This window comes from Stenotrophomonas sp. SRS1 (genome assembly GCF_026130205.1).
In the GTDB taxonomy this organism is placed as follows: Bacteria; Pseudomonadota; Gammaproteobacteria; order Xanthomonadales; family Xanthomonadaceae; genus Stenotrophomonas; species Stenotrophomonas rhizophila_B.
The window spans coordinates 910,542-956,736 of record NZ_JAINFD010000003.1 but is presented as its reverse complement, the minus strand read 5'-3'; the positions used below and the strand labels follow the sequence as shown (position 1 = coordinate 956,736).

43 protein-coding genes and 2 rRNA genes (1 of these 45 running past the window's edge) are annotated in these 46,195 nt (G+C 66.2%); 27 read left to right on the top strand and 18 right to left on the bottom strand.

Annotated elements, in window-relative coordinates; all coding sequences use genetic code 11:
- Together rrf (K4043_RS15130) and rrf (K4043_RS15125) are read left to right on the top strand one after the other, a co-directional pair.
- Window positions 1-105: ribosomal RNA gene (gene rrf / locus K4043_RS15130) — 5S ribosomal RNA — on the top strand; the annotation flags it as partial.
- 132 nt (window positions 106-237) lie between these two features.
- A 5S ribosomal RNA gene (gene rrf, locus K4043_RS15125) occupies window positions 238-352 on the top strand.
- 410 nt (window positions 353-762) lie between these two features.
- Here rrf (K4043_RS15125) and K4043_RS15120 read toward each other — a convergent pair.
- Together K4043_RS15120 and K4043_RS15115 are read right to left on the bottom strand one after the other, a co-directional pair.
- Window positions 763-2,493, bottom strand: a complete 1,731-nt coding sequence (locus K4043_RS15120; protein WP_265309801.1) for a M28 family metallopeptidase — start codon at window positions 2,491-2,493, stop codon at window positions 763-765.
- 54 nt (window positions 2,494-2,547) lie between these two features.
- The gene (locus K4043_RS15115; protein WP_265309800.1) at window positions 2,548-3,210 is read right to left on the bottom strand and encodes a hypothetical protein; all 663 of its coding nucleotides are present in this window, start codon (window positions 3,208-3,210) and stop codon (window positions 2,548-2,550) included.
- Between K4043_RS15115 and K4043_RS15110 the strand changes: the two genes are divergently transcribed.
- Window positions 3,209-4,633: a peptidoglycan DD-metalloendopeptidase family protein gene (locus tag K4043_RS15110; protein ID WP_265309799.1), complete on the top strand. Its 1,425-nt coding sequence runs from the start codon at window positions 3,209-3,211 to the stop codon at window positions 4,631-4,633. The genes K4043_RS15115 and K4043_RS15110 overlap by 2 nt on opposite strands.
- A 126-nt stretch (window positions 4,634-4,759) precedes the next feature.
- Complete coding sequence (locus tag K4043_RS15105) at window positions 4,760-6,241, top strand: S41 family peptidase (protein WP_265309798.1); 1,482 nt, start codon at window positions 4,760-4,762, stop codon at window positions 6,239-6,241.
- Between the two features lie 94 nt (window positions 6,242-6,335).
- Here the strand turns inward: K4043_RS15105 and K4043_RS15100 are convergent, their stop codons facing one another.
- Window positions 6,336-7,028: a rhomboid family intramembrane serine protease gene (locus K4043_RS15100; protein ID WP_019186003.1), complete on the bottom strand. Its 693-nt coding sequence runs from the start codon at window positions 7,026-7,028 to the stop codon at window positions 6,336-6,338.
- A 225-nt stretch (window positions 7,029-7,253) separates the two neighbouring features.
- Between K4043_RS15100 and K4043_RS15095 the strand changes: the two genes are divergently transcribed.
- Window positions 7,254-8,597 (top strand): outer membrane protein transport protein, encoded by a 1,344-nt coding sequence (locus tag K4043_RS15095; protein ID WP_123731381.1) that lies wholly within the window; start codon window positions 7,254-7,256, stop codon window positions 8,595-8,597.
- Window positions 8,598-8,694: 97 nt separating this feature from the next.
- Here K4043_RS15095 and K4043_RS15090 read toward each other — a convergent pair whose 3' ends face one another.
- Window positions 8,695-9,654, bottom strand: a complete 960-nt coding sequence (locus K4043_RS15090; RefSeq protein ID WP_265309797.1) for a helix-turn-helix domain-containing protein — start codon at window positions 9,652-9,654, stop codon at window positions 8,695-8,697.
- Window positions 9,655-9,749: 95 nt separating this feature from the next.
- Here K4043_RS15090 and K4043_RS15085 point away from each other — a divergent pair, with 95 nt between their 5' ends.
- The 3 genes from K4043_RS15085 to K4043_RS15075 all read left to right on the top strand — a co-directional run bounded on the left by K4043_RS15085 (window position 9,750) and on the right by K4043_RS15075 (window position 11,584).
- Window positions 9,750-10,208, top strand: a complete 459-nt coding sequence (locus K4043_RS15085) for a hypothetical protein (protein ID WP_265309796.1) — start codon at window positions 9,750-9,752, stop codon at window positions 10,206-10,208.
- 130 nt (window positions 10,209-10,338) lie between these two features.
- Window positions 10,339-10,863, top strand: a complete 525-nt coding sequence (locus K4043_RS15080; RefSeq protein WP_123731378.1) for a Rossmann fold nucleotide-binding protein — start codon at window positions 10,339-10,341, stop codon at window positions 10,861-10,863.
- A gap of 88 nt (window positions 10,864-10,951) precedes the next feature.
- Entirely contained in the window at window positions 10,952-11,584 is a 633-nt protein-coding gene (locus K4043_RS15075) for a hypothetical protein (RefSeq protein WP_265309795.1), read from the top strand.
- Window positions 11,585-11,678: 94 nt separating this feature from the next.
- Here the strand turns inward: K4043_RS15075 and putA are convergent, their stop codons facing one another.
- Window positions 11,679-14,903 carry a bifunctional proline dehydrogenase/L-glutamate gamma-semialdehyde dehydrogenase PutA gene (gene putA, locus K4043_RS15070; RefSeq protein WP_265309794.1) on the bottom strand — a complete coding sequence of 1,075 codons (3,225 nt, stop codon included), beginning with the start codon at window positions 14,901-14,903 and terminating at the stop codon, window positions 11,679-11,681.
- A 276-nt stretch (window positions 14,904-15,179) separates the two neighbouring features.
- Between putA and K4043_RS15065 the strand changes: the two genes are divergently transcribed.
- The 6 genes from K4043_RS15065 (at window position 15,180) to K4043_RS15040 (ending at window position 19,919) form a co-directional block, all read left to right on the top strand.
- Entirely contained in the window at window positions 15,180-15,656 is a 477-nt protein-coding gene (locus K4043_RS15065; RefSeq protein WP_121042248.1) for a DUF2244 domain-containing protein, read from the top strand.
- Window positions 15,657-15,667: 11 nt separating this feature from the next.
- Window positions 15,668-16,621 (top strand): cytochrome c oxidase subunit II, encoded by a 954-nt coding sequence (gene coxB / locus K4043_RS15060; protein WP_265309793.1) that lies wholly within the window; start codon window positions 15,668-15,670, stop codon window positions 16,619-16,621.
- A 64-nt stretch (window positions 16,622-16,685) separates the two neighbouring features.
- Entirely contained in the window at window positions 16,686-18,296 is a 1,611-nt protein-coding gene (ctaD, locus tag K4043_RS15055; RefSeq protein ID WP_265309792.1) for a cytochrome c oxidase subunit I, read from the top strand.
- 8 nt (window positions 18,297-18,304) lie between these two features.
- The gene (locus K4043_RS15050; RefSeq protein WP_265309791.1) at window positions 18,305-18,439 is read left to right on the top strand and encodes a hypothetical protein; all 135 of its coding nucleotides are present in this window, start codon (window positions 18,305-18,307) and stop codon (window positions 18,437-18,439) included.
- Window positions 18,436-19,023: a cytochrome c oxidase assembly protein gene (locus tag K4043_RS15045; protein WP_121042251.1), complete on the top strand. Its 588-nt coding sequence runs from the start codon at window positions 18,436-18,438 to the stop codon at window positions 19,021-19,023. The genes K4043_RS15050 and K4043_RS15045 overlap by 4 nt, the downstream gene beginning before the upstream one ends.
- A gap of 20 nt (window positions 19,024-19,043) precedes the next feature.
- On the top strand, window positions 19,044-19,919 hold the full coding sequence (locus K4043_RS15040; RefSeq protein WP_123731374.1) for a cytochrome c oxidase subunit 3: 876 nt from the start codon (window positions 19,044-19,046) through the stop codon (window positions 19,917-19,919).
- Between the two features lie 67 nt (window positions 19,920-19,986).
- Here the strand turns inward: K4043_RS15040 and K4043_RS15035 are convergent, their stop codons facing one another.
- The gene (locus K4043_RS15035) at window positions 19,987-20,205 is read right to left on the bottom strand and encodes a twin transmembrane helix small protein (protein ID WP_019185993.1); all 219 of its coding nucleotides are present in this window, start codon (window positions 20,203-20,205) and stop codon (window positions 19,987-19,989) included.
- A 57-nt stretch (window positions 20,206-20,262) separates the two neighbouring features.
- On the opposite strand from K4043_RS15035, the gene K4043_RS15030 reads away from it, so the two are divergent.
- The 6 genes from K4043_RS15030 to K4043_RS15005 all read left to right on the top strand — a co-directional run bounded on the left by K4043_RS15030 (window position 20,263) and on the right by K4043_RS15005 (window position 25,805).
- Window positions 20,263-20,997: an SURF1 family protein gene (locus tag K4043_RS15030; protein WP_265309790.1), complete on the top strand. Its 735-nt coding sequence runs from the start codon at window positions 20,263-20,265 to the stop codon at window positions 20,995-20,997.
- A 27-nt stretch (window positions 20,998-21,024) separates the two neighbouring features.
- A complete protein-coding gene (locus tag K4043_RS15025) occupies window positions 21,025-21,600 on the top strand; it encodes a hypothetical protein (RefSeq protein WP_102788907.1) in 576 nt (191 codons plus the stop codon).
- 11 nt (window positions 21,601-21,611) lie between these two features.
- Window positions 21,612-22,823 (top strand): COX15/CtaA family protein, encoded by a 1,212-nt coding sequence (locus tag K4043_RS15020; protein WP_265309789.1) that lies wholly within the window; start codon window positions 21,612-21,614, stop codon window positions 22,821-22,823.
- Between the two features lie 4 nt (window positions 22,824-22,827).
- Complete coding sequence (cyoE, locus tag K4043_RS15015; RefSeq protein ID WP_123731371.1) at window positions 22,828-23,718, top strand: heme o synthase; 891 nt, start codon at window positions 22,828-22,830, stop codon at window positions 23,716-23,718.
- A 72-nt stretch (window positions 23,719-23,790) separates the two neighbouring features.
- Entirely contained in the window at window positions 23,791-24,615 is an 825-nt protein-coding gene (locus K4043_RS15010; RefSeq protein ID WP_226956685.1) for a calcium-binding protein, read from the top strand.
- A 341-nt stretch (window positions 24,616-24,956) separates the two neighbouring features.
- Entirely contained in the window at window positions 24,957-25,805 is an 849-nt protein-coding gene (locus K4043_RS15005) for a hypothetical protein (protein ID WP_265309788.1), read from the top strand.
- A gap of 195 nt (window positions 25,806-26,000) precedes the next feature.
- Here the strand turns inward: K4043_RS15005 and K4043_RS15000 are convergent, their stop codons facing one another.
- The 3 genes from K4043_RS15000 to K4043_RS14990 all read right to left on the bottom strand — a co-directional run bounded on the left by K4043_RS15000 (window position 26,001) and on the right by K4043_RS14990 (window position 29,799).
- The gene (locus K4043_RS15000) at window positions 26,001-26,981 is read right to left on the bottom strand and encodes a bile acid:sodium symporter family protein (RefSeq protein WP_265309787.1); all 981 of its coding nucleotides are present in this window, start codon (window positions 26,979-26,981) and stop codon (window positions 26,001-26,003) included.
- 100 nt (window positions 26,982-27,081) lie between these two features.
- Window positions 27,082-28,812: a DNA primase gene (gene dnaG, locus K4043_RS14995; protein ID WP_123731367.1), complete on the bottom strand. Its 1,731-nt coding sequence runs from the start codon at window positions 28,810-28,812 to the stop codon at window positions 27,082-27,084.
- A gap of 63 nt (window positions 28,813-28,875) precedes the next feature.
- Entirely contained in the window at window positions 28,876-29,799 is a 924-nt protein-coding gene (locus K4043_RS14990; protein ID WP_265309786.1) for a YihY/virulence factor BrkB family protein, read from the bottom strand.
- Between the two features lie 138 nt (window positions 29,800-29,937).
- Between K4043_RS14990 and K4043_RS14985 the strand changes: the two genes are divergently transcribed.
- Complete coding sequence (locus K4043_RS14985) at window positions 29,938-30,873, top strand: hypothetical protein (RefSeq protein WP_265309785.1); 936 nt, start codon at window positions 29,938-29,940, stop codon at window positions 30,871-30,873.
- A 67-nt stretch (window positions 30,874-30,940) separates the two neighbouring features.
- Here the strand turns inward: K4043_RS14985 and K4043_RS14980 are convergent, their stop codons facing one another.
- Window positions 30,941-31,387 carry a GatB/YqeY domain-containing protein gene (locus K4043_RS14980; protein ID WP_265309784.1) on the bottom strand — a complete coding sequence of 149 codons (447 nt, stop codon included), beginning with the start codon at window positions 31,385-31,387 and terminating at the stop codon, window positions 30,941-30,943.
- A gap of 136 nt (window positions 31,388-31,523) precedes the next feature.
- On the bottom strand, window positions 31,524-31,739 hold the full coding sequence (gene rpsU / locus K4043_RS14975; protein ID WP_002808376.1) for a 30S ribosomal protein S21: 216 nt from the start codon (window positions 31,737-31,739) through the stop codon (window positions 31,524-31,526).
- 167 nt (window positions 31,740-31,906) lie between these two features.
- Here rpsU and tsaD point away from each other — a divergent pair, with 167 nt between their 5' ends.
- The 5 genes from tsaD to K4043_RS14950 all read left to right on the top strand — a co-directional run bounded on the left by tsaD (window position 31,907) and on the right by K4043_RS14950 (window position 37,771).
- A complete protein-coding gene (tsaD, locus tag K4043_RS14970) occupies window positions 31,907-32,932 on the top strand; it encodes a tRNA (adenosine(37)-N6)-threonylcarbamoyltransferase complex transferase subunit TsaD (protein ID WP_259262101.1) in 1,026 nt (341 codons plus the stop codon).
- Window positions 32,933-33,012: 80 nt separating this feature from the next.
- Window positions 33,013-33,381 (top strand): dihydroneopterin aldolase, encoded by a 369-nt coding sequence (gene folB / locus K4043_RS14965; protein WP_123731362.1) that lies wholly within the window; start codon window positions 33,013-33,015, stop codon window positions 33,379-33,381.
- Between the two features lie 26 nt (window positions 33,382-33,407).
- Window positions 33,408-34,682 carry a mechanosensitive ion channel domain-containing protein gene (locus tag K4043_RS14960; RefSeq protein WP_123731361.1) on the top strand — a complete coding sequence of 425 codons (1,275 nt, stop codon included), beginning with the start codon at window positions 33,408-33,410 and terminating at the stop codon, window positions 34,680-34,682.
- 137 nt (window positions 34,683-34,819) lie between these two features.
- Complete coding sequence (locus tag K4043_RS14955) at window positions 34,820-36,994, top strand: glycoside hydrolase family 3 N-terminal domain-containing protein (RefSeq protein WP_265309783.1); 2,175 nt, start codon at window positions 34,820-34,822, stop codon at window positions 36,992-36,994.
- A gap of 117 nt (window positions 36,995-37,111) precedes the next feature.
- Entirely contained in the window at window positions 37,112-37,771 is a 660-nt protein-coding gene (locus K4043_RS14950) for a hypothetical protein (protein WP_265309782.1), read from the top strand.
- Between the two features lie 69 nt (window positions 37,772-37,840).
- On the opposite strand, the gene K4043_RS14945 is transcribed toward K4043_RS14950, so the two are convergent.
- From K4043_RS14945 to K4043_RS14915, 7 genes are all read right to left on the bottom strand, one after another.
- Window positions 37,841-38,995 (bottom strand): PQQ-dependent sugar dehydrogenase, encoded by a 1,155-nt coding sequence (locus tag K4043_RS14945; protein ID WP_265309781.1) that lies wholly within the window; start codon window positions 38,993-38,995, stop codon window positions 37,841-37,843.
- A 147-nt stretch (window positions 38,996-39,142) separates the two neighbouring features.
- Entirely contained in the window at window positions 39,143-39,490 is a 348-nt protein-coding gene (locus tag K4043_RS14940; RefSeq protein ID WP_070471533.1) for a hypothetical protein, read from the bottom strand.
- 105 nt (window positions 39,491-39,595) lie between these two features.
- The gene (locus K4043_RS14935; protein ID WP_265309780.1) at window positions 39,596-40,897 is read right to left on the bottom strand and encodes an amino acid permease; all 1,302 of its coding nucleotides are present in this window, start codon (window positions 40,895-40,897) and stop codon (window positions 39,596-39,598) included.
- A complete protein-coding gene (locus K4043_RS14930; RefSeq protein WP_265309779.1) occupies window positions 40,894-41,652 on the bottom strand; it encodes a L,D-transpeptidase family protein in 759 nt (252 codons plus the stop codon). Before K4043_RS14930 ends, K4043_RS14935 begins: the two co-directional genes overlap by 4 nt.
- An 18-nt stretch (window positions 41,653-41,670) precedes the next feature.
- On the bottom strand, window positions 41,671-42,519 hold the full coding sequence (locus K4043_RS14925) for a MurR/RpiR family transcriptional regulator (protein WP_265309816.1): 849 nt from the start codon (window positions 42,517-42,519) through the stop codon (window positions 41,671-41,673).
- Between the two features lie 10 nt (window positions 42,520-42,529).
- Window positions 42,530-43,639, bottom strand: coding sequence for a dipeptide epimerase (locus tag K4043_RS14920; protein WP_123731355.1), 1,110 nt, complete (start codon window positions 43,637-43,639; stop codon window positions 42,530-42,532).
- The gene (locus K4043_RS14915; protein WP_265309778.1) at window positions 43,640-45,085 is read right to left on the bottom strand and encodes an SH3 domain-containing protein; all 1,446 of its coding nucleotides are present in this window, start codon (window positions 45,083-45,085) and stop codon (window positions 43,640-43,642) included.
- A 134-nt stretch (window positions 45,086-45,219) separates the two neighbouring features.
- Here K4043_RS14915 and K4043_RS14910 point away from each other — a divergent pair, with 134 nt between their 5' ends.
- Window positions 45,220-46,195: the 5' portion of a transglutaminase domain-containing protein gene (locus K4043_RS14910; protein ID WP_265309777.1), read on the top strand. 509 nt of this gene lie beyond the right edge of the window; 976 of the gene's 1,485 nt are visible here — the first part of the coding sequence; it begins with the start codon at window positions 45,220-45,222; its stop codon lies off the right edge, out of view.

The window sequence follows — 46,195 nt, the reverse complement described above, 5'->3', positions numbered from 1 at the left end:
TTAGCGCTGTGGAACCACCCGATCCCATCCCGAACTCGGAAGTGAAACGCAGCTGCGCCGATGGTAGTGTGGCCTAAGCCATGCGAGAGTAGGTCATCGCCAGGGTTTTTAACCCGAAAACCCCGCTGCTTACGCAGCGGGGTTTTCCTTTTTTTGCAGGCACCTGGTTTTTACAGGTATCTGTTTCTCGGAAGAGACCTCTGCTGAGCTGGCGCAACGCGCTGCTCCAACCGTCTCCCTGGTGAAATTAGCGCTGTGGCACCACCCGATCCCATCCCGAACTCGGAAGTGAAACGCAGCTGCGCCGATGGTAGTGTGGCCTAAGCCATGCGAGAGTAGGTCATCGCCAGGGTTTACACCCAAAACCCCGCTGCTCACGCAGCGGGGTTTTTTTTTCTTCTCTCAACGGATGGCGAGCCTCTCATTTCGAGTCCCTCAGCAGACGCGTACGGTCGTGCGCATGCGGCCAGCCTCCTTGATTTTGCCCAGGAGCCTACCGACTGCTACGACGCTCGGATGCGGTACGCGCACTGCTAACCGGACCTTGCTTTGAGGCGCCAGTGGTCTCCACACGTGGGGCGCGATGCCCTTGTGGGCGAAATCAAGGAGGAGGGCGTCGCCGCAAGGCGGCGGCCGGGGGCGTCACCGGCAAGGGTATCGCGGCCCAACGCCCGACCAAGCCAGCCGCGGCCGCAAAAAAAAACGGCGCCCCGAAAGGCGCCGTTTTCATGAAACAAAAATCACATCAGGACGAACAACCGCTCAGCGCGCAGACTCCGCGGTCGGCGTCTCAGGGCCCTTGCCCTTCATCATCGCATCGCGTGCCGCCTTGAACGGATTGCCTTCGTACCAGTTCGGCCACCGGTCGCCGCCGGCCAGTTCCTTGCCCACCCCGTACAGCAGCTGCAGGTCCTCAACCGTGCCATCCAGCTTCCAGGTCGCCGGATCGAACTCGTCCTTCGGGCCGTGGTAGCGGTTGCTGCCATAGTCCTCGGCCGCCTTGCGGCCAGCCTCGATACCGCCGTCGCGCAGATCCTCACCCCCGTCGGCATAGAGCGCCGGCACACCCGCCTTGGCGAAGTTGAAGTGATCCGACCGGAAGTAGAAGCCGCTCTGCACCGCCGTTTCGCCGTGCAGGGTACGCCCCTGATTGGCCGCCAGCGGCTTGAGGATGTCTTCCAGCTCGGAGCTGCCGAAGCCGGTCACGGTCATGTCCTTGGCACGGCCAGCCACCGACATCGCATCGATGTTGATCACACCGGCGATCTTGTCCAGCGGGAAGGTCGGGTGGCTGACGTAGTACTTCGAGCCCAGCAGGCCGGACTCTTCCAGCGTCACCGCCAGGAACACCACCGAACGCTCCGGCGCTGGCTGCTGGTGCACCATCGCATCGGCGACTTCCAGGATGCCGGCCACGCCGGTCGCGTTGTCGACGGCACCGTTGTAGATGTTGTCGCCCTGCTCACCTTCATGCTTGCCCAGGTGATCCCAGTGCGCCATGTAGAGCACGGCTTCATCGGCCCGCTTGCTGCCCGGCAGGACGCCGACCACGTTGCGCGACTTCTTCTCGGCGATGGTGCTCTTCAGATCGAACGATACCTTGGCCTTCAGCGGGACCGGCTTGAAGCCGCGCTTGCTGGCGTCCTTGTAGGCCTTGTCCAGATCCAGGCCGGCCTCGGCGAACAACTGGCGTGCTGCTTCGGCGCTCAGCCAGCCCTGTGCGGGCAGACGCGCTTCCGGGTCATCCTTGCCCGGCAGGTCGTACTGTGGGCCGGCCCACGAGTTCTTGACCACGTCCCAACCGTAGGAGGCACCGGCGGTGTCATGCACGATCAGCGCGGCAGCGGCGCCCTTGCGTGCGGCCTCTTCGAATTTGTATGTCCAGCGCCCGTAATAGGTCATGCGCTTGCCGTCGAACAGCTTCTCATCGTTGACGTGGAAGCCGGGATCGTTGACGAACATCACGACCGTCTTGCCCTTCCAGTCCTGGCCGGCATAGTCGTTCCACTTCTGCTCCGGCGCATCCACGCCGTAGCCGACGAAGACCAGGTCGCTGGCCTCGACCTTCACGTCCGGCTGGCCGCTGCGGGTACCGATCACCATGTCGGTGCCGAACTTCAGCTCGCGGGTCTTGCCGGCCTGGTCCAGCGTCAACACGGTCGACTCATCGGCCGTGGTCTCGGTCATCGCCACGTCCTGGAACCAGCTGTCGCCGTTGCCCGGCTGCAGGCCGATGCGCTGCATCTGGTCGCGGATGTAATTGACGGTCAGCTCTTCGCCCTTGCTGCCCGGCGAACGACCTTCGAACTCATCGGAGGCCAGGGTCTTGACCAGCTCGGCGAAGTCGCCGGCGTTGATCTCGGGCGAGAAGGCATGGCCCGGCGTGGTCGGTGCCGCGTCAGTGGCGGGTGCCGCGGTGGGCGCGGTGGATTCGCCCTTGCACGCGGTCAACGCAGCGGCAGCGGCAAGGCACAACAGAAGTTTGCGGGGCATCATCGGTTCCTGGAACGGGAAAGGCGGGTGCGCAGCGCACCAGTGACCACCATATCAATCCTGTGGTGCGGTGTCGGTATCGAAGGGCACGGCCACGGCCCCGCTTACCGGCCCGACGCGGGCAGTGCGGTGCACATAGAGGGTGACCTCGCGCTCGAACTGCAGGGATCCATTGACCGACGCGTTCGGTCCGATGATCACCCGCGGCTTGCGGCCGGGCGTCAGCGACAGGTTGAAGTTCGGCTTCTTCACCTCGATCCCGCCCTCGACCTGCGAGCCCACGCCAACGGTGATGTCGCCATTGACCGTCTCGATGCCGCGTGCCACGCGCGTTTCGACCAGGCCGATGCTGCCATTGACGGTTTCCAGGCTGCCGTCGACCTGCGTGCCGCGATCGAGGAAGATGCCGCCATTGACGGTGTCCACCCCGCCGCTGGCAATCACCTCGCGCCCGACCCGCACACTGCCGTTGACGGTGGAGATGCCGCCGGTGCGTGCGCGATCGGCGACGCGGATGCCACCGTTGACCGTTTCAATGCGGCCGGTGACGACGCCTTCGGCGACCTTGATGCCGCCATTGACGGTCTCCAAGTTCCCGTAGGTCTGGCCGGCCTCGGCGGAGATGCTGCCGTTGACCTTGCTGATGTTGTCGCTTGCGATGGCCGGCGCACAGGGCAGCGTCAGGGCCAGCAACAGCGGAAGCAGGGAGCGTTTCATGAGGACCTCGATGGTGGAGCGCGGCTGGCAGGCCGCCTGCAGGAATGTCACCATGCATCGTTGCAATCCGCATCTGCCTGAAGTCACTGGAAAGCCCTTGCGCCACAACGCTTTTTCCTCACGCCGGGATAACAATCCGACCGATGGACGCGGTCGCCCGCAATGGCTGACCCCGGCGTTGCGTGCACTGCTGCTGGCGGTGGCCGTTCTGGGGGCCAGCCCGCTGGCCGCGCAGTCCTCCAAGGAGGCCGAGCGCAAGCTGCAGAAACTGCGCAGCGAGCTCAAGGGCGTGGCGCAGGAACGGCGGAATCTGGAAGGGCAGCGGGGACAGGCCTCGCGCCAGCTGCGCGAAGCCGACGAAAAAGTGGCCCGCACCGGGCGCGTCCTGGCCCAGACCGAAACCGCGCTGCAGCGCGAGACCCGCGCGATGAACGAACTGCAGTCAAAGCGCGATGCCCTGCAGGCGGGGCTGGAGCAGCAGCGGACCGAGCTGGCCTCGCTGCTGCGCGCCGCCTACCGCATCGGCAACAACGCACCGCTGAAGCTGCTGCTGTCGCAGGACCGCGTCGCCGATGCGAACCGCAGCCTGGCCTATCACCGCTACCTGCAGCGTGAGCGCGCGCAGCGGATCCAGTCGCTGACGGCCGACCTCACCGAACTGCAACGCGTGGAGACGGAGATCGTCGAGCGCCGCAAGGCACTGGAAGGCACGCGGCAGCAACAGAAACAGCAGGTCGCCACGCTGGCCGATGACCGCCGCGAGCGTGCGGAAACCGTGGCCACCCTGGACGAACGCTACAAGGACCGCAGCGAGCGTGAGAAGGCGCTGGGCCAGGATGCCAAGGCATTGGAAACCCTGCTCGCGAACCTGCGTGCGGCCGCCGCCCGTGCTGAAGCCGAGCGTCGTGCTGCCGCGCGACGTGCCGCTGCGGAGAAAGCGGCGGCCGATAAGGCTGATCGCGCCGCTGCTGCGAGCGGCACGCGCCCGCCGCCGCGAGCGACCAAGACGCCCCCTCCCGTTGCCTCCGCGCCTGCCCCCAAGGTGGGTGGTCTGGGCTGGCCGTTGTCGGGCAATCTGCTCGCCCGCTACGGTGGCAAGCTGCCCGATGGACGCACCAGCAGTGGTGTGCTGATCGGTGCACCCGCTGGCAGCACCATCACGGCCGTGGCGGATGGCACGGTGGTGTTCTCCGACTGGATGACCGGCTACGGCATGATCCTGATCGTGGATCACGGCAACGGCTACATGAGCCTCTATGCGCACAACGACACGCTGCTGCGCGATGCCGGCGCCACGGTGAAGAAGGGTGAGGCGGTGGCCAAGGTCGGCAATTCCGGTGGTCAGGGCGTGACCGCTCTCTACTTCGAACTGCGCCGCAATGGACAGCCGGTGGACCCGGGCAGCTGGCTGCAGCGGCGATAAACCGCGCCCAACACGGGCGCGCCGCCAGGCACGGGGTTCAACGGGAATTTATCGTCGCTTCGCGCATAATCGGGCGACGCACCCCCGTGCGTGGTCAACCGTCCCCCGCTCATCCTGGAGTGCTTCATGCGCGTAGCCCGTTCCGCCACCTTGCTGCTGGCCCTGTTGCCTGCGGTGTCCTGGGCGCAGCAGACCGCCGAAGCGCCGGCACGCGGGGCCGATGCGGCCACCACGGAAGAAGCGGTGACCTCACGGGTTCCGTTGGAAGAGATCCGCCGCTACGTCGCCGTCTACAACGCGGTGCGCGCCGCCTATGTGGATCCGGTCGACGACAAGAAGCTGATGCAGTCCGCCATCCGTGGCCTGCTGCTGGACCTGGATCCGCACAGCACCTATTTCGACAAGGAAGACGCCGAAGCCTTCGATGAGCAGGCCAACGGCGCCTACGACGGCATCGGCGTGGAGCTGCAGCAGCAGCCCGACAACAGCAGCCTGAAAGTGATTTCGCCGATCGACGAGACCCCGGCCGCACGCGCGGGCATTCTCGCCGGCGATCTGATCATCGCCATCGACGGCAAGCCGATCAGCGCGATCGAAGCCACCGAACCGCTGCGCGGCGTGGCCGGCACCAAGGTGGTGCTGACCCTGGTGCGCGAAGGCAAGCCCAAGCCGTTCGATGTCACCGTCACCCGCGAGACCATCCGCGTCACCAGCGTGCGCAGCAGGATGCTGGAACCCGGCTATGGCTACATCCGTCTGAGCACGTTCCAGGCCGACACCGGTGCCGATTTCCAGAAGCACGTTGGCCAGCTGCAGCAGCAGGCCGGTGGCAAGCTCAAGGGCCTGGTGCTGGATCTGCGCAGCAACCCGGGTGGCCTGCTCACCGCCGCCGTGCAGGTGGCCGACGATCTGCTCGAGAAGGGCAACATCGTCAGCACCCGCGGCCGCATCTCGATCAGCGATGCCCGTTTCGATGCGACCCCGGGCGATCTGCTCAAGGGCGCGCCGGTCGTGGTGCTGGCCGACGCCGGTTCGGCCAGTGCCTCCGAAGTGCTGGCCGGCGCGCTGCGCGACAACGGCCGCGCCCGCGTGGTCGGCAGCCGCACCTTCGGCAAGGGCTCGGTGCAGACCGTGCTGCCGCTGGACAACGGTGACTCGGTGAAGCTCACCACGGCGCGGTATTTCACCCCGAGCGGCAAGTCGATCCAGGCCACCGGCATCATCCCCGACGTGCTGCTGCAGCCGGAAAAGCGCGCCGGCGATGACGACCTGCCGGCCAGCCTGACCGACTACAGCGAAGCCACGTTGCCCGGCCACCTGCGCGGTGACGAAGAAGGCACCGAAGGCTACAAAGCCGGTGACGTGCTGCCCGGTGATGGCCCGATCAATGACGCCCTGGCCGAGTTGAAGCAGCCGGGTTCGGTGCTGGCCAGGCAGAAGGCGGACGCGGCGAAGAAGCCGGCGGCCAAGCCGGCAGCGGCAGCGGTCAAGCCGGCAGATACGAAGCCGGCAGATACGAAGCCGACCGAAAAGCCTGCGGCGGCACCTGCGACGCCCGCGCAGGCCAAGCCCGAGGCACCGGCCTCGACGGCGCCGATCAAGCCCTGACCGGTAGTGCCGGCCGCTGGCCGGCGCTGCAGTCACCCAACCGTACGTGGAGCCGGCCAACGGCCGGCACTACCCGCAGGCAATGGCTGTTCTTCTAGAACCCATGCCGCTTGCGCAGCCGTCGCGCGATGGCCGCGCGCACATACACGCCGTAGCCCAGGCCGAACACGAAGCCGGCGATATGCGCCCACCAGGCCACCATGCCGAAGGTTGGGCCGATGTAGGCGAACACCACCTGCAGCGCCGCCCAGACCCCGATCAGCAGATAGGCCGGGGCGCGGACGAATTCCAGAAACAGGCCCAGCGGGATCACCACGCCCAGCCGCGCGCCCGGGAACAGCGCCAGGTAGGCGCCGATCAAGGCGGACACCGCGCCGCTGGCACCGATGATGATCTGGTCCGGGCTGCCCATCGTGTAGATGGCGGTCAGATTCGAGATCGCCCCGCCCACCAGGAACAGCAGCATCAGCCGCCACGGCCCCAGCACGCGTTCGGCCGGCAGCCCGAAGATCAGCAGGAACACCAGGTTGCCCAGCAGGTGCGACCAGTCCGCGTGCAGGAACAGCGCGGTGAACAGCCGCAGCACGCTGCCGTCCTGCAGGGTCGCCCACCAGTCCAGCGGGTGGGTCAGGCCGGTCGAGAGGGCGCCCCAGTCCATCCACAGGCTGCGGCGGGCGTCATCGGGCCGCGAAATCGACCACAGGAAGGCCACCCACAGCGCGGCGAACAGCAGGGGAGTGGCCCAGCGGTAAGCGGCTTTCTTGCGGGAGGGGGTGGACACGAACATGCGGCACTAGCCTAGCGCGGAGGCCGACCTGACGGGGATATGTCGCGTTCAGCATGAATAGCCGGAACGGGGAACCGCGTTATTGTTTCATTAACCGCTCTCGGTATACTCGCATACGGCGTCGTATGTCGGGAGGGGAATCCGGCGCGTTGCCCTGACCTGAAAAGGGAGGGGAAACGCAGGCGCGCGTTGCCAAACATGATCGCTATCCGGAGAGAACCAACAATGCATACCGCTTCCACGCTTGCCCGCGTCACCGCCCTGGCTGTCGGCATTGCCGGCGTCCTGGCCGTCGGCCACGTCCACGCTGCCGCCTTCCAGCTGAAGGAAAACAGCGCCAAGGGCCTCGGTCGCGCCTTCGCCGGTTCCGGCAGCGCCGCCGGCGATGCCTCCATCATGGCCGTCAACCCGGCTGGCATGCGCCAGCTTGAGGGCATGCAGGTCCAGGGTGACCTGAGCGCCATCAGCTTCTCGGCCAAGTTCAACGGTACCGGCCGCAAGCCGACCGGCCAGCCGCAGACCGGCGGTGACGGCGGCGACGCCGGCATGATCGCTCCGGTTCCGGCCGCGTACTTCCACATGCCGATCGGTGAGAAGGCCCATTTCGGCGTCTCGCTGACCGCGCCGTTCGGTTTCAAGACCGATTACGACAATGGCTGGGTCGGCCGCTACAGCGGCATGAAGACCGACATGAAGGCCATCGACCTGGGCTTCGCCGCGTCCTATGACGTCAACCCGTACGTGTCCTTCGGTGCGTCCGTGTTCGTCGAGCACCTGACCATCGAGCTGAGCAACAACATCGACTTCGGCACCGCACTGGCGCAGTCGCGCGTGCCGGGCTTCGCCCCGGGCAGCGCCGATGGCAAGCTGACCGTCGAAGGCGACAACAATGCGGTGGGCTGGACCGTCGGCGGCTTGTTCAGCCCCGATGAGAACACCCACATCGGCATCAGCTACCGCTCCAAGGTCGAGCACAAGATCACCGGCGGCGATGCCACCTTCGATGTCCCGACCAACGCTGCTGCCGTGCTGGCTGTCGCTCAGCCGGGCCGCTTCACCAGCACCTCGGGCAAGGCGACGCTGACCCTGCCGGCCTCGGCCACGCTGAGCGTCACCCACAACGTCAACGACCGCTGGACCGTGATGGGTGACGTCACCCGTACCGCCTGGTCGACCGCGTTTGACCAGGTCACCATCGATTACGCCTCCAACCAGCCCGATTCGGTGCTGGAGTTCGGCTACCGCGATACGACCTTCGTCTCGCTGGGTACCGACTTCAAGCTGAGCGACACCGTGACCCTGCGTGGCGGTATCGCGCTGGATCAGACCCCGACCACCAACGCACACCGCGACGTGCGCGTGCCGGACACCAGCCGCAAGTGGCTGTCCGTGGGCCTGGGTTGGACCCCGTCGGCGAACACCGAGTACAACTTCGGTTATACCCACCTGTTCACCAAGGATCCGGACGTGAACATCGCCGGTACCACCAACAACCAGGGCAACTCGCTCAACGGCAAGTACAAGGTCCGTGGCGACGTGCTGGCCGCTTCGTTCAACTACAAGTTCTGATCAACGCAGCACTGATCGGTTGAATGCAGCAGCAGAAAACCCCGCGAAAGCGGGGTTTTTTGTTGGGCGCAACCTTCTCACCTTGTTCCGCTGCACATCAGCGCAACTGCCGTGGCGTCGCGTTGAGGCGCTTGCGCATCAGCCGGCGCAGGGCGGTGGGATCGCGGTAGCCCACGCGCTCGGCAACGGTCTCCACCGAGTAGCGGCTGTTCTCCAGCAGGGTGCGCGCCTGGTTCAACTGCACGCTGCGGATCAGGTGCAGCGGCCCCTGTCCGGTCGCCTTGCCCACCTGCCGCGACAGTGTGCGCGTGGACATGCCGACATGCGCCGCCAGCGCACCGACACTCACCGTGGCCGGCAGCGTGGCTTCGATGTGGGCGGTGAGCGAGGCGATCAGTGCATTGCCCTGCGCCATCATCGCCGGGACCATGAACGGCGATTGCAGCTGCCGGCGATCCAGCAGCAGGGCCCTCGCCACCGCATCGGGAAGCGCCGGGCCAAAGCGCTGCCGGAGCAGGTACAGCATCAGGTCGGTGTGCCCGAGCGCAGCACCGGCCGTGATCAGCGGCGCGTCGTCGATCACCATCCGGTCCGGATCGACCCGGCACTCCGGGGCTTGCCGCTGCAGCGCGCCGGCCAGCCACCAGGTGGTGGTCACGCTGCGCCCGGTGAGCAGCCCGGCGGCCTGCAACAGGAACACCGATGCGCAGGAGGCCGCGACATGCCCACCGGCCGCCACATGCGCGCGCAGGGCCCGCACCACCCCCGGGATGTCGGGCTCGCCCAGCCGCTGTGCGATGGTGTCGGGATCCTCCACGCCCAGCCCTGGCACGATCCAGCACGCCTGCGCATCGGCCACGCGTGGCATCGGCGCGGCACGCAACTGCAGGTGCGTGCCCAGGCGGACAGCGCCGCGTGCCGGGCTGCAGACCTGCCAGCGCGGCACCGGCAGACCCAGGCGCGGGGCGAGGGTGGCGGCCGTGGTGAGGATGTCCAAGGTGAGCGCGACGCTGGAGGCGAACGCACCCGGCAGGACGATGACAGTGAAATCGTGCATTGGCTGATTGTGCACGAAAGATGTCAGATCGGCCGATGTTGCCCGGTGCGGCGTTCGGCTCCAATGGAGTCCCTTTACGCAACCGGTCGATCCGCATGCCCGACATCACCCTCACCCTTCCCGCCAACGCGTTCGACGCCGCTACCCGGCAACGCCTGCTACAGGCGGTGCATGACGCCGCCGTCCGCGCCAGCGGCTTGGGTGCCGAGCCAGCTCAGCAGCGCCTGTGCTGGGTGATGCTGCAGGAAATCGCGGCCGGCCACTGGGTGTGTGGCGGCCAGGATATCGGCGCACGCGGCATTCCCTGCCAGGTCGAGGTGCGGATTCCGCAGGGCGTGCTGGATGCGCAGCAACGCGCCGACTACGCGCTGCACCTGCACGACGCCATCGCCGGTTGCGTGGCACCGGGCGATCCACGCGTGCTGCTGAGTTCCATCGTGATGACCGATATCGCCGATGGCCATTGGGCCGCCAACGGCCGACTGTGGCACTTGAACGACTTCGTGCAGGCGGCCGGTTACGGGCATCTGCAATCGCAGTCGGCGACCGCCTGATCCAGACGCAGGTCACTGCATCTGGCGAGTGAACGTGAATCGATTCGGAGGTGCACGCCGAATGCGTGACGCGATAGCATTCACAGCCGCGCCGATCGCTACACCGGCACGATCATTTAAAAGGATATGAATGAACGCTCCGTATCGACGACCGCAGGTCTGCATTCTGGGCAGCGCCGAACCGGGTTCCGCCGCGTACGAATTGGCTGGAGACGCTGGCGCGTTGATGGCCAGACTCGGCATCACTGTCGTCAGCGGCTGTGGAAGTCCTGCCACCCGTGTGGCCGCCGAGCGCGCGATAGCCGCAGGCGGCCTGGTGGTCAGCATCATTCCCCCTGATGTGATGCCGGCGGCTGACTGGCCGGCAACCGTCGTGTTGCCGTGTGGCATGGGCGATGCCCGCAACCTGATGATGGCCTTGGCCGGCGATGCCTGCATCGTCATTGGCGGTCGCGCGGGCACCATCTCCGAAGTCTGCCTGGCGTGGCTGCACAAGCGGCCGTTGTTGCCGCTGGAAGGATGCGGTGGCTGGTCCGATACGTTGCGGACGCATCCGCCGGATGAGCGTCAGAATTCGCCCATTCTGCCCTGGACCAGCCTGCAAACCCTGGAAGCGCAGCTGCGCCATCTCGATCTGGCGTCACTCCTGGCCTAGGCAGCACCACCGAATCAACCTCCCGCTGGAGACGCAGGTCGCCAGCGCAATGTCGTTTTGCCTCCACTCTCCTCCCACGGATTCTCCCATGACGTCTGCTCTATTTCGCTCCACCCTTGCCATGGCACTCGCCGCCGTCTCGCTGCCCGCAGCGGCCGCGCCGGAGTTCGCTGCCTGTTTCACCTTGACCCCGGGTCTGTCCTGGTCGAATGCCGATGAAACGCTGACCATCGAAAAAGTGACCTTCGCTGGCCAGAACGCCATCAAGATGCACAGTGCCGGTGGTGGCATCGGGATGGCCACGTTCCATGACATCAGCGGCCGCCAGCTGCTGGGCCAGGAGCGTTACAGCATGTCCAGCGACGGCCCCACGCGGACCGATACCTTCAAGCCGGCGCCGACGTTCCCGCAGAGCGCCAAGCCGGGCGATCGTTTCGAGGTCACCGGCGCTGGCGAGCGCACGAACCATGTCGACGAAACCGTTGAACCGATCGACTACGACGGCTTCTCCGACTACACCTTCGTCGGTTTCGAAGACATTGAAGCGGACGTCGACAACCAGCCGCGCACGTTCAAGGACACCTGCCACGTCACCGCGACCTTCGAAGACAACCGCATCGAGGCGTGGTACGCCGCCGGCTTCGGGCGCATCAAGTTCGAGCGTTACATGGGTAACGAGCTGCTGATGCAGGACCAGATCGAGTCCATCGAAACGCCGTGATCCCGGCTGATGGCCGGCAACGTCTGGCGCCGGCCGAAGCCCACAAAAAACCCCGCTTTCGCGGGGTTTTTTGTTTACCGCAGGACGCCGGAGATCAGTCGCCCAGGGTCAGCAGCGAGGCATTGCCGCCGGCTGCTGTGGTGTTCACGGTGACGGTCTTCTCGGTGGCAAAGCGCAGCAGGTAGTGCGGGCCGCCGGCCTTGGGGCCGGTACCGGACAGGCCCTGGCCGCCGAACGGCTGCACGCCGACCACCGCACCGATCTGGTTGCGGTTGACGTACACGTTGCCGACGTTGATGCGCGATGAAATGCGGTCCACGGTTTCATCGATGCGCGAATGCACGCCCAGGGTCAGGCCGTAGCCGGTCGCGTTGATCTGGTCGATCACCGCATCGAGCTGGTCGCCCTTCCAGCGGATCACGTGCAGCACCGGCCCGAAGATCTCCTTGTGCAGCTGGTCCAGGTTCTTCAGCTCGTACGCACGCGGGGCGAAGAAGGTGCCGTGCGCGGCGTCGTCGCTGAGCGTGGCAGCGGCGATCAGGCGCGCGTCCTTCTCCATGCGCACCGCGTGATCCTTGAGAATCTGCAGTGCATCGGCGTCGATCACCGGGCCGACATCGGTCGACAGCAGGCCCGGGTCACCGACCTTCAGTTCAGCCATCGCGCCGGACAACATGGTCATTACCTTGTCGGCGATGTCGTCCTGCACGAACAGCACGCGTGCGGCCGAGCAGCGCTGGCCAGCGGAGGTGAAGGCCGACCCGATCGCATCCTTGACCAGCTGCTCCGGCAGCGCCGAGGAGTCGGCGATGAAGGCATTCTGGCCGCCGGTTTCGGCGATCAGCACACCGATCGCAGCGTCGCGTGCGGCCATCGCGCGGTTGATCGCACGGGCGGTGTCGGTCGAGCCGGTGAAGGCCACGCCGGCCACGCGCGGGTCGGCGGTCAGTGCGGCACCGACGGTCGCGCCGTCGCCCGGCAGGAACTGCAGCACGCCTTCGGGCACGCCGGCGTCGAGCAGCAGCTTCACCGCGTAATAGCCGATCAGGTTGGTCTGCTCGGCCGGCTTGGCGATCACGCTGTTGCCGGCGGCGAGCGCGGCGCTGACCTGGCCCAGGAAAATCGCCAGCGGGAAGTTCCACGGGCTGATGCAGACGAACACACCGCGGCCATGCAGCTGCAGTTCGTTGGATTCACCGGTCGGGCTCGGCAGCTTTTCGGCGTGGCCGAACTGCTCGCGCGCCTGCTTGGCGTAGTAGCGCAGGAAGTCGACCGCTTCGCGTACTTCGGCGATGCCGTCGGGCAGGCTCTTGCCGGCTTCCTTGACGCACAGCGCCATGAACTCGGGCATGCGCGCTTCCAGCTGGTCGGCGGCGTGTTCCAGGATCGCCGCGCGGCTGGCGGCGGGGGTGCGGTTCCAGGCCGGCTGCGCGGCCACGGCATTGGCCAGTGCCTTCTCGACGGTGGCGCTGTCGGCCGGCTGCCACTGGCCCACCACCTGGCGCGTGTCGGCCGGGTTGGTCACGTTCAACAGTGCGCCGGTCGGGTTGGCACCCGGCACCAGCGGCGCGGCGTGCCACGGCTTCACGGCCGCGTTGAGCTGCTCGGCCAGGGCGCGCAGATCGTTGTCGTTGGCGAGATTGACGCCCATGGAGTTCTTCCTGTCATGGTTCTGGCTGCGCAGCAGATCGACCGGCAGCGGGATTTTCGGATGCGGGATGGACGCGAACGAGGAGACCACTTCCACCGGATCGCGGATCAGGTCGTCGATGGCCACGTTCTCGTCAGTGATGCGGTTGACGAAGCTGGAATTGGCGCCGTTTTCAAGCAGGCGACGCACCAGGTACGGCAGCAGGTCTTCATGCGAACCGACCGGCGCATACACGCGGCACGGCACGTTCAGACGGTCGGCCGGCACCACTTCGGCATACAGGTCATCGCCCATGCCGTGCAGCTTCTGGTGCTCGTACTGGCCGCCCTTGGCGATCGCCTGCACGGCCGCGATGGTGTGCGCGTTGTGCGTGGCGAACATCGGGTAGATCGCATCGCTGTGCGTGAACAGACGCTTGGCGCAGGCCAGGTAGGAGACGTCGGTGTTCTGCTTGCGGGTAAACACCGGGTAGGCCGGCAGGCCGTCGATCTGCGCGCGCTTGATCTCCGCATCCCAATACGCGCCCTTGACCAGGCGCACCTGCAGGCGGCGACCGATGCGACGGGCCAGGTCGGCCAGGTAGTCGATCGTGTACGGGGTGCGCTTCTGGTAGGACTGCACGACCACACCGAAGCCTTCCCAGCCGGCCAGCGAGGCATCGCTGACCACGGTCTCGATGATGTCCAGCGACAGTTCCAGGCGGTCGGTTTCTTCGGCGTCGACGGTGCAGCCGATGCCGTACGACTTGGCCAGCTGCGCCAGTTCCAGCACGCCCGGCACCAGGTCGGCCATGACGCGTGCGCGCTTGGCGTGCTCGTAGCGCGGGTACAGCGCGGAGAGCTTGATCGAGATGCCCGGTGCCGAATTGACGTCGCCATCGGGACGGCCGCCGCGGGCCTTGTGGTCACCACCGATCGAGTGGATCGCGCGACGGTAGTCTTCCAGGTAACGCTTGGCGTCCTTCATGGTCAGCGCGCCTTCGCCGAGCATGTCGAACGAATAGCGGTAGCTGGCGTTGTCGCCCTTGTGCGAGCGCGACAGCGCTTCGTCAATGGTGCGGCCCATGACGAACTGGTGGCCCATGATCTTCATCGCCTGGCGCACGGCCAGGCGGATCACCGGCTCACCCACGCGGCCGATCAGGCGCTTGAACGCGCCCGGCACATCGGCGCGGGTGGCATCGTTGATCTGGACCAGGCGGCCGGTCAGCATCAGGCCCCAGGTGGAGGCGTTGACCAGCACCGAGTCGCTGCCGCCCATGTGCTTCTTCCAGTCAGCATCGCCGAGCTTGTCGCGGATCAGCTTGTCAGCGGTCTCCTGGTCCGGAATGCGCAGCAGCGCTTCGGCCACGCACATCAGCAGCACGCCTTCTTCGCTGCCCAGATCGTACTGGCGCATGAAGGCTTCGATCGCGCCCTGGTCCTGGGCACGCACGCGCACGCGCTTGACCAGGTCGGCAGCGGTGGCCTGCACCTTGGCCTGCTCGGCAGCGGGCAGGCGGGCCTGCTCGAGCAGCTCGCGCACATGGCTGGCCTCGTCCTTCAACCAGGCATCGGTGATCGCCTGGCGGAACGCGTTGGGAACGGCCGGCAGCTCGGGGGACAGCAGCGGCGGGCGGGCGGCGCCGGACGATGCCGGGGCAGGGGGAAGGACAGAGGATGCAGTCATGCCGGTCGGCTCGTGGAGAACTTGACCATTTTAATCGTTTTTTTGGCGAGTCAAGCGGTTTTCGTGCCCACGCCCATGCGGCGTATAGCCTTTCATACAGGGGGATTCGGCGGATTCGACCCGCCCGCTACTTATTGTGCTGTTTTCGTCAAAACCGCCGCCGCAGGCAATGCTGTATTGCAACATTCCTGAAACTGTGAATGGACCCTTGCTACTCGCTGGAGAGCGGGGCTACCATCGAGACGTTTCCCGCGGCAGGAAAAACGCGGTTGCGACATGATCGAGGTGCTCATCGCTCCGGACGGATCAGGGACGCAACTGCGGCTGCGCCCCCCACGGGCGCTCGATGCCCGGCAGTTCGTCCTGTTGTTTGTGGTGTTGGCGGGGGTGATGTGGCTGGCGGCCGGCCTGGGCTGGTTCACCGGCAACGTATTCGCCCCCGTGTTTGCTCTGCTGTACAGCGTTTTGCTGGCAGTGGCGCTGCGCACGGTGTGGCGCAGTGGAGAACGGCAGGAAGAGATCCGGGTAGTGCCGGCGTGTGTGGAAGTGATTCCCGCACCCGGGCATTCGCCGGTGTTCAGCGCCCACCCGCACTGGGTGAGGCTGATCGCCGACGAGCGCAGAGTCCGGCTGGCATCCAGCGGTCGGCAGGTGGACGTGGGGAGTTTCCTCGCACCGGCCGAACGCCAGGTACTGGCTCAGAAACTAGAAGGCTTGCTCGCGGCCAATGACGGCCGCAACCGACGACGCTAAGGGTCTAGGCAATGAAGCAATGCAGAAAGTGGGGCAGGACGTTCGGGAAGTCAGTGTTGGGCGGGGCTGCGCTGCTGGCGCCGGCCATGGCGTGGGCCCAGGCGGCCGACCCCAAACCGTGGCAATTGAACATGGGCAAGGGGGTGACCCAGAGCTCGCGGTTGGCGTGGGAGTCCAACCTGTTCTCGCTGTGGGTGTGTACCGTGATCGGCGTGCTGGTGTTCGGCGCGCTGTTCTACGCGATCTTCAAATTCCGCAAATCCAAGGGCGCGGTCGCCGCCACCTTCAGCCACAACACCAAGGCAGAGGTGATCTGGACGGTGATTCCGGTGATCATCCTGGTGGTGATGGCCTGGCCGGCCACGGCCAATCTGATCAAGTTCTACGACACCCGCGATTCGGAAATGACCGTCAAGGTCACCGGGTATCAGTGGATGTGGAAGTACGAATACCTCGGCGAGAACGTCAGCTTCACCAGCCGCCTGGACCGTGAGTCCGACCGTGTCCGCCAGAGTGGCGTGGTGCCGACCCGCGACAGCCATCCGCATTATCTGCTGGATGTCGACAACCGCCTGGTGCTGCCGGTCGATACCAAGGTGCGCTTCGTGATCACCTCCGACGACGTCATCCACGCATGGTGGGTGCCGGCGCTGGGCTGGAAGCAGGATGCGATTCCCGGCTTCATCAACGAGGCCTGGACCAACATCGAACAGGTCGGCGTGTACCGCGGCCAGTGCGCCGAGCTGTGTGGCAAGGATCATGGCTTCATGCCGATCGTGGTCGAGGCGGTCTCCAAGGAGGATTACCAGAAATGGCTGGCCTCCAGAAAGCCTGCGCCGGCCCCTGCACCGCAGGCCGCTCCGGCGCCCGCGCCGGCTGCCCCGGCCGAGGCCACCCCGGCACCGGCACCGGCACCGGCACCGGCCAGCGAGCCTGCCGTGGCAGCAACAGACAGCAACGCCTGAAATCGAGCCGCGTCCGCCAGCCGGCGGATGCGGGTACCACCGGATACAGTGAGGTGTAGTTGCGATGGCGCATTCCGCAGTTGACCACGACGGGCATCACGGGCATCAGCAGGGGTTCTTCGAGCGTTGGTTCTTCTCGACCAACCACAAGGACATCGGCACGCTCTACCTGCTCTTCAGCTTCATCATGTTCATCATCGGTGCGGCGATGAGCGTGATCATCCGCGCTGAGCTGGCGCAACCGGGCCTGCAGTTCGTCAAGCCCGAGTTCTTCAACCAGATGACCACCGTGCATGCGCTGGTGATGATCTTCGGTGGCGTGATGCCGGCCTTCGTCGGCCTGGCGAACTGGATGATCCCGCTGCAGATCGGTGCGCCGGACATGGCGCTGCCGCGCATGAACAACTGGTCGTTCTGGCTGCTGCCGGTGGCCTTCAGCCTGCTGCTGCTGACCCTGTTCCTGCCCGGCGGCGCACCGGCCGGTGGCTGGACGCTGTACCCGCCGCTGTCGCTGCAGGGTGGCTACAACGTGGCCTTCAGCGTGTTCGCCATCCACGTGGCCGGCATCAGCTCGATCATGGGCGCGATCAACATCATCGCCACCGTTCTCAACATGCGGGCGCCCGGCATCGATCTGCTGAAGATGCCGATCTTCTGCTGGGCCTGGCTGATCACCGCCTTCCTGCTGATCGCGGTGATGCCGGTGCTGGCCGGTGCGGTGACGATGCTGCTCACCGACAAGTTCTTCGGCACCAGCTTCTTCAACGCCGCCGGTGGCGGTGACCCGGTGATGTACCAGCACATCTTCTGGTTCTTCGGGCACCCGGAGGTCTACATCATGATCCTGCCGGCGTTCGGCGTGGTCAGCGAGATCATCCCCACGTTCAGCCGCAAGCCGCTGTTCGGCTACCAGGCCATGGTCTACGCGATCGCCGCGATCGCGTTCCTGTCCTTCATCGTCTGGGCCCACCACATGTTCACCGTGGGCATGCCGCTGGGCGGCGAGATCTACTTCATGTTCGCCACGATGCTCATCTCCATCCCGACCGGGGTGAAGGTGTTCAACTGGGTCAGCACCATGTGGCGCGGCTCGCTCACCTTCGAAGCGCCGATGCTGTGGGCGGTGGCCTTCGTGATCCTGTTCACCATCGGCGGCTTCTCCGGCCTGATGCTGGCGATCGTGGTGGCCGATTTCCAATACCACGACACTTACTTCGTGGTCGCGCATTTCCACTACGTACTGGTCACCGGTGCCGTGTTCGGGTTGATCGCCGCGGTGTATTACTGGTGGCCGAAATGGACCGGGCGCATGTACAGCGAAACCTGGGCCAAGGTGCATTTCTGGTGGTCGATCGTGTTCGTGAACCTGCTGTTCTTCCCGCAGCACTTCCTCGGCCTGGCCGGCATGCCGCGGCGTATTCCCGATTACAGCGTGGCCTTCGCCGACTGGAACCTGATCAGCTCGATCGGCGCGTTCGGCATGTTCGTCACGCCCTTCATGATGGCCGCGATCCTGTGGCACTCGCTGCGTCACGGCGAGAAGGCCGCCGACCGCTGCTGGGAAGGCGCACGTGGCCTGGAGTGGACGATTCCCTCGCCCGCACCGGCGCATACCTTCACCACGCCGCCGACCATCCGTCCGGGTGATCTGGCCCATGACGACATCACCCATTGAGGCCGCTCATGACCAGTACCACCCGCACGCCGGATGAGCAGGCCCTGCAACGTCGCCGCGCGCATCGCACCGCCTGGGTGGTCGGGATCGTCGCGCTGATGGTCTATGGCGGCTTCATCCTCAGCGGGGTGATCGGGCGATGAGCGATCCGCGCCCGGCACCCGCGCGTCATGCGGGCCTGCCCCGCCTGATCGGGGTGGCGCTGGCGGTGTTCGTGCTGACCTTCTCGCTGGTACCGCTGTACCGCATCGCCTGCGAGAAGGTGTTCGGCGTGCGCCTGGAGCGTGGCCCCGGCGCGGCGGCAGGCACTGCAGCCGCCACCGGCAAGCGCACGGTGCGGGTGGAGTTCGATGGTGGAGTGAATTCCAAGTTGCCCTGGGCGTTCCATCCCGAACAGCTGACGATGGACGTGGTGCCCGGCGAGCTCAACGAGGCGCTGTATTACGCACGTAACGACAGCGATCGCGCGCTGGTCGGCAGTGCCGTGCCGTCGGTGGCACCGGCCAAGGCATCGGGCTACTTCAGCAAGACCGAGTGCTTCTGCTTCACCGCGCAGACCCTGCAGGCCGGCGAGAAACGCGACATGCCGGTGCGCTTCATCGTCGATCCCGACCTGCCGGCCAACATCACCACGATCACCCTGTCCTACACCTTCTACAAGAACGACGCCTTGTCCGCGCAGCTGGCTCCGGCCAGCCTGCCGACCGGCGCGCGTGCAGCTCCCTGATCCGGACCGGACCCAAGACCATGGCCCAGCAAAGCCCCGATGCGAACGTGTACTTCGTGCCCACGCACAGCAAATGGCCGTTCATCGGTTCCATTGCGATGATGGTGACCATGGTCGGCGTGGCCAGCTGGCTCAATGATTCCAGCTGGGGCAAGTGGACCTTCTACACCGGCATCGCAATGCTGGTGCTGACCCTGTTCTGGTGGTTCAGCGACGTGGTGCGCGAATCGCAGGCCGGCAGCTACAACCGCCAGGTGGATGGCTCGTTCCGGATGGGGATGGTGTGGTTCATCTTCTCCGAAGTGATGTTCTTCGGCGCGTTCTTCGGCGCGCTGTTCTACACCCGCAACCTGGGCCTGCCGTGGCTGGGCGGCGCGGGCGACGGCGTGATGACCAATGAGCTGCTGTGGGACGGGTATTCGGCGGCGTGGCCGACCAACGGCCCCGGCGCGATCGGTGGGCACTTCCAGACCATTCCGGCCTGGGGCCTGCCGCTGATCAATACGCTGATCCTGCTCACCTCCGGCGTCACCCTGACCATCGCGCATCACGCGCTCAAGGCCGGTCACCGCCGCCAGCTGCTGGTCTGGCTGGGCATCACCGTGCTGCTCGGCGTGGGCTTCCTGACCCTGCAGGTGGAGGAGTACATCCACGCCTACAAGGAACTCAACCTCACCCTGGGTTCGGGCATCTACGGCTCCACCTTCTTCATGCTCACCGGCTTCCACGGTGCGCACGTGCTGCTGGGCACGATCATGCTGGCGGTGATGTGGCTGCGCTCGTCGAAGGGGCATTTCACCCGCGACAACCACTTCGGCTTCGAAGCCGCCGCGTGGTACTGGCACTTCGTCGACGTGGTGTGGCTGATGCTGTTCCTGTTCGTCTACGTGCTGTAGCGTCGGTGCGACGTCCTGCCGCATCGACGCCGGTGCGACGTCCTGCCGCATCGACGCCGGTGCGGCCTCAGCCGCCGATGCCGTGGGGCTTGATCCAACCGCTGTAGATGCCGATGACCACCAGCACGATCAGCGCCACCGATACCGCGATGCGGCGGGTGAGGGCATTGACGGTGCGCTTGGTCTGGCCGCGATCGACCAGCAGGTAATACAGCCCGGCGCCCAGATTCCAGACGATGACGATCAGAAACGCGATTACCAGCAGGGTCTTCAACGAATCATTCATGCGCGGCTCGATGGCGTGGCGGGTGCGCCTATATCACCGCGTTTTGCCGGCGTTGTCATGATGCGCAAGCACACACGCCTGATCGGCTGGATCGCCGCGGTGCTGGTCATCCTCGCGTTCTGCCAGCTGGGCCGCTGGCAACTGCAGCGCATGCACGCCAAAGAGGCGTTGCTGGCCCAGCAGGTGCCAGCCCGCGCGCAGTCGCTCACGCTGCACCAGGCCCAGGCCGCCCCGCCGTTGCTGCGCTGGGTGCAGGATCACGGTCGCTTCCTGCCCGGCACGATCCTGCTCGACAACCAGACCCGCGAAGGCCGCGCCGGTCTCAAGGTGTATCAGCCGTTCCAGAGCGATGACGGCGCACGCGTGCTGGTCGATCTGGGCTGGCTGCCGATGCCGCCGGATCGTGTCATCCCACCGATCACGCCGCTTGCCGGCCATACGGCCATCAGCGGCCTGCTGGCGCCGTCACCGGCCACCGGGCTGGCCCTGGGGCCGGCGCTGTCGCCCGCGCCCCAGCCGGGCGTGTGGCTGGCCAGCCGGATGCCACCCGACGACATGGCGCGCGCGCTGTCGCTGCCGCCGGGCGGCCTTGGCCAGAGCGTGCTGCGGTTGGATCCGGCGCTGCCAGGTGGCTACGCGCGCGATCTGGAGCTGCTGCCCAATACCCTGCCGCCCAGTCGCCATCTGGGCTACGCCGTGCAATGGTTCGGACTGGCGTTGACCGTGCTGGTGGTCGCGCTGGTCCTGGAATTCCGTCGCCATCGCCGCCGGCGTGGCACTCCCCGGCGCTGACCGGCTCAACATGAGAAAATGCCGCCCATGAATGCCACTTCCCCGGCCCGGCTGCCGTCCCGTTCACGCGGCCGCTGGACACTGATCGCGTTGTTCGGCGTGTTCTTCGGCGCCATGGCGCTGGCGGGCGTGCTGCGCTTCTCCGGCTGGCAGCCGACCTCGCACCGCAATACCGGGCAGCTGCTGCAGCCGCCGGCCGATCTGCGCGCACTGCCGCCCACCCTGGCCGATGGTCAGCCGTACCCGTGGAACCCCAACGATCGCACCTGGCGGATCCTGGTGGCCCCGTCTGCCAGCTGTACCAGCGAGTGCGTCACTTTGTCGCAGGGATTGGGCAAGGTGTGGCAGCTGTTCGGCCATAACGCCGATAATGTCGAGATCCTGTGGCTGGGCACGCCGCCGGCCGAGGTCCAGGGCATGCCCGCACTGCGCGCGCTGCGCGCCCAACCGGACCTGCGTGCCGCTTTGCCCGCCGTGGATGACGCCGCCGGCACGCCTGTGTATGTGATCGATCCCAATGGATTCGTGATCATGCGGTACGCGCCGGGATTCGATATGGCCGGTCTGCGCAAAGACCTGGCCACGCTGCTGAAACTGAAGTGAGTTCCGTTTAGATGAGCCTCTCCGCACGCCCGGTGCTGCACCGCAATTTCCACCGTCTGGCGTGGTTTGCGCTGATCATGACCGCCAGCACGATCATGTTCGGTTCGTTCGTGCGTCTGTCCGATGCCGGCCTGAGCTGCCCGGACTGGCCGACCTGCTATGGCCGTGTCACCTGGCCGCAGCACGCCGAGGAAGTGATCGGCCACGAGGCCGCCAAGATCCGCCCGCTGGAAACGCACAAGGCGTGGCGCGAGCAGGTGCACCGTTTCCTGGCCGGTGCACTCGGCATCGAGATCCTCACCCTGGCGCTGCTGGCCACGCGTCGTCGTCGCTGGGGCAGTACGGCGGTGATCACCGCCTGTGTGCTGGTGGCGACGGGCATACCGCTGTACATGATGGGCATGCACGTCCCCGCGAGCATCATCGCCTTGATCGGCGAAGCGATCCTGCTGATCGCCGCGCTGCGCTGGACCAACATCGACCTGGCCCGTGCCGCGTTGCTGACGCTGGCGGTGGTGATCTTCCAGGCGCTGCTCGGCATGTGGACGGTCACCTGGCTGCTCAAGCCGATCGTGGTCATGGGCCATCTGCTTGGCGGCATGCTCATGTTCGGCCTGCTGGTATGGATGGCGTGGCGCGCCACGCATATGCCGATCACCCTGGCCGAAGCGCCCAAGCTGAAGTGGCTGATCCGCGCCGGCGTGGCCGTGCTGGTCGCGCAGATCGCCCTCGGCGGCTGGGTCAGCGCCAACTACGCCGCACTCGCCTGCGGTGGCGGCAGCGCCTCGCTGGACAATTTCCCGCGCTGCGTCAGCCAGTGGTGGCCGCCGCATGATTTCAAGGAAGGCTTCACCCTGTGGCGTGGCATCGGCGTGGATTACGAAGGGGGCGTGCTCGACGGCGCCTCGCGCATCGCGATCCAGATGGCGCACCGCGTGATGGCGATCGTGGTCGCCGTGTACCTGCTGTGGCTGTCGGTGCGCCTGTTCCGCCTGCCGAGCATGCGCGGCTGGGCGAGTGCCCTGGGTCTGCTGGTGGTGTTGCAGATCACCCTGGGCATCCTCAACGTGAAGCTGGCGGTGCCGCTGGAAGTGGCCGTCGCGCACAGCGGGGGCGCCGTGGCCCTGCTGTTCGTGCTGGTGACCTTGCTGGCGCGCCTGCGCGCGCCGGATGCCGAGGGTGGCAAGGCCAGCGCTGCGTCCCCTGCCGTGCAGGCAGGCTGACGGCATGGCCAGTTACCGTCAGTACTGGGATCTGACCAAGCCCAAGGTCGTCGCCCTGATCGTGTTCACCGCGCTGGTGGGCATGTTCCTGGCCATCCCCGGGGTGCCGACCGCGCAGCAGGCGCTGGACGGCGCCCTCGGCTTCCTCGGCATCTGGCTGGCCGCTTCGGCCGCCGCAGCGATCAACCAGCTGCTGGACGCGCGCATCGATGCGCAGATGGCGCGCACCTCGTGGCGCCCGCTGGTGGTGGGCAAGGTCAAGCCGTGGCAGGTGCTCGTCTTCGCCGGCCTGTTGATCGCGCTGTCGATGACGATCCTGGTGGTCTGGGTCAACGTGATCACCGCCGTGCTGACCTTCGCCTCGCTGATCGGGTACGCGGTGATCTACACCGTGTACCTCAAGCGCGCGACCTCGCAGAACATCGTCATCGGCGGTCTCGCCGGTGCTACCCCGCCGATGCTCGGCTGGGCCGCGATCACCGGCATGCAGGGCCCGTGGGACTGGGCCTACGCGTCGCTGCTGGTGCTGATCATCTTCATCTGGACCCCGCCGCACTTCTGGGCGCTGGCGATCTTCCGCCGCGAGGATTACGCCAAGGCGGAAATCCCGATGCTGCCGGTCACCCACGGCGTGGCCTACACCCGCAAGTCGATCATGGTCTATTCGATCGCGCTGGCCATCGTCAGCATCCTGCCGGTCGTGGTCGGCATGAGCGGCATGTTCTACCTCGGCGGCGCGATCGTGCTCAACGCGGTCTTCCTCTGGTACGCCTGGCGCATGCTGAATCCGCCGGATGAACTGTTCTCGATGAAGATGTTCGGCTACTCCATCGTCTACCTGATGGCGCTGTTCGCCTTCCTGATGGTGGACCACTGGATGCTGCCGTTCCTGTGAGCTTCCTGCGCCGGCCTTGAAACGGGCCACAGCATCGCCATTGCTTTCATGACCCCAACAGGACGTGACGGTATGAAGCGATGGCTCTGGATGGCTGTAATGGTGGCTTCGATGGTGTGCGGCACAGCCGCTGCCGTGCCGGCAGGCAGTGTCGCTGACACCGCAACGCAGATAGTGACCTTGGCGGGCAACCACCGGCTGGTGATGCTGGGCGAATACCACGGCACCGCCGAGACACCGCTGCTCGTGGCCGACCTGATGGAACGCTACAGCCGCGACACCGCACCGGTGCGGTTGGGCCTGGAACTGCCGATGAGCGAGAACGCCGCGCTGGCGCGTTACCTGCGCTCCAGCGGCGATGCTGATGCGCGGGCGGCACTGCGCACCTCGCCGTTCTGGCAGGTAAAGGACGACCAGCACGACGGGCGCCGCAGCCGGGACATGCTGGCGCTGATCGAGACGCTGCGCGTGCTGCGCCTGCAGGGGCGCGACATAGGCGTGGCCGGCTATGACATTGAAATCAGTACGTACGACAGCGATATGGATCGCGACGCTGCGATGGCCACGCACTTGCGCCAGCAGTTCAACGCACTGCCGGCCGGGGCGCGGATGGTGGTGCTCACTGGTAACGTGCACGCGATGCGCCACCCCTTCGCGGACGCGCCGCCGGAGATGAAGCACCGCACCATGGCGTCGTACCTGCTGGACCTTCCGCTGTACAGCGTGCGCGTGGAAGCGCTGCGTGGGCAGTTCTGGGGCTGCATGAACCCCTGCCGCGCGCTCACGCTGCGTGAATTGCCGGCGCAGGATCCGGTCGTCGAAACGGATCCGGAACGGTCCTACGACGTGTGGGTGCATCTGCCGGCGCTGAGCGTGGGGACGCTGACGGACCCGTAGCGAGGCCGAATGCCGAGGATGCGGTGCCCTGGCAGGGTCGCTTCCCAAATGACCGCACGCAGACACCACCCGCCCGGTAAGGCATGACCTTCCCCTCACATGGATGGCGCTTGAGGCACGGTCTCTTGTAAGGAACCCCCGCGTCGAGGGGGGGGGGGGGCGATTGCACGACCTGCAACGATACACAGCGCTCACTTTCATCAGAAACAATCCCGTAGAAATGACGTCGCGAGACTTTGCTCGCTCAATCTCATGGTGCTCAAGTGACGTCCATAAGAGACATCGGGGTCGTAGCCGCGATGGCTACTGCCCTCCTCATCAGTGCAGAAGCATCTGCTGCGATGAAAACCCTGAGTCGTGCCAACTGTCTGTTGTCCGTCAATGAATCAATCACGTATGACAGGCCGCTTTTCAGGAGAATGCCGGGATCAGCAGCGAGCACACATCATGCGCAAGGTTTGGCCGTGTCGTTGCTGGTTGCTGCGTCGCTGTACAGTGCCCCGAGCTTCAGTGCCCAGAACGACGTGGATGCGGTAGGAAAGTGGTTGAATGAGCGAACCATGCGCGCCGCAATGGAAGACAGCAGCAATGGAGTGCGCCGCTCGTCGGAGCAGGGTACCTATCAGGTCATTCCCCTGTCTGAGTTGGATGCACCCGAAGAAGTCAAGCAACACTTCCGTGCCGAAATAGCGCTAAGTCGAGCCGGAGTGCGACGGGTTTCCAATGGCGAGATCCCATCGCAGGGCCAGCTGATCTCTTCGCTTCCGAGAACCGTACGTTCCAACGCAGAACTGCGTCGGCGATTGCCTTCGCCGCCATCCGATCTCCAACGCACAATTCTCGGTGCGGCGGAGCTGATCGGAATGGAGCCAAGCGGCGCACTGGATGGGCTCAAATCCACCGGTCTAACCCGTTTCTATCGCGTGAATGGCTTGGGTATCGTCGAGTTCAATGAACACAACTTTCGTGCCCCAGGCAGCAAAGTAGAGGTGATCGCAGAGTTTCAGAACATCCGCGTTAACGGTGTGCCTGCGCAGCTGGAACAAGTCTCGGATGATCTTGGGCGCAGCCGCGCAACGTTGGAATGGGCAGGGGAAAACAAGGCCTACTCGCTGATCGCTATCGGGGAAGGCGACGTGGAGCAAAAAGCCATCGTGTTGCAACAGATCGCCGCTGGTGTGAAAGATTGATACGACGGCGATAACAGCGCAACGCTTCCACGGGCTGTCCTCCGGTAGGGTCGCTCGACAGACGACTTCCGATAACGTCGATCAGCGCAATGGCGGCATGACCTTTGCCGAAGGTGCGTCAAACGGCCGATGTCGTTCGGCATCACGCCCATCATCGGCCGCTCACCGGTATCGGCGGTCGTCTGTCGAGCGACCCTACCGCGGGGTGACCGGGTCACGTGCATACCGCTGCGCGATCATCGCGCAGACGATCAACTGGATCTGGTGGTAGATCATGATCGGCAGCACGATCGCACCGAGGCTGCCGCCGGCGAACAGCACCTTGGCGATCGGCACGCCGGTGGCCAGGCTCTTCTTGGAGCCGCAGAACAGGATGGTGATTTCATCCTCGCGGTTGAAGCCCAGCCGGCGCGCGATGAAGCGGATCAGCGGCATTGCGATGCCGAGCAGCACGGCCGCCACCACCGCCACACTGAGCAGTGACAACAGCGGCGTCTTGCTCCACAGCCCTTCGCTGACCGCTTCGCCGAAGGCGGAGTAGACCACCAGCAGGATCGTGGCCTGGTCGGTATAACGCAGCAGCGCGCGCTGCTTCTCGACCCAGCGGGCGATCCACGGGCGCAGCAGATGGCCGGCCACGAACGGCACCAGCAGCTGCAGCATGATGCTGACGATGGCCTGGCCGGGGTTGTGCATGCCGCCTTCGGTGCCGGCCAGCAGGGCCAGCAGCAGCGGGGTCAGGAAGACGCCGAGGATGCTCGACAGCGAGGCGCTGCACACCGCCGCCGGGACATTGCCACGGGCGATCGAGGTGAACGCGATCGAGGACTGCACCGTGGACGGCAGCGCACACAGGAACAGCACGCCGATGTAGAGCTCCGGGGTCAGCAGCCAGCCATCCAGCGGTTTGAACATCAGCCCCAGCAGCGGGAACAGCACGAAGGTGCAGGCCAGGATGGTCAGGTGCAGTCGCCAGTGCAGCAGGCCGGCGACGATCGACTCCCGTGGCAGGCGCGCGCCGTGCAGGAAGAACAGCGCGGCAATGGCGACGTCGGTGACATCGTCGAGCACCATCGCGGCGGCGCCGTGCATCGGCAGGAAGGACGCCAGCAGCACCGTGCTGAGGAGGGCGAGGGTGAAGTTGTCCGGTCGCAGGCGCGACCACCAGCGGGTCATGGTGGGCAGGCTCCTGTAGGGCAGGGAAGTGAGCGGGGGAACGAAGATGGCATCGCTGCAGCGGGACTGGCGAGGTGGGAGGCCACGACGGCTCCGTTGGTCAGAAGCGGAGGGTGCTGCGCGCTTTGAGCAGTTCGCGCAGCTCGTACTTGTCAGTATCGTCCAGACCCTGTTGGCTCTGCTTTGCCTGAAGCTCATCCAGACGTTGCATCAGCAGCTGTTTCTCCAGCTGGGCGACCGCGTCATGCAGCTCCTGGGTCCACATCGCCTCATCGCCGGGCAGGGTCTGCGCGGCCAGCTTGTGCAGCGATTCCTGCTCTTCACGCCCGTCGAAGTGCTCCAGCAACGCGCCGGTGCTGATGTCCGGGCGCTGCTCGACCAGGGTCAGCAGTTCGGTCAGCAGCTCGATGCCGGGCAGGCGCAGGCCGGTGAAGTGATGGCCGTCCAGCGTCATCGCCAGCGAGGGCTGCTGCAGCAGGATCGCGATGGCCGCGCGCACCAGGCTGCGGCGCTGTGCCGGTGCCACCGCGCGCTGCGGTTGGCGTGAGGGCTGCGCGGACGCACTGGGCTTGGCGCCCAGGCCGGTCAGCGTGGTCAGCTGCTGCTTCATCAGGTCGCCGAAGGCGCCATCGGGAATCTGCGCCAGCATCGGCTTGGCCCGTTCGGCCAGGCGTGCCTTGCCGTCGAGCGTGCCCATGTTGACTTCACGGGTGAGCTCGTCGAAGAAGAACTGCGACAGCGGCGTGGCCTGCTGCAGGCGTGCATCGAAGCCCTCGCGGCCTTCCTTGCGCACGATGGTGTCCGGGTCTTCGCCATCGGGCAGGAACAGGAAGAAGGCCTGGCGGCCGTCCTTCATGCGCGGCAGCACCGACTCCAGTGCACGCCAACCGGCGCGACGGCCGGCGGCGTCGCCATCGAAGCAGAAGAACACGTCCGGCGCGTTGCGGAACAGCAGCTCGGCATGGTCCGGCGTGGTCGCCGTGCCCAGCGTCGCCACCGCCTGGGTGACCCCGAACTGGAACAGCGAGACCACGTCCATGTAGCCCTCGACCACGATCAGCCGCTCGATCTTCTGGTTGGCCTGGCGCACCTGCCACAGGCCGTACAACTCGCGGCCCTTGTGGAACAGCGCGGTTTCGGGCGAGTTGAGGTACTTCGGGCCGTCGTCCTTCTCCATGACCCGGCCGCCGTAGGCGATCACGCGGCCACGGCGGTCGAAGATCGGGAACATGACCCGGTCGCGGAACTTGTCGTAGACGTGGCCGCGGTCGTTCTTGGAAAACAGGCCGGCACGGTCGAGCAGCTTCATCCGCCGCTCGTCCTTGCCCAGCGCATCCTTCAGCGCGCTGTAGCCATCCGGTGCGTAGCCGATGGCGAAACGCTCGCGGTTCTCTTCATCGACACCGCGCTGGTCCAGGTAGGCGCGTGCCTTGTCGCTGCCCTTCAGCGCGGTCTGGAAGAAGCGCGTGGCCGCGTCCAGCGCCGAGTACAGATCGCGGCTGTCGTCCTGCTGCTGCGCAGTGCGCGGCTGGGTATCGCGCGGCACTTCCATGCCCACGCGCTTGGCCAGCTCATCGACCGCGTCGAGAAACTCGAGGCGGTCGTAATTCATCAGGAAGCTGATCGCCGTGCCATGCGCGCCGCAGCCGAAGCAGTGATAGAACTGCTTGGTCGGTGAGACCGTGAACGAGGCCGAGCGCTCGTCATGGAACGGGCAGCGCGCTGCATATTCCTTGCCCTGGCGTTTCAACGGCACGCGACTGCCCACCACCTCGACAATGTCGGAGCGGGCCAGCAGGTCGTCGATGAATGCGTCGGGGATACGGGCCATGGGCAGCAGGCGGGGGCATGGCCGGTCACGGCTACGCGCGGAAGCGGGGGTGCCGCTAGTCTACTAGCTGTCGGCCGGTTCGCCCGGTTTCGGTGGCTCCACCCCAGCCTCGGCGAGCACGGCATGGGCGCGCAGGCGCTCATCGATCACCGAGGTCATCAGCGCACCGACGAAGAACACCACGGTGGCGTAGTAGATCCACACCAGCGAGATCACCAGGGCGCCCATCGAGCCATACGCGCTGCCCGGTGCGACGGTGGCGATGTACAGGCCGATGGCATAGCGCCCCAGTGCGAACAGGGCGGAGGTGATCGCACCGCCGATGAAGGCCTGGCGCCACGCCACGCGGCGGTCGGGCAGGTAGTGGTACAGGAAGGCGAAGCCCACGGTGTACAGCGCCAGGCTGGTCAGATAGCCGATCGCGGGCAGCACCGAGGGCAGGTGCGCGAACACGACCTGCAGCATGGTGGTGGCGGTCATCGAAAGGATCAGCAGGAAGCCCAGCGCCAGCACCACGCCGAACGAAAACACCCGCTTGCGCAACCAGGCCACGATGCCATCCAGGCGCTCGCCGCTGGTGTTGAAGATCAGGTTCAGGGCGTTCTGCAGCTGGGCGAACACAGCCGTGGCACCAATGAACAGCAGCAGGGTGCTCCACACGCCGGCCAGCGTGCCGATGTCGGGCTGGTTGTTGGCGTTGCTGAGCACGGTCTCCGCCACCGAGGCGGCGCTGGTGCCGGCCACGTCATTGATCTGGCCCAGCAGCGCCTGCTGCGCCGGGGGGTACAGCGAGGCGGTCAGCCACAGCAGCAGCACCAGCAGCGGCGCCATCGAGAGCAGGGCGTAGAAGGCCAAGGCGGCGGCCTGGGTCATCACGTCCGCATCTATGAAGCGGCGCAGCAGCACGGCGGGGAAGCTCTGCTCCAGCCGCGCCATGTGCTTGCGGATCCTGGAGAGGGAATGGCTCGGCGGGTGCATGGACGGCATCAGGTCGGAAGCGAGGCCCCCGTTCTAGCAAATGGACGGATTGCACCGGGTGAAGTGGTCCGATCAGGTCAAGATCTTGACGGATATCGCGCTATCCTTCTGCCCGGTTTTCCACCTTCACAGCAGAAAGGACGCTTCATGAAAGGAATGGTCTACACGACGATGGTGCTGTTGGCCGCGGCAGGCCCGGCGGTGGCTTCCGGGGCCTGCGACAAGGCTTTCAAGACGGTAGGGGATGCGCGCAACGGTGCGCTGTACATGGCCGATGTCACGGTGCCGGGCCTGAAGGTGCAGAGCGCACTGGACCAGCTGCGCAAGATCGGCGGCGATGAAGAGTTCGAAGTCGCTGGCCAGTTGGTGGAGGGCGATAGCGGCGACCAGTACCTGGTCCAGCGCAAAGGGCTGCGCGTCCCGTTGGTCCTGGTGGGCACCGCCGATCGCACCGGTCGCGTCACCCTGGCGACCAAGCTGGCCCGCGGTCAGTCGATCGAGCCGGCCGCGGCCAAGCAGTCGATGTGCGGGATGCTGGACAAACTCAAGGCGGGCAGCCAGGGCGACACGGTTGCCGCCGCTGGGCGCACGCAGTACCCGATGCCGGCCGTCGAGGCGGTGGCGGCGCCGGATCTGTCCAAGATGATGGGCAAGGAAGTGAAAGACACGATGGCGCTGTACCGCAGTGCCGGTGCCTTCAAGGATCTGATGCTGGGGACTACCACCAACAAGGAAGACAAGGGCGACCGCTCGGCCACGTTCCTGCCGCTGTACGCGAAGTACGTGGGGCGGCGCTATCAGATCGATGGCCAGGTCTATACGGTCAATCCAAACACGTATTCGACCAAGCCTGGCGACATCGGCTCGATCAACTACCTGGTCACGCCGACCCGCGGCCTGCTGCGCGTTCGTCAGAACGACACGTACAACAACAACAACTACACCATCCGCTGCGAATTCGCGTCGGACCAGGCCGCCAACTTCACCATGCTGCGCGAGCGCGACTGGGCCAAGCTGGAAGGCGAGATCAGTTCGATCGAGGAAAGCTCGATGACGCTGCGCAACTGCCGCCAGGCCTCGTAACAACGGGCCTGCTGAAACGGAAAAGGCCCGCGAAATGCGGGCCTTTTTACTGCGGCGTGGCGGCGGATCAGCCGGCCAGCTGCTGCTTGACCAGCTTGGACACCAGGCCCATGTCGGCCTGACCGGCCAGACGCGGCTTGAGCGCGCCCATCAGCTTGCCGATGTCGGCCGGGGTGGTCGCGCCGGTTTCGGCGATGGCGGCCTGGATGGCGGCCACGATCTCGGCCTCGCCCAGCTTGGCCGGCAGGTACTGGTCGATCACCACGATTTCCTCGCGCTCGATCACGGCCAGGTCTTCACGGTTGGCCGCTTCGAACTGGGTGACCGAGTCCTTGCGCTGCTTGACCATCTTTTCCAGCACGGCGAGCACGGCGGCGTCGTCCAGCTCGATGCGCTCATCGACTTCGCGCTGCTTGATCGCAGCCAGCATCAGGCGGATCACGCCCAAGCGGTGCTTCTCGCCGGCCTTCATGGCGGCCTTCATGTCATCGGTGAGCTGCTGCTTCAGGCTCATGGGAACACCTCGTGTCGGTGGAAAAGGAAAGCGGAGCGCCGAAGCGCTGGAACGCAAAAAGCCGGTAACGCTCGCGCGTTCCGGCTTCGGCTCCGTCACGACAGGCCAAGGCCTGCCGTATCGAAGTTGCGTCCGATCAGTACAGGCGCTGACGCTTGGTGACGTCGCGCGACGAACGGCGCAGCTGACGCTTCACAGCAGCGGCAGCCTTACGCTTACGCTCCTGGGTCGGCTTTTCATAGAACTCGCGCTTGCGGGTTTCGGCCAGCACGCCGGCCTTTTCGCAGGTGCGCTTGAAGCGACGGAGCGCAAACTCGAAGGGCTCGTTCTCGCGGACTTTAACGCTGGGCATGGAATCTCCGGGACACAGTAGAACCGGGTCTCGCCCGGTGAGAGCCGCACATTATAGCGGCGAGAAAAGAAGTTGCAACCCACCCCGGCGAACTTCTTGGCCACGGGTGATGCGCAGACAGGCCAGCGTACCTCTGCCGGGGCCTGAAGAGGTCCATAATACCCGTTATGCGAGTCCTTGGTATCGAATCTTCCTGCGATGAGACCGGCGTGGCGGTGTATGACACCTCCCTGTCCGGGATCGACGCCCTGCGCGCCCATGCGGTCTACAGCCAGATCGCCCTCCACGCTGAATACGGCGGGGTGGTGCCCGAGCTGGCCAGCCGCGATCACGTGCGCAAGCTGCTGCCTCTGATCCGGCAGACCCTGGCCGAGGCCGACATGACCGTGGCCGACATCGACGGGGTGGCCTATACGGCCGGCCCCGGGCTGGTCGGTGCGCTGCTGGTGGGGGCGGGCGTGGCCCGTTCGCTGGCCTGGGCGCTGGAGGTGCCGGCGGTCGGTGTACATCATATGGAAGGCCACCTGCTGGCCCCGCTGATGGAAGACGACCCCCCGCAGGCGCCGTTCGTGGCGCTGCTGGTGTCCGGTGGGCATACCCAGCTGGTCGCCGTGGACCGGATCGGCCAGTACCGCCTGCTTGGCGAGACCCTGGACGACGCCGCTGGCGAGGCCTTCGACAAGACCGCCAAGCTGATGGGCCTGCCGTACCCCGGTGGCCCGCAGCTGGCCGCCCTGGCCGAGCGCGGCACGCCGGGCCGGTTCAAATTCACCCGCCCGATGACCGACCGCCCCGGTCTGGATTTCAGCTTCTCCGGGTTGAAGACCCAGGTCCTGCTGGCCTGGCGCGACAGCGACCAGAGCGAGCAGACCCGCGCCGACATTGCCCGTGGCTTTGAAGATGCGGTGGTCGACACCTTGGCGATCAAGTGCGAGCGCGCGCTGGATGCGGCGGGCACCGATGTGATCGTGGTGGCCGGCGGGGTAGGGGCCAACAAGCGCCTGCGTGCCAAGCTGCAGCAGATGGCCGCCCGCCGCGGTGGCCGCGCGTGCTTCCCGCGCCCGGCGCTGTGCACCGACAACGGCGCGATGATCGCCTTCGCTGGTGCCCTGCGTCTGGAAGCGGGCCAGCACACGCCGCCCCAGGTGCAGGTGACGCCGCGCTGGGACATGGCGACGCTGCCGGCGGTGTAGGGCGCGCCCACTCACCCCGGTTCCCGGCACATTCCGGACAGCCCCGTTACCATGGACGCCATCTTCCACGTGGCATGGCTATGGACAAGGTATTCATTGAAGGGCTCGAAATCGATGCCCTGATCGGGATCTACGACTGGGAACGGCGGATCCGCCAGACCCTGCGTTTCGATCTGGACATGGGCTTCGACAACCGCCGCCCGGCGGCCAGCGACGACATCGCCGATACCCTCAATTACAAAGCCGTCAGCAAGCGCATCGAGCAGTTCGTGCGTGACTCGGACTATGGCCTGGTCGAAACCCTGGCCGAGCGCATCGCCGAGATCGTGCTGCGTGAATTCAACGTGCAATGGCTGCGGCTCAAACTCAGCAAGCCCGGCGCGGTACGCGGCGCGCGCGCGGTCGGCGTGATCATCGAGCGCAGCGCGCAGGACCTGGCAACGCCCTGATACCCCTGATAGGAGAGCAATACACGATGTTGGATGCGGTAGCGGCAACCCGATGGCTGGACGGCCTGCAGAACACCCTCGAACCCTGGCCCTGGGCCTACACCCTGCTGGTGCTGGCAGCACTGGCCCTGGCCGCCTGGCTGGCCAACTTCGTCACCAAGAAGATCCTGCTGCGCGGCCTGCGCAAGCTGGTCAACCGGCTGCCTGGCCACAGCGCGGGCAATGAAGGTGGCAACAACCTGCGGGTGATCTCGCGGCTGTCCAACGTGGTGCCGAGCATGGTGATCGCCGCCGGCATCCGGATCGTGCCCGACCTGCCGCCGGAACTGGTGGCATTCGTGATCGGCGCTTGCCAAGCGTGGGCAGTGCTGACCGTGGCGCTGGCGGTCTCGCATGCGCTGGATGCCGCCAATGATCTGTACGAGCGCCGCCCGGATGCGCGCAACAAGCCGATCAAGGGCTACCTGCAGGTCGTGAAGATCATCGTCTTCGTGATCGCTGGCCTGTCGATCGTGTCCCTCCTGCTGGGGGTGAAGCTCGGCCCGCTGGTCACCGGCCTCGGCGCGGCCACCGCCGTGCTGATGCTGATCTTCCAGGACACCATCCTGTCGCTGGTGGCCAGCGTGCAGATCAGCGGCGATGGCCGGGTTCGGCTGGGCGACTGGATCGAAATGCCCAGCCAGAACGCCGATGGCGATGTGATCGACATCGCCCTGCACACCATTACCGTGCAGAACTTCGACAAGACCATCACCACCATTCCGACCAAGAAGCTGGTGACCGAGTCGTTCAAGAACTGGCGCGGCATGCAGGAGGCGGGCGGCCGCCGGATCAAGCGCGCGCTGTACCTGGACCAGCACAGTGTCGGCTTCGTCGATGCGCCGATGCTGGCCGAGCTGGAGCAGTTCGCGGTGCTGGGCGATTACCTGCGGGAGAAGCAGGCCGAGCTGCAGCAGTACAACGCCGGGCTGCAGGCCAAGGGCGTGGCGGCGGTGAACGCGCGCCGGGTCACCAACCTGGGCACGTTCCGCGCGTATGTGGAGCGCTATCTGAAGCAGCATCCGGGCATCCATACGGAGATGACCCTGCTGGTACGGCAGCTGCAACCGACCACCGAAGGCCTGCCGCTGGAGATCTACTGCTTCACCCGCAGCACCGCTTGGGGCGAATACGAGGGCGTGCAGTCGGACGTGTTCGATCACCTGCTGGCGATCCTCCCGGCCTTCGGGCTGCGCGTGTTCCAGGCCTCCAGCGATGCGATGCTGATGGCCGGGCAGCAGCGACTGGCGGCGGAAGAGTAAGCTCCTCTGCCCCCGTCGGCGTGCCGGCGGGGGTGGAGATCTTCCCGCGGGGAAGAAAAATGAACGCAAAAGTCATTCACAACCGCTTCGGGAACGCTAGAATCCCGGGCTTGTAAACGTTTTCATAAGGACAGCCGGTGGCCGCCGATCGTATCGAAACCCTCATTGCCCAGATGACCGTCGAAGAAAAAGTCGGCCAGTTGGGTGTGTTCGCCGACATGGTCCGCCCGTTCGCCCCGGACGTGAACCCGGAAGCCAATGTCCTCAACGCCGACCAGGTGCTGCAGCAGGTGCGCGAGGGCAAGGTGGGCTCGCTGTTCAACGGCGTCGGCGTGGAAGCCGGCCGCCGCATCCAGCAGGTCGCGCTGGAAGAAAGCCGCCTGAAGATCCCGGTGATCCTGGCTGCGGACGTGATCCATGGCATGCGCACCGTGTTCCCGATCCCGCTGGGCGAGGCCGCGAGCTTCGAGCCGGACCTGGCCGAGCGCACCGCCCGTGCCACCGCGGTGGAAGCCACCGCTGCCGGCCTGCACTGGACCTATGCACCGGCCGTGGATATCGCCCGCGACCAGCGTTGGGGCCGGGGTGCCGAGGGTGCCGGTGAAGACGTGGTGCTGGGCTGTGCATTCGCCGCCGCCCGTGTGCGCGGCTTCCAGGGCCCGGACCTGCGCGCCGACGATGCGCTGCTGGCCACGCCGAAGCATTTCGCCGCCTACGGCGCAGTGATGGCCGGCATGGAATACAACATGGTCGACATCTCGCCGCAGACCCTGCGCGACGTCCACCTGCCGCCGTTCAAGGCCGCCTTTGAAGCGGGCGCGCTGACCGTGATGTCCTCGTTCAACGACATCAACGGCGTGCCGGCCAGCGCCAACGCCGAGCTGCTGACCGATATCCTGCGTGGGGAGTGGAACTTCCCGGGCGTAGTGATCTCCGATTACACCGCCGACATGGAACTGGTCGCGCACGGCTATGCCGCCGATGACCGCGATGCCACTGCCAAGGCCTTCACTGCCGGCCTGGACCTGAGCATGCAGAGCGGCTTCTACGCCGAGCACCTGCCGGGCCTGATCGAGAGCGGCGAAGTGCCGATGGCCACGCTGGACGAATCGGTGCGCCGCATCCTGCGCCTGAAAGACGCGATCGGTCTGTTCGATGACCCGTACCGCTCGCTGGATCTGGCACGCGAAGCGGATACCTCGCATATCGCCGCGCATGACGCGCTCTCGCGCGATGCCGCGCGCCGCTCGATCGTGCTGCTGAAGAATGCGGATTCGGTGCTGCCGCTGAAGAAGGCTGGGCAGAAGATCGCACTGATCGGGCCGTTCGTGCAGGACCGCGAGAACATCGAAGGCTGCTGGACGCTGTTCGGCGACAAGTCGCGTTACGTCACCCTGGAAGCCGGTGTACGTGCGGCGATCAGCGATGAGGCGCTGCTGGAGATCGTGCCGGGCTGCGATCTGGAAGCGGCCGTGCAGGACGGTATCGAACAGGCGGTCGCTGCCGCGCTGCGTGCCGACGTGGTAGTTCTGGCCCTGGGCGAACCGCAGCGGTACAGCGGTGAAGCGCAGTCGCGCGTGGAGATCACGCTGCCGCCCGCGCAGCAGGCATTGGCCGAGGCAGTGGCGATGACCGGCAAGCCGCTGGTGGTGCTGCTGCGCAATGGTCGCGCGCTGGCCCTGCAGGGCGCCGTGCGCAATGCGCATGCCGTGGCGATCACCTGGTACCTGGGCACCCAGACCGGACACGCCGTGGCCGATGTGCTGTTCGGTGACTACAGCCCGGCCGGGCGCCTGCCGGTCAGCTTCCCGCAGGTCTCCGGCCAGCAGCCGTACTTCTACAACCACGCGCGTACCGGTCGCCCGGAACTGCCGACCATGTCCGAGTTCAAGGCGCGCTGGCGCGAGATTCCGAACGAGCCGGCGTACGCCTTCGGCCACGGCATCGGCTACACCACGTTCGCCTATGGCGTGCCGCAGCTGAGCAGCGCGCAGCTGGGCTGGGACGACACCCTGACCATCACCACCACGCTGACCAACACCGGCGCGGTGGCGGGTGAGGAAGTGGTGCAGCTGTACATCCACGATCGTGTGGCCAGCCGTGTGCGGCCGGTGCGCGAGCTGAAGGGCTTCGACAAGATTGCCCTGCAGCCGGGTGAGAGCACCGAGGTGCGGTTCACGCTGGACCGCCATGCGCTGGGCTTCACCGGCCGCGATGGCGTGTTCCGCGCCGAGCCGGGCCAGTTCGAGCTGTGGGTGTGCGCATCGTCGGTCAGCGGCGAGCCGGTGATCTTCGAGCTGCTGGCCGCCTGAGTCGGCCTCGCGTCACCCGGTAGTGCCGGCCGCTGGCCGGCACCACCGTGAGCCATCATCGGCGGCTGACGTTTCGGCAGTTAGGCTGGCTTCCTCGTGAAACCGATGGAGCCACCCATGCGCCTGACCCGTACCCCGTTGCTGTTGGCCCTGGCCAGCCCGTTGTGGCTGGCCGCCTGCAGTCCGTCGGCGCCGCCGCCGGCCGATACCGCCGCCGCCGATCCCGCCCAAGGCCCGGCCACGGCCATTCCCGAAGGCCGCCCGACGCCCGGTGACACGGTGCCGTCGTCCGGCCTGTCGCCGGATGCGGTCACTGCCGGCAGCCCCGCGCCGGATGCTGCTGCGCCTGCTTCAGGCGGTGCGACGACACCTGCGGCGGACGCCACCGCCACACCCGCCGCGCCGACCAGCGCTGGCACCAGCGATGTCCGTCAGCGCATCGACCAGGTCCTCGGCGATGCTGCCCAGTACGAAGCCGTCTTCAACGCCTTCCAGAAGGCGGTCAATGGCGGCGATCGCGCCGCGGTGGTCGAGGAAGTCCGCTTCCCCTTGAACATCGCCAACGGCGCCAAGATCACCGGCCCCGGCGAATTCCAGCGCAACTACGAGCGCATCCTGACCCCGGCCGTGCGCAAGGCCATCGCGGCGCAGAAATTCGACGACGTCATGGTCAACCAGCAGGGCGTGATGATCGGCGACGGCCAGGTCTGGCTCAACGGCACGTGCCTGGATGCGGCCTGCAGCCGCACCGAGGTCAAGGTGGTGACCATCCAGTAAACCGGTGCAGCGCCGGAACGCGTGTGAGTTGTGCAGGCTGCCGGCGATGCGCCGGCAGCCTGCCAAGGCTCAGGCCTTCGGCGTGAGCTTGAGCAGCTTGCCGTTGCTGCCGTCTTCCAGCAGCCAGATCGCGCCATCCGGACCCTGTTCGATCTCGCGGATGCGCTCGCCCATGTCGAAGCGCTCGGCCTCGCGGGCGTTGTCGCCGTCGAAGGCCACGCGGACCAGCGCCTTGGACGACAGGCCGCCGATGAAGCCGCTGCCCTTCCACGCCGGGAACTGCGTACCGTTGTAGATGATGAAACCGGCCGGGGAGATCACCGGGGTCCAGGTCACCTTGGGTGCAGCGAACTCCGGACGGGTGTCGTGGTCGGGGATGTCGCGGCCGTCGTAGTGGCTGCCGTTGGAGACGACCGGGTAGCCGTAGTTGGCACCGCGTTCGATCAGGTTCAACTCGTCACCGCCGGCCGGGCCCATTTCGTGCACCCACAGCTTGCCGCGTGCATCGAAGGCGATGCCCAGCGCATTGCGATGGCCCAGCGACCACACCTGCGCGGCCACGCCCCCCTGCGAGGCGAAGGGGTTGTCGGCCGGAACGCTGCCGTCGTCGTTGAGGCGGATCAGCTTGCCGAGATTGCCGCTCATATCCTGGGCCGGATCGAACTTCTGGCGCTCGCTGGAGGTGATCCACAGTTTGCCGTCCGGACCGAAGGCGAGACGGTGGCCGTAATGCCCCTTGCCGCTGACCTTGGGGGTCTGGCGCCAGATCACCTTGAGGTCTTCCAGCGTGCCGCTGCCATCGGCGGCCAGTGCCAGGCGCGCACGCGCCACCGCAGCACCACGGGTATCACCATCGCCTTCCTCGGCGTAGCTGAGATAGATCAACTGGTTCGTCGCGAAGTCAGGATGCGGCAGCACATCGCCGAAACCGCCCTGGCCGCCGTAGGCCACTTCGGGCACACCGGTGATGGTGGCGGTCTTGCGGGTCTGCACGTTGAAGTGCTTCAGCGCGCCTTTCTTCTCGGTGACCAGCAGGCTGCCGTCGGGCAGGAAGCTCATCGCCCACGGTTCGTCGAAGCGGGCGAATTCGGTGGCCGCGAACGGCCACTGCGCCTTCTTGAGCACGGGCGCGGAGGGGCTGGCCGTGTCTGCCGCGACACAGGCGGTGGTGAACAGGGCGGGGGTGAGACTGATAGCGAGGGTGAGCAACAGCTTGCGGGTCATGGAAGTCTCCGTCGGGGAGGCGATGGCCAGCCCCTGTTGTACACCATGGCCATCAACGCCGCGTGGACCAAAGGTCCTGCGGACATGACAACGGCGACCCGAAGGCCGCCGTTGCCGTTTGCGCCAGTGCGCTGCAAACAGGCGCGATCAGGTGCCGCGCGGCACGCCTTTGTCCAGGTGCGCCTGGCGCAGCGCGGTCGATTCATCCCAGCCGCGGCGCACGGCATTGCGGGCCTGTTCCCAACTCAGCTTGCTCTGGCCGTGTTCCTGCGCCCAACGGGTCTGCAGCTCGGCTTCCACTTCTTCATACGCGCGGATCATGTCGTCGGCACGCGTACGATGACCCAGTTGATACGCGGGCTCGTAATCATCGAAGAACTGGTTGTTGTCGTAGTACGGTTCGCTTGGAAAGCGCTCACGCCAATAGTCCGATACGGCCTGGCGCGGGACACCGTCTTCCGGCACCCGGCCGGGAATCTGATAGTCAGTGCTCATGTGTTGGCTCCGGTTGGGTGAGGCTTCACCGTACCCAAAGCCGGGTTAACGTCATGGACCCGCGAGGTGAATGACACATCAAGCGCCATTCACCTGCGCATCTGCTCAGCCCTGGTGATCGCGGCGCGGGAACATGTAGATCACCGCACCCACGGCGAACGCGATGCCCGCCGCAGCGATGTTCTGCCAGCTCGCACTGGCGAACAGGGCCAGGCACAACACCAGCGCGAGGATCGGAATCAACGGGCCACCCGGCAGCTTCAGTGCACCCGGGCGATCACGGAAACGACGCGCCAGCACCAGCACCGCGGCGGCTGTGCCGATGTAGGCGAACAGGCGCGTGGTCATCGACAACAGCGCCAACTGCACGAACGAACCGGACAAGGCCAGCGCCAGCGCGATCAGGCCCTGCGCGATGATCGCCGCCGCCGGTGTGCGCAAGCGCGGGTGCACCTGGGCCAGGATCTTCGGCCCGTAGCCATCGCGCGCCAGGGCGAACAGGAAGCGCGGGCCCATCATCATCGTGTTGCTGTTGGTGCCGAGGATGGAGATCGTCGCGCCGACCGTCAGGATCAAGGCGAGCGTGAGTCCACCGAAGCTGGCGGCGGCATCGGCCAGCGGCGTCGGCGAGCTGGCCAACCCGGCCAGCGTGCCCTGCGCAATGAACTGCACCGCGCCGTAGATCACGGTGACGGTGATGATCATGGTGATCAACGCGAACGGAATATCGCGACGCGGGTTCTTGTACTCACCGGCGGCGGCCGGGATGTTCTCGAAGCCGGCGTAGGCATACAGCAGCAGCAGCGCGGCTTCGCCCATGCGCTGCAGATCATGCGGGTCCGGGCGAACGCCGGAGAAGGCCAGGTCGGTATCGACGTAGAACACGCCGATCGCCACGAACAACAGCAGCGGCAACAGCTTGCCGATCACCAGGATGACCCCGGTGCGTGCCGCCGAGCGCACGCCGGCCACGTTCACCGCGGTGAGGAAACCGAGCGAGACGACGATGATCGCGATGCGGCCGATGTCATGTCCGGCCCACGGCCAGAAGCGTGCCACCGCATCGGCCAGCGCATTGCTGAGCGCGGCGGCGGAGCTGATCCGGGTCAGCCAGATCATCCAGCCGATCTCGAACCCGGCAAACCGGCCGAACGCCTCACGCGCGTACAGATAGCTGCCACCGGGCTCGTCGAAGTAGCTGGCCGCCTGCGCGTAGCAGAGCACCAGCAGCGCGACCACGATGCCGGCGGCGACCACGCCCCACAGGCTGAAGGGACCGAGCAGGGCAACGGTGGCGGCCGGCAGCAGGTAGATGCCACTGCCGATCACATCGTTGATCGAGAGCCCGACAATCTGCCAGCGGCTGACCGCGCGTTCGAGCTGCGGATCCGGCGGTGCGGTACTCACGGCACGCTCCCCGCCAGCACGGGCAGCTGCCACTCGGTCCGGAGGCGCTGGTACTCCGCGCGCGGCAGCAGCACGAAGCGTGGCCGCGCGCTGGCATTCAACCAGGCCAGCAGCGTGGTCATCCGTGCGGACTCCATCGCGGTGCAGCCGGCGGTGGCCTCACCGGGCGCGCGCCACAGGTGGGCGAAGATGCAGCTGCCACGGCCGGGCGTGGCCTTGGGGTTGTGCTCGATCACGAAGCCCTCGCGGTAGCGCACGTCGCCCTTGTTGTGCAGGTCCAGCCGCATCGGCTCGGTCGAGCCTTCCACCGCCTCGGCGCCGACCACCTCGGCATCGACGATGCGGTTGTAATACGGCGAATCCGGCACATCCATGCAGTAGCTGGTGTCGCGCATCGGCTGGTAGGGCAGGCCGCTGGTGACGCCGGGCGCATAGCCGAAGGCCGGCCCGATCGCAAAGATACCGGCCGGGCTGCGCCCGTCGCCTTCCTGTTTCTGCGGCGTTCCGGCCTGGGCCGGATGCAGTCCCTCACCCCATGCGCTGCCGCTGCGGCCCACGGCTACATCAAACGCGGCGCCGTGCGGCTGCCAACCCTGTGCAGTGCGCTCAAAGGCCTGAAGCGTGCCCTGGGTGGCCTCCCAGCCTTCGGTGGTGACCACGACCAGCTGCGTGCTGCCGTCCAGAGGGGTGGCCAAGACGGGAGCGGTGGCGAGCAGCAGCACCGCGGCGGTGACGGAACGGAACAGCGACATCATCGTGGCGGACTCCAGGGATCAGCTGTCGATCAGGTGTTCGATCCGTTCCAGGTTCACCCCGAGCTGGCGGTGGCGGTCCGGGTTGGCGTGGCACAGCAGGACGAAGACAACATCCAGCAGGGACTGCAATGAGGAACGGTACAGCAGTTGCGCCACGTGCGGCGCCGGGTCGTGGGCGCAAAGCACCAGGCTGGCATCGGCGTGCGCGCGCAGCGGGTTGGCGCTGTGGCGGGTGATCGAGACCACCTTGCCGCCCATGTCCTGGAACTGGCGCGACAGCTGGAACAGCTGCGGCAGCTTGCCGAACTCGGAGAACACCAGCATCGCATCCCCGGGCCGCGCGGCCGAGAGGTTGGCCATCATCAGGATCGGATCGGCGTGGTGCACGGTGAGCATGCCCAGCAGCGACAGCCGCATGGCGAACTCGCGCGCGTACAGGCCGTCATCGCCCAACCCGTAGACGAACACCTTGGGCGCCCCGTCGATCAGCTGCACGATGGCTTCGATGTCGGCCTGTGGATTGGCCAGCCAGGTTTCTTCTTCGGCGGCGGCTTTGCTTGCGCGCAGGCGCTCGGCGATCTGGGAGAAGCCGTCGGCCGCCTCCGGCGCGGGTGGTCGGCTGTGCGGGTCACTGCCGGCGCGCGCGATGGCCTCGCCGATGGAGTACTTGAGATCGGGGTAGCCCTTGAAGCCGAGCTTCTGGCTGAACTTGACCACGCTGGACTGGCTGATCCCCAATGCACTGGCCAACTGCTGGGAGGAGTAATCGCGCAGGAGGTGGGCGTTGTCGAGGATGAAGTCGGCGATGCGACGTTCGATCGCCGACATGTGGTCACGCTCGGAGCGGATTTTCACCAGGGGCGGCATGGGCACGGCGTCAGGACCACCGCCGCGGCGTGATCATTTCCAGTCCACGTACTTCCGTGATGCCCAGCCCGGGCGCATCGCTGATGGTGATCTCCGATTCGTTGAAGTTGACCCCACCGGTGACCGGGTTGAACTGGCCCAGTGATGGCCCGTCCAGATCCACCTTGGTGATGATGTCGCTCTTGGCGACGGCCAGGTGCACGGCGGCGGCCACGGAGATGCTCGATTCGATCATGCAGCCGATCATGCACGGCACGCCGTAGATCGCGGCGATGTCGGCGATGCGGATCGCGTTGGACAACCCGCCGGTCTTCATCAGCTTGATGTTGATGATGTCGGCGGCGCGCTGCTGGATCAGGTCGAACACCTGGCCGGGGTTGAACACGCTTTCATCGGCCATGACCGGCGTGTTGACCCGATCGGTGACGTACTTCAGGCCACTGATGTCGGCGGCCTTGACCGGCTGCTCCAGCAGCTCCAGCACCACGCCGGCTTCTTCCAGCGCACGCATCGCGTGCACGGCCTGCTTTGCGGTCCAGCCCTGGTTGGCATCCAGGCGCAGCAGGGCGCGACCCTGCACCGCGGCGTGGATCGCCTTGACCCGCTCGATGTCCAGGCCGATGTCCTTGCCGACCTTGATCTTCAGCGACTCGAACCCGCGTTCGATCGCCGAGAGCGAGTCGGCCACCATCTTGTCGATGTAGTCCACGCTGATGGTGATGTCGGTGGTGATCACCGGGTCGCCACCGCCGAGCATGCGGTACAGCGGCGCGTTGTGCAGCTGTGCCCACAGATCGTAGACCGCGATCTCCACCGCCGCCTTGGCGCTGGTGTTGCGCTCCATCGAGGTCTGGATCAGCCCGCAGAGCCGGTTGAGGTTGGCCACGTCCTCGCCGATCAGGCGCGGTTTGATGAAGCTGTCGATGGCCTCGATGATCGAGCCGTGGGTATCGCCGGTGATCACCGCCGTGGCCGGCGCCTCACCGTAGCCGGTGTGGCCGCTGTCGGTGCGGACCAGCACCACCACGTCTTCGACGGTGTCCACGGTGCGCAGCGCGGTCTTGAACGGGGTCTTCAGCGGCACGCGCAGCATGCCGAGTTCGATGTCGGTGATCTTCATTCAGGGGTTCTGTGGCCGAAGGCGCTGGATGTTGGTGATGCGGTCGATGTAGCTCACGGTATCGCTGGCCATCATCGGCTCCAGCGCAGTGACCGACACGCCGTTGAGATGGGCCTGCACGCGCTTGCCGTCCGCGCCGATCCAGCCGCCGCCGGCGGTGTCATGGATCAGCCAGGTACGGCCGTCGATGTGGCCGATCGCCATCATCACGTGCCCGGGGATGTAGACCAGATCGCCGACCTGCAGTTCTTTTACGGCGGCATCGCGCGTGGGCTTGCCGTCCTTCGCGGTGAAGGCGATGCGGTCCAGCGCGGGGCTGATCGCCTGCGCGCTGGTGTTGCGTGGCATCAGCACGCCGACACTGCGGTAGATCTCCGAGACGTAGCCGCTGCAGTCGCGGGTGTCGTAATCGTGGCCCCAGCCGTAGCGTTCGCCGAGGAACTTGAAGGCCTGGGTCAGCAGCGTGCGCGGAGTCAGCGGCAGGTAGTCATCCGCAGTGTCCTGCGAACGCGGCAGCAGCGCCGGGATCAGTGCCAGGCGACCGTCGGCCTCGCGCACCGGCAGCTGCACCACATGCGCGGCGTGGGCCTGTTGGCCATTGACGGTCTTCTCCAGCGACCAGTCGGCGATCACCGGCAGGCGCACGCCCATGTCCAGTTCAAGCCGCGACACGCGCGGTTCCTCCGGGGTGTAGGCGGTGAACGCCGTGGCGCCGGTGACCACGCGGTAAGGACCGCGTTGACCGTAGCCGAGCACGGTGTCCGCGTCACCGATACCCACGAAGCGCTTCTCGATCCATGCCGAATAGCGCTCGCTGGTGACGAACAGCCAGCGCCCGTCGGCGCTTTCATGCAGCACCGCCACCGCGTCGCCGGGGAACAGCGCCGACTCCTGGAAGCGGTCGATGTCCGTGTCGCCCTGGCTGCTGAAGACCCGCAGCGTGGTCGGGAACGCACGCAGCGCAGCGCGATGGGTGACCAGGCCGTACTGCAGTGGGCGCTGCGCCGGTATCGCCTCCAGAGCGAGATTGGCCAGGGTGTCACTGCGCTGCCGGTCGCTGATGGTCTTGCCATCCTGGCCATACAGCGTGCGCTCCGGCCACCTGGACAGCGACTGGATGCTGCCCAGCACCTGGTCGCGGGGCAGCTGCGCTGGCAGCGCGCGTAGATCGTGGATCGAGGCGTCTTCGGCACGCATGCGAGCGTTCTGCGTGGCGATAGCTGCGCGATCCAGGATCACGCGGTCCGGATCGGGCAGGCGATCGGCCCAGAAGCCGGGCGCGAGATAGGCCTCGCGCAGGGCGATGACCCCGCCGAAATCGGCGGCCGGTACAGCCCGGGGCGCCTCGGCCCACGTTGGCGCCAGCGTGGTCGCAAGAACCGCCGCCAGAAGAGTGCGCGACAGCCAGCGGGACCGCACGGGGCGGTGGGGGGAAGCCAGGATCATGACGCGGTCACCCTCCTCGGAAGCATTAGGAATATTTATTCCTTTTTTCGGCGAAAGCAAGAATAAATTATTGACCGGCTATGAGGCCCGTGTTACACAGCGATTACCCCACCCGCACCTTGGGAAGTGTCGCCGTGGATCCTGTGATGCGCAAACCGCGATTGCCTCTGCCTGCTGTCTGGTGCCTGTGCGCTGGTCTGCTGGCAACGTCGTGGGGGCTGGCCGCTGCGCCGGCCGCGCTGCCGACGGTGATCGCCGGTATCGACCGCGGTGCGTTCGCGCAGGCCGAGGCCGACATCGCGGCGGCGTTGCAGGATCCGAGCCTGTCGGCAGCCGATCGTCAGGCCTATGCCTTCGAGCGCGAACGCATGCGTCGCATGCGCTTGGATTTCACCCTGGATGCCACGGCGGCCAAAGCGCAGCTGCGCAGGCAGATCCCCGACCTTCGCGAGGACGACTTCGCGCGCTGGGAGGCGGCCGGCCTGATCGAACACCTGGATATCGATGGCCAGCGCCGCTACTTCAAACGCGCGCCATCCAACCTGTTCCGCATCAGCGCCGAGGCGCGTGCCCGGCGCTCGCCCGATACCCCGGTGCCGAAGGACGGCCCCTACGAGCACCTGCACCCGCACCACCAGGAGATCGTTGCCGCCGCCCGTGCCACGGGCGCGACCAGCCTGGTGCCACGTCGTATCGAGGTCACGCAGTCGCTGGTGGTCAAGCCCGATGCCGTGCCTGCCGGGGAAACCATCCGCGCGTGGATTCCGTACCCACGCGCCATCGCGGGCCAGCAGCAGGACATCACCTGGATCGCGAGTACACCGGCCGGCGCGCAGGTGGCGCCTGAAGCCACCCTGCAGCGGACCGCCTACCTGGAGCGCAAGGCGGTGGTCGGCACGCCCACGGAGTTCCAGATCCGCTATGCAGTGACTGTGTACGCCCGGCATATCGCGATCGATCCGGCCAGGGTCCAACCCACGCCGGACGATCCTGCGCTGAAGCCGTACCTCGCCGAGCAGGCGCCGCACATCGTGTTTACCCCGGCGCTGCGCGCGTTCTCGCAGCAGGTGGTCGGCGCGGAGACCGATCCATACCGGATCGTGCAGACGC

Bases quoted from the DNA above. Each gene is read 5' to 3' on its own strand.
- coxB (WP_265309793.1), top strand. From the start codon at position 15,668: ATGAAGCAATGCAGAAAGTGGGGCAGGACGTTCGGGAAGTCAGTGTTG.
- K4043_RS15020 (WP_265309789.1), top strand. From the start codon at position 21,612: ATGAGCCTCTCCGCACGCCCGGTGCTGCACCGCAATTTCCACCGTCTG.
- tsaD (WP_259262101.1), top strand. From the start codon at position 31,907: ATGCGAGTCCTTGGTATCGAATCTTCCTGCGATGAGACCGGCGTGGCG.
- K4043_RS14945 (WP_265309781.1), bottom strand. From the start codon at position 38,995: ATGACCCGCAAGCTGTTGCTCACCCTCGCTATCAGTCTCACCCCCGCC.
- K4043_RS15110 (WP_265309799.1), top strand. From the start codon at position 3,209: ATGAGGACCTCGATGGTGGAGCGCGGCTGGCAGGCCGCCTGCAGGAAT.
- putA (WP_265309794.1), bottom strand. From the start codon at position 14,903: ATGACTGCATCCTCTGTCCTTCCCCCTGCCCCGGCATCGTCCGGCGCC.
- K4043_RS15120 (WP_265309801.1), bottom strand. From the start codon at position 2,493: ATGCCCCGCAAACTTCTGTTGTGCCTTGCCGCTGCCGCTGCGTTGACC.
- K4043_RS15000 (WP_265309787.1), bottom strand. From the start codon at position 26,981: ATGACCCGCTGGTGGTCGCGCCTGCGACCGGACAACTTCACCCTCGCC.
- K4043_RS14915 (WP_265309778.1), bottom strand. From the start codon at position 45,085: ATGATCCTGGCTTCCCCCCACCGCCCCGTGCGGTCCCGCTGGCTGTCG.
- K4043_RS14960 (WP_123731361.1), top strand. From the start codon at position 33,408: ATGTTGGATGCGGTAGCGGCAACCCGATGGCTGGACGGCCTGCAGAAC.
- K4043_RS15105 (WP_265309798.1), top strand. From the start codon at position 4,760: ATGCGCGTAGCCCGTTCCGCCACCTTGCTGCTGGCCCTGTTGCCTGCG.
- K4043_RS15030 (WP_265309790.1), top strand. From the start codon at position 20,263: ATGATGCGCAAGCACACACGCCTGATCGGCTGGATCGCCGCGGTGCTG.
- K4043_RS14985 (WP_265309785.1), top strand. From the start codon at position 29,938: ATGAAAGGAATGGTCTACACGACGATGGTGCTGTTGGCCGCGGCAGGC.
- K4043_RS15035 (WP_019185993.1), bottom strand. From the start codon at position 20,205: ATGAATGATTCGTTGAAGACCCTGCTGGTAATCGCGTTTCTGATCGTC.
- K4043_RS15010 (WP_226956685.1), top strand. From the start codon at position 23,791: ATGAAGCGATGGCTCTGGATGGCTGTAATGGTGGCTTCGATGGTGTGC.
- K4043_RS15115 (WP_265309800.1), bottom strand. From the start codon at position 3,210: ATGAAACGCTCCCTGCTTCCGCTGTTGCTGGCCCTGACGCTGCCCTGT.
- K4043_RS14930 (WP_265309779.1), bottom strand. From the start codon at position 41,652: ATGATGTCGCTGTTCCGTTCCGTCACCGCCGCGGTGCTGCTGCTCGCC.
- dnaG (WP_123731367.1), bottom strand. From the start codon at position 28,812: ATGGCCCGTATCCCCGACGCATTCATCGACGACCTGCTGGCCCGCTCC.
- ctaD (WP_265309792.1), top strand. From the start codon at position 16,686: ATGGCGCATTCCGCAGTTGACCACGACGGGCATCACGGGCATCAGCAG.
- K4043_RS15050 (WP_265309791.1), top strand. From the start codon at position 18,305: ATGACCAGTACCACCCGCACGCCGGATGAGCAGGCCCTGCAACGTCGC.
- K4043_RS14920 (WP_123731355.1), bottom strand. From the start codon at position 43,639: ATGAAGATCACCGACATCGAACTCGGCATGCTGCGCGTGCCGCTGAAG.
- K4043_RS15040 (WP_123731374.1), top strand. From the start codon at position 19,044: ATGGCCCAGCAAAGCCCCGATGCGAACGTGTACTTCGTGCCCACGCAC.
- K4043_RS15090 (WP_265309797.1), bottom strand. From the start codon at position 9,654: ATGCACGATTTCACTGTCATCGTCCTGCCGGGTGCGTTCGCCTCCAGC.
- folB (WP_123731362.1), top strand. From the start codon at position 33,013: ATGGACAAGGTATTCATTGAAGGGCTCGAAATCGATGCCCTGATCGGG.
- K4043_RS15100 (WP_019186003.1), bottom strand. From the start codon at position 7,028: ATGTTCGTGTCCACCCCCTCCCGCAAGAAAGCCGCTTACCGCTGGGCC.
- K4043_RS15025 (WP_102788907.1), top strand. From the start codon at position 21,025: ATGAATGCCACTTCCCCGGCCCGGCTGCCGTCCCGTTCACGCGGCCGC.
- K4043_RS15065 (WP_121042248.1), top strand. From the start codon at position 15,180: ATGATCGAGGTGCTCATCGCTCCGGACGGATCAGGGACGCAACTGCGG.
- K4043_RS14980 (WP_265309784.1), bottom strand. From the start codon at position 31,387: ATGAGCCTGAAGCAGCAGCTCACCGATGACATGAAGGCCGCCATGAAG.
- rpsU (WP_002808376.1), bottom strand. From the start codon at position 31,739: ATGCCCAGCGTTAAAGTCCGCGAGAACGAGCCCTTCGAGTTTGCGCTC.
- K4043_RS14990 (WP_265309786.1), bottom strand. From the start codon at position 29,799: ATGCCGTCCATGCACCCGCCGAGCCATTCCCTCTCCAGGATCCGCAAG.
- K4043_RS15005 (WP_265309788.1), top strand. From the start codon at position 24,957: ATGAAAACCCTGAGTCGTGCCAACTGTCTGTTGTCCGTCAATGAATCA.
- K4043_RS15045 (WP_121042251.1), top strand. From the start codon at position 18,436: ATGAGCGATCCGCGCCCGGCACCCGCGCGTCATGCGGGCCTGCCCCGC.
- K4043_RS14950 (WP_265309782.1), top strand. From the start codon at position 37,112: ATGCGCCTGACCCGTACCCCGTTGCTGTTGGCCCTGGCCAGCCCGTTG.
- K4043_RS15080 (WP_123731378.1), top strand. From the start codon at position 10,339: ATGAACGCTCCGTATCGACGACCGCAGGTCTGCATTCTGGGCAGCGCC.
- K4043_RS14925 (WP_265309816.1), bottom strand. From the start codon at position 42,519: ATGCCGCCCCTGGTGAAAATCCGCTCCGAGCGTGACCACATGTCGGCG.
- cyoE (WP_123731371.1), top strand. From the start codon at position 22,828: ATGGCCAGTTACCGTCAGTACTGGGATCTGACCAAGCCCAAGGTCGTC.
- K4043_RS15095 (WP_123731381.1), top strand. From the start codon at position 7,254: ATGCATACCGCTTCCACGCTTGCCCGCGTCACCGCCCTGGCTGTCGGC.
- K4043_RS15085 (WP_265309796.1), top strand. From the start codon at position 9,750: ATGCCCGACATCACCCTCACCCTTCCCGCCAACGCGTTCGACGCCGCT.
- K4043_RS15075 (WP_265309795.1), top strand. From the start codon at position 10,952: ATGACGTCTGCTCTATTTCGCTCCACCCTTGCCATGGCACTCGCCGCC.
- K4043_RS14940 (WP_070471533.1), bottom strand. From the start codon at position 39,490: ATGAGCACTGACTATCAGATTCCCGGCCGGGTGCCGGAAGACGGTGTC.